This window comes from Vandammella animalimorsus, from assembly GCF_002285285.1.
In the GTDB taxonomy this organism is placed as follows: domain Bacteria; phylum Pseudomonadota; class Gammaproteobacteria; order Burkholderiales; family Burkholderiaceae_C; genus Lampropedia; species Lampropedia animalimorsus.
The window spans coordinates 1-56,952 of record NZ_NSJF01000006.1; the positions used below are offsets into that span (position 1 = coordinate 1).

49 protein-coding genes, 1 tRNA gene and 1 pseudogene (1 of these 51 only partly in view) are annotated in these 56,952 nt (G+C 64.7%); 24 read left to right on the plus strand and 27 right to left on the minus strand.

The window, feature by feature from the left end:
- Nucleotides 1–522 precede the first annotated feature (522 nt).
- Nucleotides 523–1,731: a succinyldiaminopimelate transaminase gene (gene dapC / locus CK620_RS11065; RefSeq protein ID WP_095550355.1), complete on the plus strand. Its 1,209-nt coding sequence runs from the start codon at nt 523–525 to the stop codon at nt 1,729–1,731.
- Between the two features lie 166 nt (nt 1,732–1,897).
- A complete protein-coding gene (gene smc, locus CK620_RS11070; RefSeq protein WP_095550356.1) occupies nt 1,898–5,449 on the plus strand; it encodes a chromosome segregation protein SMC in 3,552 nt (1,183 codons plus the stop codon).
- A 303-nt stretch (nt 5,450–5,752) separates the two neighbouring features.
- Here the strand turns inward: smc and CK620_RS11075 are convergent, their stop codons facing one another.
- Nucleotides 5,753–6,775 (minus strand): sn-glycerol-3-phosphate import ATP-binding protein UgpC, encoded by a 1,023-nt coding sequence (locus CK620_RS11075; protein ID WP_095541950.1) that lies wholly within the window; start codon nt 6,773–6,775, stop codon nt 5,753–5,755.
- Nucleotides 6,776–6,932: 157 nt separating this feature from the next.
- On the opposite strand from CK620_RS11075, the gene CK620_RS11080 reads away from it, so the two are divergent.
- The 7 genes from CK620_RS11080 to CK620_RS11110 all read left to right on the plus strand — a co-directional run bounded on the left by CK620_RS11080 (nt 6,933) and on the right by CK620_RS11110 (nt 13,425).
- Nucleotides 6,933–7,910, plus strand: a complete 978-nt coding sequence (locus tag CK620_RS11080) for an NAD(P)-dependent oxidoreductase (protein WP_095550357.1) — start codon at nt 6,933–6,935, stop codon at nt 7,908–7,910.
- A complete protein-coding gene (locus tag CK620_RS11085) occupies nt 7,907–8,518 on the plus strand; it encodes a thermonuclease family protein (RefSeq protein ID WP_143326075.1) in 612 nt (203 codons plus the stop codon). The genes CK620_RS11080 and CK620_RS11085 overlap by 4 nt, the downstream gene beginning before the upstream one ends.
- A gap of 23 nt (nt 8,519–8,541) precedes the next feature.
- Nucleotides 8,542–9,249 (plus strand): SDR family oxidoreductase, encoded by a 708-nt coding sequence (locus CK620_RS11090; protein WP_095550359.1) that lies wholly within the window; start codon nt 8,542–8,544, stop codon nt 9,247–9,249.
- Nucleotides 9,250–9,285: 36 nt separating this feature from the next.
- A complete protein-coding gene (gene gspF, locus CK620_RS11095; protein ID WP_095550360.1) occupies nt 9,286–10,509 on the plus strand; it encodes a type II secretion system inner membrane protein GspF in 1,224 nt (407 codons plus the stop codon).
- 9 nt (nt 10,510–10,518) lie between these two features.
- On the plus strand, nt 10,519–11,577 hold the full coding sequence (locus tag CK620_RS11100) for a purine nucleoside phosphorylase YfiH/LACC1 family protein (RefSeq protein WP_095550361.1): 1,059 nt from the start codon (nt 10,519–10,521) through the stop codon (nt 11,575–11,577).
- Between the two features lie 70 nt (nt 11,578–11,647).
- Nucleotides 11,648–12,820: a tRNA guanosine(34) transglycosylase Tgt gene (gene tgt / locus CK620_RS11105; protein ID WP_095541944.1), complete on the plus strand. Its 1,173-nt coding sequence runs from the start codon at nt 11,648–11,650 to the stop codon at nt 12,818–12,820.
- Between the two features lie 8 nt (nt 12,821–12,828).
- The gene (locus tag CK620_RS11110) at nt 12,829–13,425 is read left to right on the plus strand and encodes a DUF998 domain-containing protein (RefSeq protein WP_095550362.1); all 597 of its coding nucleotides are present in this window, start codon (nt 12,829–12,831) and stop codon (nt 13,423–13,425) included.
- 115 nt (nt 13,426–13,540) lie between these two features.
- Here CK620_RS11110 and CK620_RS11115 read toward each other — a convergent pair whose 3' ends face one another.
- Nucleotides 13,541–14,641: an AOC03_06830 family ribosome hibernation factor gene (locus CK620_RS11115; RefSeq protein ID WP_095550363.1), complete on the minus strand. Its 1,101-nt coding sequence runs from the start codon at nt 14,639–14,641 to the stop codon at nt 13,541–13,543.
- A 590-nt stretch (nt 14,642–15,231) separates the two neighbouring features.
- Here CK620_RS11115 and CK620_RS11120 point away from each other — a divergent pair.
- Nucleotides 15,232–16,989 (plus strand): vWA domain-containing protein, encoded by a 1,758-nt coding sequence (locus CK620_RS11120; protein WP_095550364.1) that lies wholly within the window; start codon nt 15,232–15,234, stop codon nt 16,987–16,989.
- 61 nt (nt 16,990–17,050) lie between these two features.
- Here CK620_RS11120 and CK620_RS11125 read toward each other — a convergent pair whose 3' ends face one another.
- Nucleotides 17,051–17,389: a cupin domain-containing protein gene (locus tag CK620_RS11125; protein ID WP_179290641.1), complete on the minus strand. Its 339-nt coding sequence runs from the start codon at nt 17,387–17,389 to the stop codon at nt 17,051–17,053.
- A 29-nt stretch (nt 17,390–17,418) separates the two neighbouring features.
- Nucleotides 17,419–19,551: a TonB-dependent receptor gene (locus tag CK620_RS11130; RefSeq protein WP_095550366.1), complete on the minus strand. Its 2,133-nt coding sequence runs from the start codon at nt 19,549–19,551 to the stop codon at nt 17,419–17,421.
- Nucleotides 19,552–19,954: 403 nt separating this feature from the next.
- Here CK620_RS11130 and CK620_RS11135 point away from each other — a divergent pair, with 403 nt between their 5' ends.
- Nucleotides 19,955–20,626, plus strand: coding sequence for a TetR/AcrR family transcriptional regulator (locus CK620_RS11135; RefSeq protein ID WP_238946106.1), 672 nt, complete (start codon nt 19,955–19,957; stop codon nt 20,624–20,626).
- A gap of 63 nt (nt 20,627–20,689) precedes the next feature.
- Here CK620_RS11135 and clpA read toward each other — a convergent pair whose 3' ends face one another.
- Nucleotides 20,690–23,035: an ATP-dependent Clp protease ATP-binding subunit ClpA gene (gene clpA / locus CK620_RS11140; protein ID WP_095541938.1), complete on the minus strand. Its 2,346-nt coding sequence runs from the start codon at nt 23,033–23,035 to the stop codon at nt 20,690–20,692.
- Nucleotides 23,036–23,284: 249 nt separating this feature from the next.
- Nucleotides 23,285–23,656, minus strand: coding sequence for an ATP-dependent Clp protease adapter ClpS (clpS, locus tag CK620_RS11145; protein WP_095538601.1), 372 nt, complete (start codon nt 23,654–23,656; stop codon nt 23,285–23,287).
- 210 nt (nt 23,657–23,866) lie between these two features.
- Here clpS and CK620_RS11150 point away from each other — a divergent pair, with 210 nt between their 5' ends.
- The 5 genes and pseudogenes from CK620_RS11150 (at nt 23,867) to CK620_RS13905 (ending at nt 27,768) form a co-directional block, all read left to right on the plus strand.
- On the plus strand, nt 23,867–24,385 hold the full coding sequence (locus CK620_RS11150) for a DUF192 domain-containing protein (RefSeq protein ID WP_095541937.1): 519 nt from the start codon (nt 23,867–23,869) through the stop codon (nt 24,383–24,385).
- 162 nt (nt 24,386–24,547) lie between these two features.
- On the plus strand, nt 24,548–25,306 hold the full coding sequence (gene zapD, locus CK620_RS11155; RefSeq protein WP_095541936.1) for a cell division protein ZapD: 759 nt from the start codon (nt 24,548–24,550) through the stop codon (nt 25,304–25,306).
- Between the two features lie 37 nt (nt 25,307–25,343).
- On the plus strand, nt 25,344–25,577 hold the full coding sequence (locus tag CK620_RS11160) for a DNA gyrase inhibitor YacG (protein ID WP_095550367.1): 234 nt from the start codon (nt 25,344–25,346) through the stop codon (nt 25,575–25,577).
- Nucleotides 25,578–25,889: 312 nt separating this feature from the next.
- Nucleotides 25,890–26,756: pseudogene (accD, locus tag CK620_RS11165) on the plus strand (acetyl-CoA carboxylase, carboxyltransferase subunit beta); the annotation flags it as partial.
- Between the two features lie 376 nt (nt 26,757–27,132).
- On the plus strand, nt 27,133–27,768 hold the full coding sequence (locus tag CK620_RS13905; protein ID WP_143326077.1) for a hypothetical protein: 636 nt from the start codon (nt 27,133–27,135) through the stop codon (nt 27,766–27,768).
- 69 nt (nt 27,769–27,837) lie between these two features.
- Here the strand turns inward: CK620_RS13905 and CK620_RS11170 are convergent, their stop codons facing one another.
- The 21 genes from CK620_RS11170 to rpsO all read right to left on the minus strand — a co-directional run bounded on the left by CK620_RS11170 (nt 27,838) and on the right by rpsO (nt 49,177).
- Nucleotides 27,838–28,344, minus strand: a complete 507-nt coding sequence (locus tag CK620_RS11170) for a DUF1178 family protein (RefSeq protein ID WP_095550369.1) — start codon at nt 28,342–28,344, stop codon at nt 27,838–27,840.
- Nucleotides 28,345–28,525: 181 nt separating this feature from the next.
- Entirely contained in the window at nt 28,526–30,025 is a 1,500-nt protein-coding gene (gene nuoN / locus CK620_RS11175; protein ID WP_095550370.1) for an NADH-quinone oxidoreductase subunit NuoN, read from the minus strand.
- Between the two features lie 22 nt (nt 30,026–30,047).
- Nucleotides 30,048–31,523 (minus strand): NADH-quinone oxidoreductase subunit M, encoded by a 1,476-nt coding sequence (locus CK620_RS11180; protein ID WP_095550371.1) that lies wholly within the window; start codon nt 31,521–31,523, stop codon nt 30,048–30,050.
- A gap of 13 nt (nt 31,524–31,536) precedes the next feature.
- Nucleotides 31,537–33,558: an NADH-quinone oxidoreductase subunit L gene (gene nuoL / locus CK620_RS11185; RefSeq protein WP_095550372.1), complete on the minus strand. Its 2,022-nt coding sequence runs from the start codon at nt 33,556–33,558 to the stop codon at nt 31,537–31,539.
- A 19-nt stretch (nt 33,559–33,577) separates the two neighbouring features.
- Entirely contained in the window at nt 33,578–33,886 is a 309-nt protein-coding gene (nuoK, locus tag CK620_RS11190) for an NADH-quinone oxidoreductase subunit NuoK (RefSeq protein ID WP_095538593.1), read from the minus strand.
- Nucleotides 33,883–34,533 carry an NADH-quinone oxidoreductase subunit J gene (locus CK620_RS11195; RefSeq protein ID WP_095550373.1) on the minus strand — a complete coding sequence of 217 codons (651 nt, stop codon included), beginning with the start codon at nt 34,531–34,533 and terminating at the stop codon, nt 33,883–33,885. Before CK620_RS11195 ends, nuoK begins: the two co-directional genes overlap by 4 nt.
- Nucleotides 34,534–34,632: 99 nt before the next feature.
- Complete coding sequence (gene nuoI, locus CK620_RS11200) at nt 34,633–35,163, minus strand: NADH-quinone oxidoreductase subunit NuoI (RefSeq protein WP_095541928.1); 531 nt, start codon at nt 35,161–35,163, stop codon at nt 34,633–34,635.
- A 16-nt stretch (nt 35,164–35,179) separates the two neighbouring features.
- Nucleotides 35,180–36,256 carry an NADH-quinone oxidoreductase subunit NuoH gene (nuoH, locus tag CK620_RS11205; protein WP_095541927.1) on the minus strand — a complete coding sequence of 359 codons (1,077 nt, stop codon included), beginning with the start codon at nt 36,254–36,256 and terminating at the stop codon, nt 35,180–35,182.
- Nucleotides 36,253–38,466, minus strand: coding sequence for an NADH-quinone oxidoreductase subunit NuoG (gene nuoG, locus CK620_RS11210; protein WP_095550374.1), 2,214 nt, complete (start codon nt 38,464–38,466; stop codon nt 36,253–36,255). Before nuoG ends, nuoH begins: the two co-directional genes overlap by 4 nt.
- A gap of 22 nt (nt 38,467–38,488) precedes the next feature.
- The gene (gene nuoF / locus CK620_RS11215) at nt 38,489–39,913 is read right to left on the minus strand and encodes an NADH-quinone oxidoreductase subunit NuoF (RefSeq protein WP_095550375.1); all 1,425 of its coding nucleotides are present in this window, start codon (nt 39,911–39,913) and stop codon (nt 38,489–38,491) included.
- The gene (locus CK620_RS11220; RefSeq protein ID WP_095541924.1) at nt 39,910–40,398 is read right to left on the minus strand and encodes an NADH-quinone oxidoreductase subunit NuoE family protein; all 489 of its coding nucleotides are present in this window, start codon (nt 40,396–40,398) and stop codon (nt 39,910–39,912) included. The genes nuoF and CK620_RS11220 overlap by 4 nt, the downstream gene beginning before the upstream one ends.
- Entirely contained in the window at nt 40,395–41,648 is a 1,254-nt protein-coding gene (locus CK620_RS11225) for an NADH-quinone oxidoreductase subunit D (protein WP_095550376.1), read from the minus strand. The genes CK620_RS11220 and CK620_RS11225 overlap by 4 nt, the downstream gene beginning before the upstream one ends.
- 38 nt (nt 41,649–41,686) lie before the next feature.
- Nucleotides 41,687–42,289, minus strand: coding sequence for an NADH-quinone oxidoreductase subunit C (locus tag CK620_RS11230; protein WP_095550479.1), 603 nt, complete (start codon nt 42,287–42,289; stop codon nt 41,687–41,689).
- Nucleotides 42,290–42,336: 47 nt separating this feature from the next.
- A complete protein-coding gene (locus CK620_RS11235) occupies nt 42,337–42,816 on the minus strand; it encodes a NuoB/complex I 20 kDa subunit family protein (protein WP_095538587.1) in 480 nt (159 codons plus the stop codon).
- A gap of 45 nt (nt 42,817–42,861) precedes the next feature.
- Entirely contained in the window at nt 42,862–43,221 is a 360-nt protein-coding gene (locus CK620_RS11240) for an NADH-quinone oxidoreductase subunit A (protein ID WP_095550377.1), read from the minus strand.
- A gap of 77 nt (nt 43,222–43,298) precedes the next feature.
- Nucleotides 43,299–43,384: transfer RNA gene (locus CK620_RS11245), tRNA-Leu, on the minus strand.
- 268 nt (nt 43,385–43,652) lie between these two features.
- The gene (secG, locus tag CK620_RS11250; RefSeq protein ID WP_238946107.1) at nt 43,653–44,261 is read right to left on the minus strand and encodes a preprotein translocase subunit SecG; all 609 of its coding nucleotides are present in this window, start codon (nt 44,259–44,261) and stop codon (nt 43,653–43,655) included.
- 61 nt (nt 44,262–44,322) lie between these two features.
- The gene (tpiA, locus tag CK620_RS11255) at nt 44,323–45,087 is read right to left on the minus strand and encodes a triose-phosphate isomerase (RefSeq protein WP_095550379.1); all 765 of its coding nucleotides are present in this window, start codon (nt 45,085–45,087) and stop codon (nt 44,323–44,325) included.
- 1 nt (nt 45,088) lies between these two features.
- Nucleotides 45,089–46,105 carry an NAD(P)H-quinone oxidoreductase gene (locus CK620_RS11260; protein WP_095550480.1) on the minus strand — a complete coding sequence of 339 codons (1,017 nt, stop codon included), beginning with the start codon at nt 46,103–46,105 and terminating at the stop codon, nt 45,089–45,091.
- Between the two features lie 108 nt (nt 46,106–46,213).
- Nucleotides 46,214–48,538: a polyribonucleotide nucleotidyltransferase gene (gene pnp, locus CK620_RS11265; protein WP_095550380.1), complete on the minus strand. Its 2,325-nt coding sequence runs from the start codon at nt 48,536–48,538 to the stop codon at nt 46,214–46,216.
- A 372-nt stretch (nt 48,539–48,910) separates the two neighbouring features.
- On the minus strand, nt 48,911–49,177 hold the full coding sequence (gene rpsO, locus CK620_RS11270) for a 30S ribosomal protein S15 (RefSeq protein WP_095541919.1): 267 nt from the start codon (nt 49,175–49,177) through the stop codon (nt 48,911–48,913).
- 254 nt (nt 49,178–49,431) lie between these two features.
- Here rpsO and CK620_RS11275 point away from each other — a divergent pair, with 254 nt between their 5' ends.
- The 8 genes from CK620_RS11275 to CK620_RS11310 form a co-directional block, all read left to right on the plus strand.
- Complete coding sequence (locus tag CK620_RS11275) at nt 49,432–50,163, plus strand: YggS family pyridoxal phosphate-dependent enzyme (RefSeq protein WP_095550381.1); 732 nt, start codon at nt 49,432–49,434, stop codon at nt 50,161–50,163.
- A gap of 35 nt (nt 50,164–50,198) precedes the next feature.
- Nucleotides 50,199–51,485: an MFS transporter gene (locus CK620_RS11280; RefSeq protein ID WP_095550382.1), complete on the plus strand. Its 1,287-nt coding sequence runs from the start codon at nt 50,199–50,201 to the stop codon at nt 51,483–51,485.
- Between the two features lie 63 nt (nt 51,486–51,548).
- Nucleotides 51,549–51,980: a PTS sugar transporter subunit IIA gene (locus tag CK620_RS11285; protein WP_095550481.1), complete on the plus strand. Its 432-nt coding sequence runs from the start codon at nt 51,549–51,551 to the stop codon at nt 51,978–51,980.
- Nucleotides 51,977–52,246, plus strand: a complete 270-nt coding sequence (locus CK620_RS11290) for an HPr family phosphocarrier protein (protein WP_095550383.1) — start codon at nt 51,977–51,979, stop codon at nt 52,244–52,246. The genes CK620_RS11285 and CK620_RS11290 overlap by 4 nt, the downstream gene beginning before the upstream one ends.
- Before the next feature lie 77 nt (nt 52,247–52,323).
- The gene (ptsP, locus tag CK620_RS11295) at nt 52,324–54,252 is read left to right on the plus strand and encodes a phosphoenolpyruvate--protein phosphotransferase (RefSeq protein ID WP_095550384.1); all 1,929 of its coding nucleotides are present in this window, start codon (nt 52,324–52,326) and stop codon (nt 54,250–54,252) included.
- 178 nt (nt 54,253–54,430) lie between these two features.
- Nucleotides 54,431–55,417 (plus strand): NADPH:quinone oxidoreductase family protein, encoded by a 987-nt coding sequence (locus CK620_RS11300; protein WP_095550385.1) that lies wholly within the window; start codon nt 54,431–54,433, stop codon nt 55,415–55,417.
- Between the two features lie 394 nt (nt 55,418–55,811).
- Nucleotides 55,812–56,411, plus strand: a complete 600-nt coding sequence (locus CK620_RS11305) for a LemA family protein (RefSeq protein WP_095550386.1) — start codon at nt 55,812–55,814, stop codon at nt 56,409–56,411.
- Between the two features lie 8 nt (nt 56,412–56,419).
- Nucleotides 56,420–56,952: the 5' portion of a TPM domain-containing protein gene (locus tag CK620_RS11310; protein ID WP_275250714.1), read on the plus strand. 418 nt of this gene lie beyond the right edge of the window; the window shows 533 of its 951 coding nt (coding positions 1–533); the start codon lies at nt 56,420–56,422; its stop codon lies off the right edge, out of view.

Consider the following 56,952-nt stretch of genomic DNA (forward strand, 5'->3'; position numbering starts at 1 on the left):
GCGTGCTGCGTGCTGCGTGCTGCGTGCTGCGTGCTGCGTGCTGCGTGCTGCGTGCTGCGTGCTGCGTGCTGCGTGCTGCGTGCTGCGTGCTGCGTGCTGCGTGCTGCGTGCTGCGTGCTGCGTGCTGACCCCCTGCCCAAAGCGCACGGCTCTGGGCGGATGGACATTGCTTGGTGTGGCGCAGCTCACTTGCATAGCCGGCGGATTATATAGAGATGTAAGCACCTGTTAGGCAAGCTCGGCGCGAGCGAGCAAAAAGTGCTTTGGGATGGGCTGCAAGGCGCAAACACCAGCCGGCGCAATCAGGACCGGTGGCCCAGAGAGGCTTTGCAGGGCAGCACAGACAGCCCCGATCCGCTGGCTTGCCATTTTGAGCAGGTTCTTAGCTCCCTGGCACCTGGCCGCGCTCTTGCCTGGCCACCCTCTCTTGCCTCAGCCCTGCCGTTGACAAGAGCGCCCGATGTCAAGCGCCCGGCCCACGCAGCCGCTGGCCCACCCGCGACGAGCCGATAATCGCGCCCCATGAATCCGCGCCTTCAATCCCTGCACCCTTATCCGTTCGAGCGCCTGCGCCAGTTGTTTGCCAGCGTTGCGCCCAATGCGGCGCTGGCGCCCATCAGCCTGGGCATTGGCGAGCCGCGCCATGCCACGCCGCAGCTGGTGCTCGATGCCTATGCCCAGGCCCTGCACGCCCCGGGCCTGGCCAGCTACCCGGCCACGGCGGGCACGCCGGCGCTGCGCCAGGCCTGCGCGCAATGGCTGCAGCGCCGCTATGGCGTGAAGGCCGATGCCGAGCGAGAAATCCTGCCTGTCAACGGCTCGCGCGAGGCGCTGTTTGCGCTCACCCAGGCCGTCGTCGATCCGGGCGATGCGCAGGCCATCGTCGTCTGCCCCAACCCCTTCTACCAAATCTACGAGGGCGCGGCGCTGCTCGCTGGCGCGCAGCCGTATTACGCCAACAGCGATCCGGCGCGCAATTTCGCCGTGGATTGGGATGCCGTGCCCGAGGCCGTCTGGCAACGCACGCAGCTGGTGTTCACCTGCTCGCCGGGCAACCCCACCGGCGCGGTGATGCCGCTGGCCGAGTGGGACAAGCTCTTTGCGCTGAGCGAGCGGCACGGTTTCGTCATCGCCAGCGATGAGTGCTACAGCGAAATCTATTTTCAGGATGAAGCGCCGCTGGGCGCGCTGCAGGCGGCGCGCCAGCTCGGGCGCGACTGGCAGCGCCTGGTCATGCTCACCAGCCTGTCCAAGCGCAGCAATGTGCCGGGCATGCGCAGCGGTTTCGTGGCCGGCGATGCGGGCATCCTGCAGCAGTTCTTGCTCTACCGCACCTACCACGGCTGCGCCATGGCCCCGCCGGTGCAGGCCGCCAGCATCGCCGCCTGGGGCGATGAGGCGCACGTGGCGCACAACCGCCAGCTCTACCGCGAGAAGTTCGCCCAGGTCACGCCCGTGCTGCAGGCCGTGCTGGACGTGCGCCTGCCCGATGCGGGCTTTTACCTGTGGGCCGGCATCCCGCCTCAGCTGGGCCTGAGCGATACGCAGTTTGCCCGTGCGCTGTATGAACAGCAGGCCGTCACCGTGCTGCCCGGCAGCTATCTGGCGCGCGAGGCCGCGGGCATCAACCCCGGCGCAGGCCGCGTGCGCATGGCGCTGGTGGCCGAGACCGCCGAGTGCCTGGAGGCCGCCGGGCGCATCGCCGCCTTTGTGCGCAGCCTGCAGAACTGATCTGATGCCCTGCCTGATGCCCCTGTGTTGAACGGGCCCTGAAACCGCCCGTTGCCTTTACTGCCTTTACCATTGGCGGCTTTTGCTTTTGTTTTGTAGTGGCAGCGCCCGGCGGCATCCAGGTCGCCACGCGCGCCGCCGCAACAGTCCAGCCCGTTTTCCCTCCGTGCGCCTCAATTCCATCAAGCTCGCCGGCTTCAAGTCCTTTGCCGAGCCGACCAACTTCCTGCTGCCAGGCCAGATGGTGGGCGTGGTCGGCCCCAATGGCTGCGGCAAGTCCAACATCATGGATGCGGTGCGCTGGGTGCTGGGCGAATCCAAGGCCAGCGAGCTGCGCGGCGAGTCCATGCAGGACGTGATCTTCAGCGGCACGCACACACGCAAGCCTGCCAGCCGCTCCAGCGTGGAGCTGGTGTTCGACAACGCCGACCACCGCGCCGGCGGGCAGTGGAACCAGTTTGGCGAGATCGCCGTCAAGCGCGTGCTCACGCGCGAGGGCGCCAGCAGCTACTACATCAACAACCAGCAGGTGCGCCGCAAGGACGTGCAGGACGTGTTCCTGGGCACCGGCCTGGGCCCGCGCGCCTACGCCATCATCGGCCAGGGCACGATCAGCCGCATCATCGAATCCAAGCCCGAGGAGCTGCGTCTGTTCCTGGAGGAAGCGGCCGGAGTCTCCAAATACAAAGAGCGCCGCAAGGAGACCGAGGCGCGCCTGAAGGACACGCGCGAAAACCTCACCCGCATTGAAGACATCCTGCGCGAGCTGGGCAGCCAGCTGGGCAAGCTGCAGGCCCAGGCCGAGGTCGCCGCGCAGTACACCCAGCTGCAAGAGCGCGTCACCCAGGCGCAGCAGCAACTGTGGCTGCTGCGCCAGCAAAAGGCCCAGCAGGAACTGGCCCAGGCCCAGGCCGCCGGCCAGCAGGCCATGGATGAGCTGCAGCAGCACACCGGCGAGATCGAAGTCGCCGCCGCGCAACTGGAGCAGGCGCGCGAGCAGCACTACGCCGCTGGAGAGCAGGTCAACAGCGCCCAGGGCGCGCTCTACGAAGCCTCGGCCGAGGTCGGCAAGCTCGAAGCCGAAATCCGCTTTGTGCTCGAAGGCAAGCAGCGCGCCGAGCAGCGCATCGAGGCGCTGCAGCAGCAGATGGCGCAATGGCAGCACAGCTCCAGCCAATCCAGCGAGCACTTGAGCGCGCTCGAAGGCGACGACGCCAGCGCGCTGGAACGCAGCGAAATCCTTGCCGCCCAGCTCGACGAGCACAGCGCCCAGCTGCCCGAGCTGGAGCAGGCCTGGCGCCAGGCGCGCGAGCAGGCCGAGCAGGCCCGCCAGCAGGCCCAGCACGTGCAGCAGCAACTGCAAGTGCTGGCCGCCGAGCAGCGCGGCCTGGCCGAGCGCCAGCAGCAGCAGCAGGCCCGCATGGAGCGCATCGAGCAGGAGCGCCGTGGCCTGCAGCCCATCGACGAGCAGCAGCTGGCCCAGCAACAGCAGACGCTGGAGCTGGCGCGCGAGGAGGCCGAACTCGCCCAGGCCGCCTGGGCCGAGTTAGAGGCCAGCCTGCCCGAGCTGGACAACCAGCGCCGCCAGGCGCAAAACGCGCTGCAGGCCAGCGCCGGCAAGCTCGCCAGCCTGGAGGCGCGGCTGCAGGCGCTGCGCGCCCTGCAAGACAAGGTGCAGGCCGAAGGCAAGCTCGCCCCCTGGCTGGCCGAGCACGGCCTGGACCAGTTCGAGCCGCTGTGGCGCCAGCTGCACGTGGACAGCGGCTGGGAGCAGGCCGTCGAAGCCGCGCTGCGCGAGCGCATGGCCGCCCTGCCCGTCTCCGACCTGGAGCGCATCCGCGGCTTTGCCAGCGCCGAGCGCCGCCCGCCCGTCAAGCTGGTGTTCTACGCCAGCGGCCCTGACCACACACCCGCCGCGCCCGCCGCCACACCGGCCGCCGCCCCCAACCCGGCCATGACCCTGCCGCCGCTGAGCGAGAAAATCCGCTGCGACAACCCGCAGCTGCAGGCCGTGCTGGCCGACTGGCTACAGGGCTGCTACAGCGCCGCCCACCTGGACGACGCGCTGGCCGCTCGCAGCCTGCTGCGCCCGGGCGAGCAAATCCTGCTGGCCCAGGGCCACAGCATCACCGGCCACAGCCTGGGCTTTTACGCCGAAGACAGCGAGCAGGCCGGCCTGCTGGCGCGCGCCCAGGAGATCGAGGCCCTGCAGGCCGACTGCCAGGCGCAAGAGACCACCGTACAAGCGCAGCGCAGCGTCCAGGCCCAGGCCGAGAGCGCCTATCAACAGGCTGCCGCAGCGCTGCAGCAGCGCCGCAGCGCCGCCGACCAGGCGCAAAAACAGGCCCACCAGCTGCAAGTCGAAGTCATGCGGCTGAGCCAGCAGGCCGAGCAGCTGCGCGCCGCGCACGCCCGGCTGGAGGACGATTGGCAGGAGCTGCAGCAAGGCCAGGAGGAATTGCAGGCGCGCAGCATCGAGACCGAAGCGCGCTTTGAGGAACTCGACGCCCAACTGGCCGAGGCCCAGGCCCTGCAATTCACGCAGGATGAGGCCGTGGACGCGGCCGAACGCCAACTGGGCCAGGCGCGCGAGCAGCTGCGTCAACTCGAGCGCCAGCTGCAAGAGTCGCAGTTCGGCCAGCAAAGCATCCAGCACCGCCGCCAAGAACTGCAGCGCAGCCTGGCCACCGCCGATCAGCAGCTGCAGGCCCTGCAGCAGGAGCTCGAACAGGCGCAGATCGAACAGGCGCGCTTTGCCGAGACTGGCGCACTCGACGGCCTGGAGCAGGCCCAGGCCGTCAAGCTCGACTGCGAGCAGCGCCTGCAGCAAGCGCGCCAGCACTACGACGAAATGGGCCGCCAGCTGCGCGCCGCCGACGAGGCCCGCATGCACAAAGAGCGCGCGCTGGAGCCGCTGCGCCAACGCATCACCGAGCTGCGCCTGAAAGAACAGGCCGCACAACTGGCCTGGCAGCAATTCGAAGAGCTGCTGACCGAGGCCGAGAGCGACAAACAGGCCGTGGCCCACAGCATCGCCCAGGGCAAGGTGCGTCTGGAAGGTCTGCAGGGCGAGATCGAGCGCATGCAGCGCCAAATGGAGGCCTTGGGCCCCGTCAACCTGGCCGCCCTGCAGGAGCTGGGCCAGGCCAATGAGCGCAAAACCTACCTGGATGCGCAAGCCAGCGACTTGCAAGAGGCCATGGCCACGCTGGAAGAAGCGATTCGCACCATCGACGCCGAAACCCGCGAGCTGCTGCAAAGCACCTTCGACACCGTCAACCAACACTTTGGCGCCATGTTCCCCGAGCTGTTCGGCGGCGGCCAGGCCAAACTCATCATGACGGGCGAGGAAATCCTCGACTCAGGCGTGCAGGTCATGGCCCAGCCGCCGGGCAAGCGCAACCAGACCATCCACCTGCTCTCGGGCGGCGAAAAGGCCTTGACGGCCATTGCCCTGGTGTTTGCCATCTTCCAGCTCAACCCCGCGCCCTTCTGCCTGCTCGACGAGGTGGACGCGCCGCTGGACGACGCCAACACCGAGCGCTATGCGCGCCTGGTCAAGCGCATGAGCGCGCACACCCAGTTCCTCTACATCAGCCACAACAAGATCGCCATGGAAATGGCCGAGCAGCTCATCGGCGTGACCATGCAAGAGCGCGGCGTCTCGCGCATCGTGGCCGTGGACATGCAAGAGGCGCTGAGCATGGCCGATGCCTGAGAGCCTGTTCAAAATCTCGGCGCGAGTGGGCAAGAAGCGGTTTGGGGTGGGCTGCAAGGCGCAAAACGCAGCCATAGCTGGGGCTATGGCGAGGCTTTGCGGGCGCAGCAGAGCGCCAAAATCCGCTCTCTTGACCGCCGTGCAAAGATTTTGAACAGGCTCTGAGGGCCTTGCCTGAGAGATGGCCGGTTCACGCTCTGCGCAAGACGGGAAAGATGGCCGAGCGCCTGCACACGGACAGGCGCTGATCGAGGGATCAGAAGGCGCAGGCCACCGCCCCGAGCAGGGCTTGGCGCAGCAGACTCAGGCCGCGCGCTCGACGCGCAGACCGCTTTCGGCGTCGAAGAAATGCAGGCGCCCGGCGCGGGGCTGCACGTACAACGTCTGGCCCGGCTCGGGCACGAAATGGCCTTCCTCGATGCGCACGATCAGGCTTTCGTCCTGCAAGCGGGCGTAAATCAGGCGCTCGGCGCCCAGCAACTCCACCGATTCGACCACCACGGGCCAGCCCTGGCCAGGCTCGACCAGATCCAGATGTTCGGGGCGGATGCCGGTCATCAAGCCATCCGGGCTGCCGGGGGCGTGCTTGAGCAGGTTCATCGGCGGCGAGCCGATGAAGCTGGCCACGAAGGTCGTCGCTGGCGTGTGGTAGACCTCCTCAGGCGTGCCAAATTGCTCCATGTGCCCGCCGCTGAGCACGATCATGCGCTGCGCCAGCGTCATGGCCTCGACCTGATCGTGCGTGACGAACAGCGAGGTGATGCCCAGCTCGCGGTGCAGCTTCTGAATTTCCAGCCGGGTCTGCGCGCGCAGCTTGGCGTCCAGGTTGGACAGCGGCTCATCGAAGAGGAATACCTGCGGCTGGCGCACGATGGCGCGGCCCATGGCCACGCGCTGGCGCTGCCCGCCCGAGAGCTCGCGCGGCTTGCGTTCGAGCAAATGCCCCAGCTCCAGGATTTGCGCGGCCTTGTCCACGCGGCGCTTGATTTCATCGGCCGGGGTCTTGGCGATTTTCAGGCCGTAGGCCATGTTCTCGAACACGCTCATGTGCGGGTAGAGCGCGTAGTTCTGGAACACCATGGCAATGTCGCGCCGCGCCGGCTCCAGGTCATTGACGACCTGCCCGCCAATGAGGATCTCGCCGCCGGAGATTTCCTCCAGCCCGGCCACCATGCGCAGCAACGTGGATTTGCCGCAGCCAGAGGGGCCAACGATCACGATGAACTCGCCATCGGCAATCTCTGCGTTGATGCCATGGATGACCTGATTGACCTTGGCACCACGGCCGTAGCGTTTGATGACGTTGCGCAGGGAAATGGATGCCATGGGAGAAGGGGCAAAAAAGAGAAAAAACGGAACACGAGCGGGCGCAGCGCAAAAAAATACCCGCACAAGGGCTTGTGCGGGCTCTCTGGCCCGGGCGGGGCCGTACTATACCCAAACTCACCCCCTGCTTTGCCCTGCCCGCCCCACAGAACATCACATGCACACCGACAGCACCCCTCCGACTATTGCCTTTCTGGGTACCGGCCTGATGGGCCAGCCCATGGCGCAGCGCCTGCTGGATGCGGGTTATGCGCTGCACGTCTGGAACCGCACCGCCAGCAAGACCGAGGCCCTGTGCCAGGCTGGCGCACACGGCCACGCCAGCGCCGCGCAGGCCGTGGCGGCGGCCGACATCACCATCGCCATGCTCGAGAGCGGCGCCATCAGCCGCGAGGTGCTGCAGGCGCACGGCGTGGCGCAGGCGCTGCGACCTGGCAGCCTGTTCATCGACATGGGCTCGATGCAACCGCGCGAGGCGCGCGAGCACGCCGCGCTGCTGCAGGCGCGTGGCGTGCTCGCGCTGGATGCGCCTGTCTCGGGCGGCACCGTGGGCGCCCAGGCCGGCACGCTGGCCATCATGGTCGGCGGGCCGGCCGAGGTCTTCGAGCGCGCCCAGGTGCAGGCCCTGCTGGCCGTGCTGGGCCGCGCCACCCGCGTGGGCGAGGCTGGCAGCGGCCAGCTGGCCAAGCTGGTCAACCAGATGATCGTGGGCATCACCATCGGCGCCGTGGCCGAGGGCCTGCTGCTGGCCGAAAAAGGCGGCGCCGACCCGGCCAAAGTGCGCGAGGCCATGGCTGGCGGCTTTGCGCAAAGCCGCATCCTGGAGCTGCACGGCCAGCGCATGGTGGCGCACGATTTTGCGCCGCGCGGGCGCATGAGCGTGCAACTCAAAGACTTGCGCAATGTGCTGGCCAGCAGCGCCGAGCTGGGCTTTGAAGCTCCCATCACCGCGCTGCTGGCGCAGCTCTACCAACAGGCGCTCGATGGCGGGCTGGGCCCGCTGGACCACAGCGCGCTGTTTTTGCAGTTGGCGCAATGCAACCACATGCACACCGGCCTGGCCCAGGCCCAGCTGGCCTCGGCGCAGGCCCAGTCGGACGATGGCCTGGCACCGGCCGCAGCGCCTGCGCCATGACGCCCCCTGCCCGCCTGCCAGCCCCCCGCCACGCCTGGGGCAACGCCCTGCGCCATTGGCCTGCGCGGCTGCTCGCCCTTCCTCTGCGGCTGCGGTGCCTGCTTTGCCTGGCCTGGCTGCTGCTGCCCATCGGCCCGGCCCAGGCTGCCGGCGCACTGGCCACGCCGGCGCAGTGCATCGTCACCCGCGTCTCCGATGGTGATTCGCTGCAGGCGCGCTGCCAGCACGGCGCGCGCGTGCAGCGGCTCAAGCTGCGCCTGCGCGCCATCGACGCGCCCGAGCTGCGCCAGCCCTACGGCCAAGCCGCCAGGCAGGCGCTGCTGGGGCTTTGCCTGCACCAGCGCGTGCAACTGCCCGCGCGCGCGCAACGCGACCGCTATGGCCGCACCCTGGTCGATCTACACTGCGGCGGCGTGCCCGTGGCCGAGCGCCTGGTCGCGCAAGGCCTGGCCTGGGTGCACCGTGCCACGGCGCGCGACTACCCGCGCCTGCTGCGCCTGCAGCAACAGGCGCAGCGCAGCGGCAAGGGCCTGTGGACGCAGCGCGAGCCCACGCCCCCCTGGGCCTGGCGGCACGCGCACCCTCAACCGCCACGGCGGTCGCAATGATTTTTCTAAAAGGAGAGCTTGCAATGACAACGACACAAAAAGTGGCCCTGATCACCGCCGGCGGCAGCGGTATGGGCGCGGCCGCCGCGCGGCGTCTGGCCGCCGATGGCTTTGCCGTGGGCATCCTCTCCTCCTCCGGCAAGGGCGAGGCGCTGGCGCGCGAACTCAGCGGCGTGGGCGTGACCGGCTCCAACCAATCGCTAGAAGATCTGCAGCGCCTGGTGACCCTGGCCGAGCAGCGCTGGGGTCGCGTGGACGTGCTGGTCAACAGCGCTGGCCACGGCCCGCGCGCGCCGGTGCTCGAGCTCAGCGACGAGGACTGGCACCGTGGCATGGACACCTATTTGCTCAACGTCGTGCGCCCGACGCGCCTGGTCGTGCCGCTGATGCAGCGCCAGGGTGGCGGCGCCATCATCAACATCTCCACCGCCTGGGTCTTCGAGCCCAGCGCGCTGTTCCCCACCTCAGCCGTGTTCCGCGCCGGGCTGGCCAGCTTCACCAAGCTGTTTGCAGACCAGTTCGCCGCCGACAACATCCGCATGAACAACATCCTGCCCGGCTGGATCGACAGCCTGCCAGCCACCGAGGAGCGCCGCCAGAGCGTGCCGCTGCAGCGCTACGGCAAGAGCGAGGAAATCGCTGCCACGGTGGCCTTTCTCGCCTCGGATGGCGCGGCCTACATCACCGGCCAGAACCTGCGCGTGGACGGCGGCCTGAGCCGCTCCGTCTAAAAAAACCGTTCCAAGTCTTCGCACCCCCTCCCCTTCATGCCCGCCTACTCCTTCGAAGCCATCGACGAACTGGGCCAGCCGCGCAAAGGCACGCTGGAGGCCGACTCCGCGCGCAGCGCGCGCTCGCAACTGCGCACGCAGGGCCTGGTGCCGCTGCGCGTCGATGCCGTGGCTGCCAGCGCCCCGGCGCAGGCCGCCGCAGGCGGCGGCTGGCTGCGGCGGCGCGTCTTCAACGCCACGGCGCTGGCCATCTGGACGCGCCAGCTCGCCGGCCTGGTCTCCTCCGGTCTGACGCTGGAGCGCGCCCTGGCCATGCTGGCCGAGGAAGCCGAAGACCTGCGCCAGCAGCACCTGGTGGCTAGCCTGCGCGCCGAGGTCAATGCCGGCAGCAGCTTCGCCCGCGCCCTGGCCGCCTGGCCGCAGGAATTCTCCGAGGTCTATGTGGCCGTGGTCGGCGCCGGCGAGCAAAGCGGCGAGCTGGCGCTGGTGCTCGAGCGCCTGGCCGACGAGCTGGAAAACCGCCAGGCCCTGCAAGCCCAGATCACCGGCGCGGCGCTGTATCCGGCCATCGTCACCGTGGTGGGCATCGTCATAGTCATCTTCCTGCTCAGCTACGTCGTGCCACAAGTTGCCAGCGTCTTTGCCGGCGGCCGGCGCAGCCTGCCGCTGCTGACGGAAATCCTCATGGGCATCAGCGCCTTCTTGCGCGCCTACGGCCTGTGGCTGCTGGCTGCGCTGGCGCTGGCGACCTGGCTGTTCGGACGTTGGCTGCGCATCCCCTCACAGCGCGAGAAATTCGACGCCGCCTGGCTGAAGCTGCCCATACTGGGCCTACTGGCCGCGCAATTCAATGCAGCGCGCTTTGCCTCCACACTGGCCATGCTCAGCGGCGCCGGCGTGCCCATCCTCAAGGCCCTGCAAGCGGCCGCGCAAACCGTGGGCAACCGCAGCATGCGCCGCGACGCGCTGGAGGCCCTGGCCCTGGTGCGCGAAGGCGCGCCGCTGGCGGCCGCGCTGGCACAGAAAAAACGCTACCCGGCGCTGCTGTCCATGTTCGCGCGCCTGGGCGAGCAAACCGGCCAGCTGCCGCTGATGCTCGAACGCGCCGCCCGCCAGCTACAAAGCCAAGTGCAGCGCCGCGCCGTGCGCCTGGCCACCATGCTCGAGCCGCTGCTCATCGTGGCCATGGGCCTGGCCGTGATGGTCATCGTGCTGGCCGTTTTGTTGCCCATCATCCAGATGAACACCTGGGTGCGCTAAAGCGCCGCCATGCCCTGTCCCCCCCCATTCATCCCTATCGCGCCGCCCGGCCTGCACACGCTGCAGCTGGACGATGGGCGCACGCTGGCGCTGCTGCGCCCCGATTGGCCGGCCCCGCCCTGGGTTCGGGCACTGTTCACCACCCGCCAGGGCGGTTGCAGCCCCGCGCCCTGGGATGGCTGGAACCTGGGCGACCACGTGGGCGATGCGCCTGCGCGGGTGGCCGCCAACCGCGCGCTGCTGCAGCGCGCCATGACGGCGCTGGACGCGCGCGCGCCGCAGCCGGTGTTCGTACAACAGGTGCATGGCTGCGATGTCTTGCCGCTCGATGCCCTGTTGCGCGATGGCCTGCCGCCTGCCGGGGCTGGCTGCAACGGGCCGGACTGTGATGCGGCAGTTGGCCAGCGGCCCGCGCCGTTGGTGGCCGATGCCGCGCTGACCAGCCAACCTGGCCTGGCCTGCACCATGTTGGTGGCCGATTGCCTGCCTGTACTGCTGGCCCATCGGCAAGCCCGCGTCGTGGCGGCCATCCACGCCGGCTGGCGTGGCCTGGCTGGCCAGAATGGCCAGGGCGTGCTGGAGCACAGCCTGGCGCGGTTTGTCCAGGCTGTGCAGCGGCGCTGCGGCCTGCCAGCGGCGCAGGCCGCGCGCGACACGCTGGCCTGGCTGGGGCCATGCATAGGCCCTGCAGCCTTTGAGGTCGGCGCCGAGGTGCGCCAGGCCTTTTTGGCCGGCCTGCCCACCAGCGCCCAGGCCGCTGTGGTCCGCTGTTTTGCGGCCCCCTCGCCCGCCCTGCCGCCCGCCCCTTCTGCGGTGCAGGCCAGCCCCGCCCCCGGCACTGCCGATCAGATGCGCTGGCACGCCAACCTGCCGGCGCTGGCGCGGCTGCGCCTGCAGGCGCTGGGCGTGGAGGCGATTTACGGCAACGATGGCAGCGCGCCCTGGTGCACGCTGGGCAATGCGCAGTGGTTCTTCTCCCATCGACGAGATGCGCGCCGCCTGGGCAGCAGCGGCCGCATGGCCGCCTGCATCTGGATCGACGAGGCCCAGGCCCCCCTGCCGCAGTGATCTGTGGGGCGGCACATGGGGCGCTTGGCCGATAATCGCCCTCTTTTTTCCGTCGCCCCCCTGCCCTGCCATGCTGCAATTTCAGCTTCTCGCCACCGATGCCTCCAGCCACGCCCGCCGTGGCGCGCTCACGCTCAACCACGGCGTGGTGCAAACGCCCATCTTCATGCCCGTGGGCACTTACGGCACCGTCAAGGGCGTGATGCCGCGCAGCCTGCATGAAATGGGCGCGCAAATCATCCTGGGCAACACCTTTCACCTGTGGATGCGCCCCGGGCTGGATGTGATGCGCTCCTTTGGCGGGTTGCACGCTTTTGAGCAGTGGCACAAGCCCATCCTGACCGACAGCGGCGGCTTTCAGGTCTGGAGCCTGGGCGAGATGCGCAAGATCACCGAGGAAGGCGTGCACTTTGCCAGCCCCGTCAATGGCGACAAGCTGTTCATGTCGCCCGAGATCAGCATGCAAATCCAGACGGCGCTGAACTCGGACATCGTCATGCAGCTCGACGAATGCACGCCCTACGAAACCAAGGGCCACATTACCACCGAGGCCGAGGCGCGCAAATCCATGGAGATGAGCCTGCGCTGGGCGCGCCGCAGCCAGGAAGAATTCGCCCGCCTGAACAACCCCAATGCGCTGTTTGGCATCGTGCAAGGCGGCATGTTCGAGCACCTGCGCCAGGAATCGCTGGAGCAACTGGTGGCGATGGACTTTCCCGGCTACGCCGTGGGCGGCGTCAGCGTGGGCGAGCCCAAGGAGGAGATGCGCCGCATCATGGCCCATACGCCGCACCGCCTGCCCGCACACAAGCCGCGCTATCTGATGGGCGTGGGCACGCCCGAGGATTTGGTCGAGGGCGTGGCCTGCGGCGTGGACATGTTCGACTGCGTCATGCCCACGCGCAACGCGCGCAACGGCACCATCTTCACCCGCTATGGCGATTTGAAGATCCGCAACGCGCGCCACAAGGCCGACCACCAACCGCTGGACCCTTCCTGCACCTGCCACGCCTGCGCAGGCAGCAGCGGCGTGAGCTGGGAAAACGGCGGGCGCGAAGGCTTCTCGCGCGCCTACCTGCACCACCTGGACCGCTGCGGCGAAATGCTCGGCCCCATGCTCACCACCATCCACAACCTGCACTACTACTTGAACCTGATGCGCGAAGTGCGCGAGGCGCTGGAGCAGGGCCGCTTTGCCGCCTTCCGCCAGCAATTTGCTGCCGATCGCGCGCGGGGGGTGTAAGCATCGCCATGCTGCTCTCGGGTCTGTGCTGCGCGCTTTACCTCACGGCGCTGCTGCTGTTTGCCGCCCTGCACCGACTGGATCGGTCTGTGCATTGGCTGCATGACCCGGTCAGCCAGTACATCAGAGGCCCATACGCCACGCTGTTTCGCTGGTACGGCCACATTGGCACGGCCGCGGCGCTGCTGCTGACCATCGAGCTGTTTCACGCCAGCGCGCCCATTTTTGCGCCCAAGGTTGTGATCAGCATGGCTTTGCTGGTCGTGCTGCGCGTCGGCGTGGTGCTGATTCCCACCGATCCCAAACACGCGCCTGCCACGGCCAAGGGGCGATTGCATCTGGCCCTGGCCATCGCCACATTCGCGGCGACCTACACGGCCATTGCCAGCGCCACGCCAGCGTTTGCGCTGGATGCTGCAACGCCTCTCGTCCTGAGCCTGATTGCCATGCGCTACCTGGCGCTGGCCTCGCTCAGCGCCGTGGTTCTCACTATGCTGCCCGGCCTGAAAGCGTTTTTCGGCCTGGCCGAGCGGGCCTTTCTTGCCAGCACACAGCTCTGGTTTCTTGGGTGCAGCCTGTGGTTTACCGTAACACGCATGGGCTGAGTGGCACAGCACGCAAAAAAACTGGCTGGCAATCAAAATGCCGTCTGAATGAAAAACCCCGCAACAAGCTGCGGGGTTTTTCATTCAGACGGCTTCAAATCAGAAATCAGCCCAATCAGTACCGAGTGATCACGGCCATGCCGAAATCCGGGTTGACGCTGGCCATGCTCTCGTTATTCACGAAGCGGACACGGCCGTTATTGGCAAGCACTTTCTCGATGATTTCATCGACGATGTCCTCATAGGCGTTGTTGTCCTTGGAGGGGGCAGCCAATTGCGCCGACTCCAACAGCTTGAGCTGGCGGCCATCCTCGCTGACTTCTGCGGGGATGCTCAAATCTTCCTCCACGACCAACACCTCAACACGGCCATCGATCGCTGCCTGCCAGACTTCATTCAGGCCGCCGACGAACAGATGGTTGCTCTTGGCGCTTTCCAGCTCGGTGAAGATTTTCTGGCGCTCTTCATCCAGGGCTTCCTTGATTTGCGGCCAGATTTTCTTGGCCAGCTGATGCGCATCCTCATCGTGGTGGCCGCTGTGGATGTAGAGCATGACGTCATCGCTGTTGCGCGCGCCGTCACGGAAATGGCCGATATTGCGATCCACACCCACGACCACAACCGGAGCAGGCGTGTCTTTCTGGGCTGCTGCAATGGCTTCCCCGACCTCGCGCATGCTGTCGGTCACGATTTGATCGCGCACATGGCTGATGTCCTGGCTGGGGTTGGCGTTTGCCACGCTGCCCTTCAAGCTGAACGGGAAGCCATAATCATTGATCTCGTTGAGATAATCCTTGCGGCCAATAAAAAGGCGTGTGCCGTTCTCGCTCAAAACCACCAGCAGATAAAGCGGGCTGCGATTCATGGCATACACCAGATCGCGGGTCAGGAAGTTATCCTCAATGCTCACCCGCTCAGGCAGACGGAAAGGCAGCTTGAATGACTGACTGTATTCAGCACTAGCAAAAATCACCAGTCCATCCAGATTGTGCTCATGATCGACCTCGTCTGCCATGCGCCGAATAGCGTCTGCAATGTCCATGGTTTCGCGCTTGCCAAATTGAGACTCCAATTGTTCGATGGCTTCGCTCACCAAGTTTTTCAAACGAATGGGATCCTTGTCGTTATCGGGCGAGGTGCGATAAGTAGGCAGCGTGATAGTCACGCTGGGGTCGGATCTCTTGGACTGGATCTCTTTGATAGTATTCAGGTTCACAAAATTCCTTTCGGGATCAATAATGAAAGCAAATGCTCAAATGGATTACAAAGGACATCCACCTAAAAAAATGGTGAGAAATAAAAAATGAAATCCACTTATGCTTTGCAGCATAGCAGAAAAAATAAAATTCGTCAAGAAAGCCCTTTAAAGGCTAACCAATGCATTCATTGGTATATGAGAAATCAATGCCCCATACCCCAATATCTGCAAATCAAATTTTCGGCAGGGAGAGGGGGATTTCCTCAAAATCCTTTTTCGACCCACACGAATCGCAGCCCATTGAGTTTTTGCTTATTTTTTACACAGCCTTTGTAGAACCCGCCATGCCACGCCATTGCTTCCTCACACGCTCCCCTCTGCGTGGCCTTGCGGCAAAAGCCTCTGGCTTTGGCATCCCAGGCATGTGGCCGAGACGGCGTGCGGTGAGGCTTTGCAGCGCCGCAACACACAATCGCAACACGCTCTAACCCTTTTGGGTTCCGCCCAACGTATAAAGGGATGTAGCCTGACTGCGTGCGCCACTCTTGTGCAGCCCTGTTTGGCTGCAGGATTTGTTATCCCCCCTTCTTGATGGAAAGGAGCCTCCCATGTCCCGTTTTCGCACCCATGCCCATTGCCACGCAAAGCCACGGCCCCAAGCCCGTGGTGGTTTGCAGCTCTTGCGCCCGCGCCATGGGCTGCCAGGGCTGGGGCTGTTAGCGCTGGCCAGCCTGCTGGCGGCCTGTTCCGGCAGCCCCGGTGGACATTCGGCATCCAGCCCGCAGCGCGAGTCGGCGCCGCAGTCGCCCGCCCCATTGGCCGCCCCGGCCCCTGAGTACGCATCGGCCATGGATGCCGCCACGACCACCAGGTCCATGGCCCAGCAATCGGTCACGCTCTACGCCACTGGCATGCAGCCCATGCCCGATGTCGTGCGGCCCAGGCAGGATCGAGAGCGCTATGACGAGGTCAAGGACAATCCGGTCAAGCGGACGGCGCAGGAAAGCGTCTCCACCCTCAGCCTGGATGTGGACACCGGCGCTTACGCCAACATGCGCCGCTTCATCCAAGCTGGCCGCCTGCCGCCCAAGGACGCCGTGCGCGTGGAGGAGCTGATCAATTACTTCCCCTTCGATTACCCACCGGCCAGCGGCGCGCACCCGTTTTCCGTCACCACCGAGCTGGCGGCCGCGCCCTGGAACCCTCAGCACCAATTGCTCAAGATCGGCGTGAAGGCTGTGGAGGCACAGGCCAGCGCCATGCCGCCGGCCAATCTGGTGTTTCTGGTCGATGTCTCGGGCTCGATGAACTCTGCCGACAAGCTGCCGCTGGTGCAGGCCAGCCTGCGCCTGCTGGTCGAGCGGCTGCGCCCGCAAGACAAGGTCTCGCTGGTGGTCTATGCCGGGCGCACGGCGGTGGAGCTCGAGCCCACCAGCGGCAAAGACAAGCAAAAGATTCTTGCCGCCATCGAGCGGCTGCAGGCCGGCGGCTCCACCGCGGGCGAGGCCGCGCTGCGCCTGGCCTACCAGCAGGCGCGCGCCGGCTTCATCCAGGGCGGCATCAACCGCATCCTGCTGGCCACCGATGGCGACTTCAACGTCGGCATCAGCGACGTGCGCCAGATCCGCGACATGGTCGAGCGCGAGCGCAAATCCGGCGTCTCGCTGACCACGCTGGGCTTTGGCACGGGCAACTACAACGAGGCCCTGATGCAGCAAATCGCCCAGGTGGGCAATGGCAATTACAGCTACATCGACAGCCTGCAGGAGGCGCGCAAGGTGCTCGATGAGGAGCTCTCGGCCACCTTCAACACCGTGGCCGCCGACGTCAAGCTGCAGTTGGAGTTCAACCCCGCCACCGTGGCCGAATGGCGCCTGATCGGCTATGAAAACCGCGTGCTGGCAGAAGCAGACTTCCGCAACGACGCGGTCGATGCGGTCGAGATCGGCGCGGGCAAGAGCGTCACCGCGCTCTACGAGATCACGCCCGTGGGCCTGCCCACGCTGCACGTGCCGCGCCGCTACGGCCAGCAAAATGCAGCCCAGCCGCCAGCAGGCGATGCGGCCAAGCGCAACGAGCTGGGCGAGCTGCGCATCCGCTACAAGAAGCCGGGCCAGGCCAGCGCCACTGAGCTGAGCCAGCCCATTGCTGCGGCTGCCAGCGGCCAGCCCAGCGCCGAATGGCAGTTTGCCGCCGCCGTGGCCGGCTATGGCCAGCTGCTGCGCGGCAGCCCCTTCCTGGGCCAGTGGGGCTATGGCGACGCCAAGCGCCTGGCCCAGCAAGGCCTGGGCAGGGATCCGCAAGGCTACCGCCGCAGCTTCATCGAGCTGATCGACCTGGCCGCCAGCCTCTCGCCCAAGCCTTGAGGCTGTACTCGCAGCGGCCTCAGGCCGGCGCATACGCGAGCCTTGGCAAGACAGGGCTCGCTCAATCGCCCTGGCCGGCCCGCTCGATCAGCACGATGGCGCACTCCTGCTCAGCGTGGGGTTGATGCTCCACGCCCTTGGGCATCACAAAGAGCTCGCCGGCACGGATGCGCACTGGCGCTGCATCCTTGAAGCGAATGCCCATTTCGCCGCTGAGCACCAGCACGGCCTTGTCGCTGTGCGCATGGCTGTGCCATTCAAAGTCGCCCACAAAACGCACGAAGCGCAGGCCGAAATCGCCACGGTTCAGGATGAGCGGCTTCCAGTGCTCGCGCAGCTGCGCCAAGGTTTCTTGCAAAGAAATGGGGGCGTCAAAGGGTGCGTCAATGGGGGCGTGCATGGCTGCCATTCCTTGGGATGTCTTGCCGCTCAAAAATCCACTGTGGCCGAGAGCTGGAAGCTGCGCGGCGCGCCCAGGGCCAGGCTGGTGTAGTGGGGCTTGGCCCAGTAGGTCTTGTTGGCGGCGTTGGCCACGCTGGCGCGCAGCGTCAGCGGGTAGCTGGCCAGGTGCGTGGCGTAGCGCGCGCCCAGATCGAAAACGGTGCGGCCGGGGATGGACAGTGCATTGTCGGCGCTGAGGTATTGGCGCGATGCGTAGTTGGCGTGGGCGCTGAGCGTCAGCCCCGGCAGCGCCGGCACATCCCACTCCGCGCCCAGCTTGGCCTGCCATTTGGAGAGGCCCGTGGCCTGCCTGCCCTGGTGCGCGGCTGCGGCGGCCTTGAGCACCTCCGCCTGTGCGTGGGCAATGCCACCCATCAGGCGCCAGCCCTGGGCCGGCGCGCCGAAAAAGCCCCATTCCACGCCGCGGTTGCGCTGCAGCCCCCCGAACGAGAAAACATTGCTGACGGGATCGACGTAGCCGCTGGGGCGCTCGATCTGGTAAAGGCTCAGCGTGTGGGCCCATTCGCCCTGGTCGAACTTGAAGCCCAGCTCTTTTTGCGTGCTCTTGTAAGGCGCAAAGACCTCACCGGCGTTGGCGGCCGTGGCCGGCGCGGTGGCGCCCTGGCTCAGCCCCTGCGCGTAGTTGGCGTACAAGGACAGGCGCTGCGTGGCTTTGAGCAGCACGGCCGCCACGGGCGTGGTCGCGGCCTGGTCGTAGCGCAGGCCCATGGCCGCGCCCGTGGCGGCGTTGAAGCGCTCTGCGACGACTTGTTGACGGCGCAGCCCCAGGGTCAGCTGCACCCGATCGCCCATGAAGGACAGGGTATCGGCCAGGCCCAGGCTGCGCAGCTGCGTTTGCGTGCGGCTCAAGGCCTGCAGTGGGCGCGGCAGGTCCGGGCCCCAGGCGGGGTGATGGATGTTGCTCGTCCAGCTCTCGCGCAAGCGAAAGCCATCGAGCTCGATGCGCTCGTCAAAATGGTTGAGGTGCAGCGCGAACTGGTGCCCCACGCTGCCAGTGCGCAGCTGGCCCTTCAGGCCCGCCTCAGCCGTCTTGCGGGTGATGGTTTCGTCCACGCCGCCAAAAGTCAGGCGCATGCTGCCTGCCGCATCGAGCACCGTGGGCAGGCCCATCATCGTCTCCAGCCCGCTGGTGCTGCGCCCGGCTGCGGCCCAGGCGGTCAGTCGCCCGCTCACATCGAATTCACCGCGCAGCGTGGCGCCGCGCGCGGTGGCCTCGTAAAAGGCCCAGGGCGGGTTCCACGATACCGTGGCACGCGGCGGCTGGGGCACGGCCAGGCCCGGCGCCAGCGTCAGGCCGCGCGTCATGCCGTTGAGGCGGTCGCTCGTGCGGTAGAAATCGGCAAACACGCGCGCACGCGGGCCGCGCCAGTCCAGCGCCAGCGCGCCCAGGTGGGCTTGCTTCTTTTGCGTATCGACGGCGGTCTCGCCGCTGCGGGCCATGGCGTTGAGGCGCACGCCCCACTGCTGACTGGCGCCAAAGCGCCGCCCCAGATCCAGGTGGGCGCGTCCATGCGCATCCGACTCCAGGCCGGCCGTCAGCCGCGTCAGCGGCGCGCTGCCCGCGCGCTTGGGCACCAGGTTGACGGCGCCGCCCACCGAACCTTTGGGCGGCATGCCGCCCAGCATGGCCGCAGGCCCCTTGAGCACCTCGATGCGCTCGAAGCGCTCGGCCAGATTGCGGTAGCTCGAGCCCATGCCAGCGAGGCCATCGACACTGACATCGCCCGCATCCATGGCAAAACCCCGGATGAAGTAGCTCTCCAGATGCTCACCGGCAATGCCGCTGAGGGAAACGGCCGGGTCATTCCTGGCAATCACGCCCTGCACGTCGGCAAGGGCTTGCTCGGCAATGAACTGCTCGGTGTAGCCGATGGTGGCAAACGGCGTTTCCATGAAATCCCTCTCGCCCAGCAAGCCCATGCGGCCGCCGCTGCTCACCTGGCCGCCGGCGTAGGGCGCGCTGGCCAGCCCGGCCTGACCAGTCACCGTCACGGCAGGCAGCGTCTTGTCCTGTGGCTGTGACGCTGCTGCAGCCTCAGCCTGTGGGACCTGGGGCAGCGCCTGGGCCGCCTGGGCAATAGCCGGCGCCCAGACTCCCATACCGCTGCAAACGCCCAACCCAAAAGCCAGCCATTGGCGCACAGCCGCCGCGCGGCCGCCGCAAGGCGGGCTTGCATGGCCACAAGGCGGCCTGGCCTGGGTTGCGCGCACGGCTGCTGGAGTGGTGGATGGGGGCTGGCCTCGGGTCATGCCGGATTCCTTTCAATTGGTACTTGGGGGGAGAAAACGCAGGCGTGGGGCAACCTTGGGCGGCTTTGCCATCAGCGCAGCCAAGTGGTAGCGGGCGGTGTCGGGTCGTGTCGGGTGGTTCGCCCATACACTCTTTTGATCTATGACACGAATTAGTTTCATAACTATAAACTAATTCGGCGCGCACACCGCCCAGATGACAGGCCAAATACCGGCCAAGAGCGCCGCGCGCCCGACCGAGAGAGGATTTGCCATGAAAAAAATGCCGCCGCCAGCCCCCTGCTCTGCGCCAGCGCCCGCTGCCGCGCCGCGCGGCCGCCCGCCCAGCATCACGCGCGCGCGCATTGCCGAGGCCGGCGTGGCCATCGGCCTGCCGCACATTACCTTCACGGGGGTGGCCGCTGCGCTGGGGGTCAGCCACATGGCGCTGTACAAGCACGTGCCCAGCCTGGCAGCGCTCAAACAATTGGTGGCTGAGGAAATCTTTACCCGCTGGCAGTTGCCCGAAGTCGATGAGCAACGGCGACAAGGGCTGCGCGACTACCTGCTGGCCTTCAGCAGCGCCGCGCGTGCGTTCGTCCGTGCGCATCCTGGGCTGACGCCCTATGTGCTGCGCCGCGAGGCCGCCACCCCGGCCATGCTGGACAAGATCGAGGCCCACCACCGGCACATCGCACGCATCTACGATCTACGCCCGGCGCAGGCGCGCTGGCTGCTGAGCACCGTGGCCTTTCATTGCATCGCCGTCTCCGACACGGTCTACAGCCTGGCCTGCCCCTCGGCTCAGCCCGACGAAGAGCCGGAGGATCTGGCCAGCGCCGCCGCGTGCGCCGCCCAGCAGTCCGAGATGGAGGCCGAGCTCGAACAAGGCATGCAGGCGCTGATCGTTGGCGCGCTGGCGCTGTTGGAGGAGAAAAGGGATTAGGACCTGGTCAGGTCACCTGCCAGCGGCACGCAGCCGCTGGCACGCAGCCTATGGCCCCACCGCTCATTCTGCGGCGGTTTCCTCTTCCTCCGGCTTGGGCTTGGCCTCTTTCTTGAGCGGCGTGATGTCCAGCTGCACTTCGTCCTTGACGCCGCCCTGGCCATCGTCCACCTGCTTGAGGCCGATGACCACGCGCCCGCCATCGGCCAGGCCGCCGAACAACAGCTCGTCGGCCAGCGATTTGCGGATCGTGTCCTGGATCAGGCGCTGCATGGGGCGCGCGCCCATCAGCGGATCGAAGCCTTTCTTGGCCAGGTACTTGCGCAGCTCGTCGGTGAAGCTGGCCTCGACCTTCTTTTCAGCCAGCTGGCTTTCCAGTTGCAGCAGGAACTTATCGACCACACGCAGGATGATCTGCTCATCGAGCGGCTTGAAGCTGACGATGGCGTCGAGCCGGTTGCGGAACTCGGGCGTGAACATGCGCTTGATGTCGCCCATTTCGTCGCCGGCCTGGCGCGGGTTGGTGAAGCCGATGCTGGCCTTGTTCATGGTCTCGGCGCCGGCGTTGGTCGTCATGATGATGATGACGTTGCGGAAATCGGCCTTGCGGCCGTTGTTGTCCGTCAGCGTGCCGTGGTCCATCACCTGCAGCAGGATGTTGTAGATGCTGGGGTGGGCCTTCTCGATCTCGTCGAGCAGCAGCACGGCGTGCGGCTTCTTGGTCACGGCCTCGGTGAGCAGACCGCCCTGATCGAAGCCCACGTAGCCCGGCGGCGCGCCGATGAGGCGGCTGACGGCGTGCGGCTCCATGTATTCGGACATGTCAAAGCGGATCAGCTCGATGCCCATGATGTAGGCCAGCTGGCGCGCAGCCTCGGTCTTGCCCACGCCAGTGGGGCCGGAGAACAGGAAAGCGCCAATGGGCTTGTCGGGCTTGCCCAGGCCCGAGCGCGCCATCTTGATGGCGCTGGCCAGGGCCTCCAGCGCGCCGTCCTGGCCGAACACCACGCTCTTGAGGTCGCGCTCCAGGGTCTTGAGCTTGCTGCGGTCGTCCTGCGAGACGGCCGCCGGCGGGATGCGCGCGATCTTGGCGACGATGTCCTCGATCTCGGCCTTGCCGATGGTCTTGCGGCGCTTAGAGGGCGCGAGGATGCGCTGCGCCGCGCCGGCCTCGTCGATCACGTCGATGGCCTTGTCGGGCAGCTGGCGGTCGTTGATGTAGCGCGCCGAGAGCTCGGCCGCGGCCTGCAGGGCGGCATTGGCGTACTTGACGCTGTGGTGCTCCTCGAAGCGGCTCTTGAGGCCCTTGAGGATGTCCACTGTCTCGGCCACGCTGGGCTCGACCACGTCGATCTTCTGAAAGCGCCGCGACAGCGCCGCGTCCTTCTCGAAGATGCCACGGTACTCGGTGAAAGTGGTTGCGCCGATGCACTTGAGCTGGCCGCTGGAGAGCGCCGGCTTGAGCAGGTTGGAGGCATCCAGCGTACCGCCCGAGGCCGCGCCCGCGCCGATCAGCGTGTGGATTTCGTCGATGAACAGCACCGCATCGGGCTTTTCGCGCAGGCTTTTGAGCACGCCTTTGAGGCGCTGCTCGAAGTCGCCACGGTACTTGGTGCCCGCCAGCAGCGCGCCCATATCCAACGCGTACACCGTGGCGTTTTCCAGCACCTCGGGCACATCCTTTTGCGTGATGCGCCAGGCCAGGCCCTCGGCAATGGCGGTCTTGCCCACGCCGGCCTCTCCGACCAACAGCGGGTTGTTCTTGCGGCGACGGCACAGCACCTGGATGGTGCGCTCGACCTCCTGTTGACGCCCGATCAGCGGATCGATGCGGCCTTGGGCTGCGGCCTGGTTCAGATTGACGGTGTACTGCTCCAGCGGGCTGAGTTTCTCACCGCGCTCGCCGCCAGGCTGCTGGCCTTCTTCCTGCCCGCCCATGGCGTCGGCGCTGCCGGCCTTGTCGCCGGCCTCGTCCTTGCGGATGCCATGCGCAATGAAATTCACCACGTCCAGCCGAGTGATGTTCTGCAGCTGCAGGAAATAGGCCGCATGAGAATCCTTCTCGCCAAAGATGGCCACCAGCACATTGGCGCCCACGACCTCTTTCTTGCCGTTGCCGGTGGACTGCACGTGCATGATGGCGCGCTGCACGACGCGTTGAAAACCCAGCGTGGGCTGGGTATCGACCTCATCGCTGCCACCCACTTGAGGCATGTTGTCGTCGATGAAACCCGTCAGCGCACTGCGCAACTCCTCGATATTGGCCTTGCAGGCGCGCAGCACCTCGGCGGCGCTGGGGTTGTCCAGCAGGGCCAGCAGCAAATGCTCAACGGTGACGAATTCATGGCGCTTTTCCCGCGCCTCGACAAAAGCCTTTTGCAAGCTGACTTCCAGTTCCTGGGCAATCATTGATACGAACTCCTTGTGCTTGCGAAAAATAAGATACCGGGCAGGTGCGGCCGCCCTGAAAAAAATCAATAGGTCATTGATCGACCATTGACACAACCAATCGAGTCAAGCACCGCCGGCCACTCACCGCTTTGAGCCCAGCGGGCGCGCCGCATGGTGAAGCATTTGCTGCATGGCGTCAACGGCGCGTTTTCCATTGGCCGACGCACTCCCTGGCCCTTCGGTGCCGATCGGCCTTTGCTGTTGAGCTTATGAGGCCAGCGGCTCACTCAAGCATTGCAGCGGGTGACCCGCGCTGGCAGCGGCACCCATGACCTGATCGACCTTGGTCTCGGCGATCTCATGGGGATACACCCCGCAGACGCCACGACCTTCGAGGTGGATCTTGAGCATGATCTGCGTGGCCATATCCCGGTTCTTGCCAAAAAACTCCTGCAGCACGGCAATGACAAACTCCATCGGCGTGAAATCGTCATTGATCATCACTACCTGGTAGAGCGGCGGTTGCTTGGGCCGGTGCAGTTGGCGCTCCACCACCGCAGTTTCTTCTTCCTGCAACGGCAATACCGTGGGCGGCGCCGGGGGCTTGATGGGCTGGTTGGAGGCTTCTGGAACATTCATGGCGCTGGATTCTAGAGCGTGTTCATGACTTCGGCGCGAGTGGGCCAAAGCGGTTGGAGCTGGTTGCAAGGAGCCAAAGCACAATCGAAACAGGCATGCCCCGCCACGCTTGCCATGTACAAGTTTTTACGCCCGCAGTGCAGTGCATGCCGCGCAACTGCCGCTACGATGCCGGCCCAGCAAGATCACACCCACTGCACGTTTTCTGCCATGCATCTGAAACACACGCTCACTCTGTTGCGCCGTGCCAATGCTGCGGCGCTGGCCTTGGCACTGGCGCTGCCCACCGCGCTGCAAGCCCAGGCGCCACAGGCTTCGGGCCAGCCGCAGCTGGACCTGCCGCGGCTGACGCTGTCGATCAACATGTTTCGCATCGATGCCCAGCTGGCCAGCACCCCTGCGCAACGGCAGATTGGTTTGATGTTCCGCCCGAGCATGCCGCAGCACGAAGGCATGCTGTTCGTCTTCGAGCAAGCTGGCGTGCAGTGCTTCTGGATGAAAAACACACTGCTTCCGTTAACAGCGGCTTTCCTGGCCGACGACGGTACGGTGGTCAACTTGGCTGACATGCAACCCTTGAGCACCGAGCAGCACTGCTCGGCACAGCCGGTCCGCTATGTTCTTGAGATGAACCAGGGTTGGTTTGCCCAGCGCGGCATTGCAGCGGGCATGCGCCTGCGTGGCCAGCCTTTCGAGACAGCCAGCACGCGCAAAGCCCAGCAGCCCTGATGCTCTGCGCACCCCAAGCCCTCTGTTGAAAATGCACCGCCGCATCTAGAATCAACGGCTTGCAAAGAGCGCATCAAGAATCCGCCGGGGCGCGCCCGATGGGCTCGCCCTTGGCACCATCCAGCGCCAGCACCCATATCGCCAGCCTTCACCGCCACCGTCGTGATCCTGTACGAATACCCTTTCAACGAGCGCATCCGGACTTACCTGCGTCTGGAATACCTTTTGCTGCGCCTGCAGGAGCTGCTCAACCGCTCCGACGTCACCGACCACCAGTACGCCCTGCAAACCATTTTCGAGGCCATCGAGGTCGCCTCGCGCACGGATCTGAAAACCGACATGCTCAAGGATCTGGAGCGCCAGCGCGCCGCGCTGCAGATCTATAAGGACTACCCCGACATCGACCACGGCGTGCTCGACCGCATCTTCACCCGCATCGATTACTGCGCCAAGAACCTCACCACCATGCCTGGCAAACCCGGCCAAATCATTGCCGACAACGAGTGGCTCAACACCGTGCGCAGCCGCATGGGCATCCCGGGTGGCACCTGCAATTTCGATCTGCCATTGCTCCACCATTGGAAACACCGCCCATCGGCCACCCGCCTGCGCGATCTGGAAACCTGGGCCAACAGCCTCACGCCCGTGGCCGACACCGTATTCCTGCTGCTCAAGCTGGTGCGCGACACCGGCACGGCGCACCGCGTGGCCGTCACCAGGGGGCAATTCCAGCAGAACCTGCCGCCCACGCGGGGCTTTCAGTTGCTGCGCCTGTGGGTCGATCCGCGCGACGACGTCACGCCCGAAATCAGCGCCAACCGTCTGCTGGTCTCCGTGCGCTTCATGGAGCCCAATCTGGAAGGCAAGCCCACGCCCGCACACAAGGATTTGTCGCTGGAAGTGGCCATTTGCGGTCTGTAACCGCCCCCAGGCCGTCCGCCCCCACATTCGCCTTGCCATGAGCCACTCATCCCCACCAGCAGATCAGCCCAAAGCCAACGATCAGCCTGCCAACGCTGGCCCCATCGTGGCCTGCCCCCAATGCCAGCAACCCACGCACTTTGCGCCCAGCAACCCTTGGCGGCCTTTTTGCAGTGAGCGCTGCCAGCGCATCGACATGGGGGCCTGGGCCAGCGAGCAGTTTCGCATTGCCGGCAAGCCCGGCGATCCCCAAGGAAGCGAGCAGGACTGAAGCGCCCTACCCTGCAGCCGCCACCCCAGAGACCGGTGGCGGCCAGCGCAAGCCATAGTTTCACTACAATCGGACGCCCGCACGCCCTCTTTACCGAGGTTTGCCCAGGGTGATCTTCCAGGCTCAGGGTGAGCCCAAAACCGTTAAGGGCCTGTTCAAAATCTCTACTGCCCTGCAGCCCACTCACACCGCCTCTTGTCCAATCGCACCGAGACTTTGAGCCGGCTCTGAGCAAGGTCTGGCATCAGCCAGTCACACAATGCAAGGGCTGCAGTGCAGCCGCGCTGTTTTCTCGACGACCATTTTTTCCGCATGTCCTGGCTTGACAAAATCATTCCCTCCCGGCTGATTCGCAGTACGGAAACCAGCTCGCGCCACCAAATCCCCGAAGGCCTTTGGTCCAAGTGCCCGGAATGTGAAACCGTGCTCTACCGCGCCGACCTGGAGAAAAACCTCAATGTCTGCCCGCACTGCGGCGCCCACCAGCGCATCGGCGCGCGCCAGCGCCTGGCAGCCTTTTTGGATGAACAAGGCCGCTACGAAATCGGCCAGGAAGTCACGCCGCTGGATGCGCTCAAGTTCAAGGACAGCCGCAAATACCCCGAGCGCCTGAAAGAAGCCCACAAGGCCACCAACGAAAGCGATGCGCTGATTGCCATGGGCGGTACCCTGCATGGACTGCCCGTCGTGGCGGCCTGCTTCGAGTTCGACTTCATGGGCGGCAGCATGGGCAGCGTGGTCGGCGAGCGCTTCGTGCGCGCCGTGCAGGCCGCGCTGCACAAAAAAGTGCCTTTCATCTGCTTTACCGCCACGGGCGGCGCGCGCATGCAGGAAGGGCTGCTGTCGCTGATGCAAATGGCCAAGACCAACGCCGCGCTGACGCACTTTGCCCAGCAGCGCCTGCCCTTCGTCAGCGTGCTGACCGACCCCACCATGGGCGGTGTCAGCGCCAGCTTTGCCTTCATGGGCGATCTGGTCATTGCCGAGCCCAAGGCCCTGATTGGCTTTGCCGGGCCGCGCGTGATCGAATCCACCGTGCGCGTCAAACTGCCCGAAGGCTTTCAGCGCGCCGAATTCCTGCTTGAAAAAGGCGCCATCGACATGATCGTCGATCGCCGCCAACTGCGTGACGTGATCGCGCAAAACCTGGCCATTCTGCTGGGCCGGCCCAGCATTGCCGCTCCCAGCGCGCCACTGTCCCCGGGCAGCACCGCCGCAGAGGCGGCCGGCCAGCCGGCCCCAGGGGGCGAGGCTGCTCTGCCCCACCCCGAGGCTGGCAGCGAGACGCCAAACAATGACGCTACAGGTGCTGGTAAAGGCTGAAGCATCTCGTGCCACATTCGCTAAGCAGCTGCCAGATTTACTTCCGTCCAAAATTCGTTTGTAGCAACATCATGCAGCGCTTATTCCCACACTAAGTCACCAGCCACCATGCAAGGCATGAAGCCATAGCTTCAGTATCATCTTGAAGCTGCACAATAAGCATTTATAGAATTTTGCACATGATTTTTGCTATAATTTAAGCCATTAAGCCCATAAAATAGAAAGTATATCAATGCTTAGCTATCTAATTGAAAATTTAGCATCCATTTTGACAGCAGTCTTCACTTTACTCACTGCCGCAGTCGCATACATCGCAATTTACCAAAACTCTCGCCCAAGCATTATTGCCTATTACCAACCCAGCACACGCACACAATCAATTATTGATTTAGTTATTGAAAATTCAGGCCATAGCAATGCCTACGACATAAAATTCTCCCAACCGGTACCAATATGCCAGTTTGGAATTGGCGCTTCATTGGCAGGAGTTGACCACATTCCTACTTCATCAAGTATTCCATCGCTTGCGCCTGCTCAAAGGCTGATTTTTCAGGGCGGGAAGTACAATGAACTTTTAAATGCCTTGGGGCGTGATGGCATATCATTGAAAATCAAATACAAGTTTCGACCTCCTCTTTGGTTTCAAGTCAAAAAAACTGAAAATTGCACAATCTCAATCAACCACCTAGCAGGAATAATGACCTTTAAAAGTATTGAGCAAGCAGTGATTGATGCCATAGAGGGACACAATCAGACCACAATCAAGGATATTTGCAACTCTCTTCAAGAAATCGAAAAGCACCTAGCAGCAATCAGTAGCAGCAATAGTTCTTTAGGCCGTAAAGGAGGGAGATTTGCACATCTTTAAATGTCCCATCATACAAAAATAAATAAACTTTATTAATTTACAAAGAGCTCGGAATTAAATCAAAACACCTTATTGCAATGGCTCATCCGCCCCTTCGGGCAGGGGCAGCACGGGGATTCCCTCGTCCAGCAACTCCAACATTTGCTGCACGCTGGCTTGGCCGTGGATGGGCCGCTCTGGCGCCTGGCCTTCGTGGATGCGGCGGGCCTCGGCGGTAAAGCGCTCACCAACGTTTTCGGCATTTTTCAGCAAGGCGCGCGCCTGGCTCAGCCACTGGGCCTGGCGTCTGCGCTGCTCGGCCATGGCCTGCTGCGCGCCAGGGCTGGGTGTATGCATTTCTGCCTGACTGGACGCCTTGTCTGCCCTAGCTGGCGGCGGCGGCTGGGCGGCAGCGCTGGGCTGGCGGTTGCTCTTGGCCTTCAAGTGCGGCGCGCTGAGCAGCTTGTCGATTTGCGCGCTCCCACATACCGGGCATTGCAGCAGGCCACGTTGGCACTGCGACTGGTAATCCTCAGCCGAGGCGAACCAGCCTTCAAACACATGCCCGTGCGCGCAGCGCAGATCGAAAACTTTCATGGGTGCCAACTCCTGGCGTAGACACTGGCCTTGCCTGCGAGAGAACGCTTGGGGACGTCGTGCCAGCCGAGCCAGATTGTGAAGCAAAAACCCCTGCCAGACACCGCAAGGTGCTGCAGGGGTTGTGCGAAGGGATGCAGTCTTTGACTGGTCAGGCCAATCCCGTGCCGTCCCCCTCAAGTCAAGTGCGCAAGGCGTTGAGCACGGCCTGCGCGCAAATGGCCATCAGCCCGCCCGGGAACAGGCCCAGCACCAGCATCAGCGCGCCATTGACGGTCAGCACCAGCTTCACGTCCCAGCCGGCCTCAAGCGGGCGTGCCTGGATGTCGGGGGCGTCAAAGTACATCACCTTGACCACGCGCAGGTAGTAGAAGGCGCCGATCAACGACATGATGACGGCGAACACCGCCAGCGCAATGTGCAGGCTGGAGCCCGTGGCCAGCAGGGCCTGGAGCACGGCGAACTTGGCATAAAAGCCCACCAGCGGCGGGATGCCGGCCATGGAGAACATGCACAAGGCCATGATGCCTGCGTACAGCGGGCTGCGCTGGTTCAGGCCGGCCAGGTCGGTGATCTGGTCGGCCTCGAAGCCTTCACGGGCCAGTAGCATGATGATGCCGAAGGTGGCCAGCGTGGTCAGCACGTAGGTCACCACGTAGAACATGGCCGAGCCGTAGGCGGCCTGGGCGCTGTCGGCATTGAACTCGCCGCCCTGCACACCGGACATCAGACCCAGCAGGATGAAGCCCACATGCGAAATGGTCGAGTAGGCCAGCATGCGCTTGAGGTTTTTCTGTGCAATGGCCACCAGGTTGCCGATGAACAGCGAGGCCATGGCCAGAATGCCCAGCATTTGCTGCCAGTCGGTGGCCAGGGGCAGCAGGCCATCGACCAGCATGCGCATCACGATGCCGAAGGCGGCCAGCTTGGGCGCCGAGGCAATCAACAGCGTCACGGCCGTGGGCGCGCCCTGGTAGACGTCGGGGATCCACATGTGGAAGGGCACGGCCCCCAGCTTGAAGGCCAGGCCGGCGACGATGAACACCAGGCCGAAGACCAGCACCTGCTTGTGCTCGAACAGGCCCTGGTTGATGACGCGGAAAATCTCCCCAATATCCAGCGAGCCCGTGGCGCCGTAAAGCATGGACATGCCATAGAGCAGGAAGCCGCTGGCCATGGCGCCGAGCACGAAGTACTTCATTGCCGCCTCGGTGGCCTGGCTGTCGTCACGGCGCAGGGCCACCAGCGCATAGCTCGACAGCGTCAGCAGCTCCAGGCCGAGGTACAGCAGCAGCAGGTTGTTGCCCGAGATCATGAAGTCGATGCCCAGCAGCGCCAGCAGGGACAGCGAGAACAGCTCACCGCCGCGCAGCATGTCGCGCGAGGCCGAATAGGGGCGCGCATAGACCAGCGCCACCAGCACGCTGACGGCGGCAAAGCCCTTGAGCCAGCTGGCCATGGAATCGACCACCATCATGTTGCCAAAGCCGTACAAGGTATTGCCGTGGCTGGCGTAGATGAAGTTCATGCCGGCCACCACGGCCAGCGTGGCCAGCGTCAGCCAGTGCGTGGTCGGGCGCAGGCGCTGTTTTTCCTTCAGGTCCACCAGCGTGATGGCACAGGCCATGACCATCAGCACCAGCTCCGGATACACGGCCACCCAGCTATATCTGTCAATCATCGTAAAACTCTCTTCTGGGCAATTACTGCAGCTTGGCCTGCGCGATGTGGGCCAGCAGTTGGGCGACGGAGGCGTCCATCACGTCGGTGAAGGGCTTGGGGTGAATGCCCATGTAGAGCACGCACACGGCCAGCACGACCATGACCAGCATTTCACGCGCATTGATGTCCTGCAGCGCGCGCACCTCATCGTTGCGCACATCGCCCAGGTAGACCTTTTTGTACATCAGCAGCGAATAGGACGCGCCCAGGATCAGCGCCGTGGCCGCCAGGATGCCCACGGTGAAGCTGTGCTGCACCGAGCCCAGGATGACCATCCACTCACCGATGAAGCCGGCCGTGGCCGGCAAACCGGCATTGGCCATGGCAAACAGCAGCGCGAAGGCGGCAAACTTGGGCATGGTGTTGACCACCCCGCCGTAGGCGGCGATCTCACGGGTGTGCATGCGGTCGTAGAGCACGCCGATGGCCAGGAACATCGCGGCCGAGACGAAGCCGTGCGCGATCATCTGCACCAACGCGCCGGTCATGCCCAGCTGGTTGAAGAGGAAAAAGCCCAGGCTGACGAAGCCCATGTGCGCCACCGAGGAATAGGCCACGAGCTTTTTCATGTCCTCCTGCACGATGGCCACCAGGCCCACGTAGATCACAGCGATCAGCGACAGCGCGATCATCAGCCAGGCATATTCCTGCGCGGCATCGGGCGCGATCGGCAGCGAAAAACGCAGAAAGCCGTAGGCCCCCAGCTTGAGCATGATGGCCGCCAGCACGGCCGAGCCGCCGGTGGGCGCTTCCACGTGCACGTCAGGCAGCCAGGTGTGCACCGGCCACATCGGGATCTTCACGGCGAAGGCGGCGAAGAAGGCAAAGAAGATCCAGGTCTGCTCCAACAGCGACAGCGGCTGGGCATGCCAGGTCAGGATGTCGAAGCTGCCGCCCGAGACGTTGTAGAGGTAGATCACCGCCACCAGCGTCAGCAGCGAACCCAGCAGGGTGTAGAGGAAAAACTTGAACGCGGCGTAGATCTTGCGCGGCCCGCCCCAGACGCCAATGATCAGGTACATCGGGATCAGCGTGGCCTCGAAGAACACGTAGAACAGCATGCCATCCAGCGCGGTGAACACGCCCACCATCAGGCCCGAGAGGATCAGGAACGCGCCCATGTACTGGTTGACGCGCTCAGTGATGCTCTCCCACGAGGCAATCACGACGATGACGGTGATGAAGGCTGTCAGCGGCACGAACCAGAACGACAGGCCATCGACGCCCAGGTGGTAATGCACGTTGAACGCGGCAATCCAGGGTGTTTTTTCGACGAACTGCATCTGAGCCGTGCCAGTGTCGAAGCCGGTATAGAGCGGCAGCGTCACCAGCAGGCCCAGCACGGCGCCGGCCAACGCCAGCCAACGCACCAGGTTGGCCTGCCCAGGCTTGCCCAGGGGCAGCAGCAGGATGCCCGCCACGATGGGCACCCAGATCGCGAGACTTAACCAAGCCATTTTTCTTGTTCTCCTAGTGGCTCCGCCACACGAAATACGCCATGAGCGCGAACACACCCAGAATCATGACCAGCGCGTAGTAGTAAATGAAACCCGATTGGAACCAGCGCACCACGCCGGCCAGCCAGCCCACCAGTCGCCAGGATCCGTTGACCACGGCGCCATCGATCAGCGCCTGGTCGCCCGCCTTCCAGAACACCCGCCCCAGCTTCATGAAGCTGCCTGCGATGCCATCGATCCAGAGCTTGTCCATGAAGTACTTTTCCTCGAACAGGCGGTAGATGGGGTGGAAGGCGCGTTGGAAGAATGCCGGCACGGCGGGATTGACCATGTAGCAATACCAGGCGGCCGCCACACCGGCCAGCGCCAGCCAGAACGGCGCCGTGACGAAGGCGTGCAGACCCAGCTCCAGCCAGCCGTGGATGTGCTCGGCCAGGTAGGCCATGGCCGGGTGCTTGGCCGCATCGACGAAGATCACGCCCTTGAAGAAATCACCGAACAGGAAGCCCATCAGCACGCAGGCGCCAATGGCCACCGAAGGAATGGTCAGCAGCAGCAGCGGCACCGTCACCACCCAGGGCGATTCGTGCGGCTTGGCGCCATGACCATGGCCATGGTCGTCGTGGTGGTGCTCATGCACATGCGGATCCTCGTCGTAGCGCTCGCGGCCATGGAAGACCAGGAAGTACATGCGGAACGAATAGAACGCCGTGATGAATACGCCCGAGAGCACGGCCCAGTAGGCCAGGCCCGAGGCCGGCAGGTTGCTGGCGCCCACGGCCATGATGATGGCGTCCTTGGAGTAGAAGCCGGAGAAGAACGGCGTGCCGATCAGCGCCAGCGAACCCAGCAGCGAGGTGATCCAGGTAATCGGCATGTACTTCCACAGCCCGCCCATATAACGCATGTCTTGGTTGTGGTGGCAACCCATGATGACCGAACCCGCGCCGAGGAACAGCAGCGCCTTGAAGAAGGCGTGCGTCATCAGGTGGAACACCGCCACGTGGTAGGCCGAGGCACCCAGGGCCACGGTCATGTAGCCCAGCTGCGACAGCGTGGAATAGGCCACGACGCGCTTGATATCGTTCTGGATCAGGCCCAGCAGTCCCATGAAAAAGGCCGTGATGGAGCCGATGATGAGGATGAAGTTCAGCGCGGTGTCCGACAGCTCATACAGCGGCGAGAAGCGCGCCACCATGAAGATGCCGGCCGTCACCATGGTGGCGGCGTGGATCAGCGCCGAGATCGGCGTCGGGCCTTCCATCGAATCGGGCAGCCAGACGTGCAAGGGGAACTGCGCGCTCTTGCCCATGGCGCCGATGAACAGGCAGATCAGCGCCGCCGTCAGCAGGCTGCGGTCGGTGCCTGGCAGGTTCAGTGTTGCCAGATGGTCGGCGCGGGCAAAGACCTCGCTGTAGTTGAAGGTGCCCACGCTGGCCACCAGCAAGCCGATGCCCAGAATGAAGCCGAAATCGCCCACGCGGTTGATCAAAAAGGCCTTGAGGTTGGCGAATACGGCAGTGGGCTTGGTGTACCAGAAGCCGATCAGCAGGTAGGACACCAGGCCCACGGCCTCCCAACCGAAGAACAGCTGCAGCATGTTGTTGCTCATCACGAGCATCAGCATGGAGAAGGTGAACAGCGAGATGTAGGAGAAGAAGCGGTTGTAGCCCGGGTCGCCCTCCATGTAGCCGATGGTGTAGAGGTGCACCATCAGCGAGACGAAGGTCACCACCACCATCATCATGGCCGAGAGGCTGTCGATCTGGAAGCCGACCTCCATCGCGGTATTGCCCAGCACAGCCCATTGGTAGAGCGTCTGGTTGAGCACCGGCGCGCCGTTCATGACCTTCCACAGGGTCATGGCCGAGAGCACGAAGGCGATGAACACGCCGGCGATGGTGATGCTGTGCCCTGCCCTGCGGCCCAGCAGATTGCCGCCCATGGCGGTGCCGAAGATGCCGACGATGAAGGCGCCGATCAATGGGGCCAACGGCACCCAGAGCAAGGTCGATGCGGAAAGTGTTGGAGTCATGGTCTGCCTTGCCTCGTGATCAGCCTTTGAGGGTCGTCAAGTCGTCGGCGCTGATGCTGGTGCGGGCGCGGAATAGCTGCACCAGAATGGCCAGACCAATGGCCGCCTCGGCCGCCGCCACGGTCATGATGAAGAACACGAACACCTGCCCGTGCAAGTCGCCCAGGAAGTAAGAAAACGCCACGAAGTTCATGTTCACGGCCAGCAGCATCAGCTCAATGGCCATCAGCAGCACGATCAGGTTCTTGCGGTTGAGGAAGATCCCCACCACGGCCAGGGCGAACAGGATCGCCCCCAGCGACAGAAAATGCCCCAATGTCAGACTCATGGCTTGATCTCCTCTTGCGCGGCCTGTGCCGGCTCAGCCGCAGGCGCGCGGCGCACCGCAGGCATTTGCACGACGCGCATGCGATCCTCGGCCTTGACGTGCACCTGCAGCGATGCGTCGATGGCCTTGGTGTCACGGCGCGTGCGCAGCGTCAGTGCGATCGCAGCAATCATGCCCACCAGCAGGATCACGCCGGCGACCTGCACTGGCAGCACGTATTCGGTGTACATCAGCTTGCCCAGCTCACGCGTGTTGTTGTAGCCAGGCTGGGCGGCGATGAGTTCGCCAGCGGCATCGGTATCGGGAAAGCCCAGCCAGAGCACGGCCACCATCTGGCCCACGACCACGGCCAGAATCACCAACGCCGCCGGCAGGTTCTTCTTCAGTGCGCCCTGCATGCGCTCGATGCGGATGTCCAGCATCATCACGACGAACAGGAACAGCACCATCACCGCCCCCAGGTACACCATCACCAGCAGGATGGCCAGGAACTCGGCACGCATCAGCAGCCAGACCCCTGCGGCCTGCGAGAAGGCAAAGATCAGGTAGAGCACCGCATGCACCGGGTTGCGCGCCGTGATGACGCGCAAGGCTGCAAACAGCAGCGCTGCGGCAAAAAGGTAAAAGAATGCGTTTCTGACGTCCATGACGGTCTTCTTCTCAGCCTGCGCCTGCGGCGCTGCAAAGGTCTTCGTAAGGAATGGGATGTACGCCCCTGGAATCCAGCCCGCTGCTGGCGCAGGGCTTCAGCGGTACGGGGCATCGGCCGCCTTGGCCGCGGCAATCTCTTTCTCGTAGCGGTCGCCCACGGCCAGCAGCATTTCCTTGGTGAAGTACAAATCGCCGCGCTTTTCGCCGTGGTATTCGAAAATCTGCGTCTCGACGATCGAATCCACCGGGCAGCTTTCTTCGCAAAAGCCGCAGAAGATGCACTTGGTCAGGTCGATGTCGTAGCGTGTGGTGCGGCGTGTGCCGTCATCGCGAACGTCCGACTCGATGGTGATGGCCATGGCCGGGCAGACCGCCTCGCACAGCTTGCAGGCGATGCAACGCTCCTCGCCGTTTTCATAACGGCGCAGCGCATGCAGGCCGCGAAAGCGCGGTGACAGCGGAGTTTTCTCCTCAGGGAACTGCACCGTGATGCGACGGCTCATGGCGTAGCGGCCGGTCAGCATCATGCCCTTGAGCAACTCCCAGAGCATGAAGCTCTTGAAGAAGTCCTTCAGGGAAAAGGCGTTGCCGGAGATCGTGGGTTTGGCTTGCGTGGTGTGTGCCATCTGCTTGTTCGCTCCATCAATGCCAGATGTTCAGCGGCGAGAACAGCCAAATGCCGACCACGACCACCCACACCAGTGTCAATGGGATAAAAATCTTCCAGCCCAGGCGCATGACCTGGTCATAGCGGAAACGCGGGAAAGTGGCGCGGATCCAGATGAACCAGCTGACGACCAACGAGGCCTTGATTCCCAGCCAGATCCAGCCAGGGATGAAATCCAGGAAGGCCAAAGGCGCATCCCAGCCGCCCAGGAACAAGATCGCCGCCAGGAACGACACCAGCCACATGCTGGCGTATTCGGCCAGGAAGAAGATCGCAAAACCCATGCCAGAGTACTCGACCATGTGGCCGGCGACGATCTCAGCCTCGCTCTCGACCATGTCGAACGGGTGACGGTTGGTTTCGGCCACGACCGAGATCATGTAGACCACGAACAGCGGCAGCAGCGGCAGCCAGTTCCAAGAGAGGAAATTCAGGCCCATGTCGGCAAAACGGCCCACCTCTTGCACGCGCACGATGTCGCTGAGGTTCATGCTGCCCGTGACCATGACGACCGCGAGAAAACAAAAGCCCAGCGCGATCTCGTAACTGATCATCTGCGCCGAGGCGCGGATTGCACCCAGGAACGGGTATTTAGAGTTCGAGGCCCAACCGGCAATGATGACACCGTACACCTCGATGGAGGTGATGGCCATGATCAGCAGCACGCCGGCATGCACGTTGGACAGCGCCATGTCGGGGCCGAAGGGAATCGCCACCCAGGCCGCCAGCGCCGGCATGATGGCCATCACCGGGCCGAGCAAATACAGTTTGAAGCTGGCCGCCGAGGGACGAATGATTTCCTTGGTCAGCAGCTTCAGGCCATCGGCCATGGGCTGCAGCAGGCCCCAAGGGCCAACGCGGTTGGGGCCATAGCGCACTTGCATCCAGCCCAGCAGCTTGCGCTCCCACAGCGTCAGGTAGGCCACGGCAATCATCAGCGGGGCCACGATGGCCACGATCTTCAGCAGGTTCCACAGCACTGGCCAAGCCAGGCCGTTCCACCATGCAGCGTCGATCGCATTGAAGCCCAGGTTGTAGAAGGATTCGATCATGCGCTCACCTCATCGACAGCGCGGGCAATTGGGGAGTTGGGCTGCGCTGCATCGCGTTGCACCTCGGCCCAGCCAGCGCGCTCGCCCAGGCGGGCATCGGCCGTGGCCTGCAGGGCCGGGGCACGGCGCACCAAGCCGTCGAGCTGGTAGATGCTGGCCACGACCGGGCGCACGCCAGCGACGCGCACATCGACCTGGGCGATGTCGGCACGATTGCTCAATGTCGCAGCCGGCACGAATGCAGGCTTGCTCTCGCCGGTGCGTTCGCGCGCAAAGCGCGCCAGCACTTCGGGCGATTCTTCGTAGTCGAAGCCGGGCAAGCCCAGCAGATTGCCCAGCACGCGCAGCACTTTCCAAGCCGGGCGGGTTTCGCCCAGTGGCTTGACCACAGCATGGAAGCTCTGCAGCCGGCCTTCGGCATTGACAAAACTGCCGGAGGTTTCCGTGAACGGCGAGATCGGCAGCAGCACGTCGGAAAACTCCAAGTTGGTTTTGAACGGGCTGAGCGTGACCACCATCTCGGCCTGCTGCAAGGCGGCCACAGCATTCTGACCGGCGGCACTGTCCCACTGCGGTTCGGTGTTGAGCAACAGCAAGGCTTTGGCCCCACCGGCCAGCATCTGCCCGGCATTCAGGCCATGCGCGCCCGGCAAGGCTGCGGCCCATTGAGCGCCCACGGTATTGGCCGCCTCGGTCAAGAAACCGACGCTGGCGCCGATGTGCTCGGCCAGCCAGTTGGCCAGGGCCAGCAAGGCCGTGGCCTGCGGATGGTGGGCCACGGCATTGCCCAACAGCACGGCCTTGGGCATACCCCCAGCGCCAGCCAGCAATTGCTTGGCCACAGCTTGATCCTGCGCATGCACGGGGGCCTCGAGCGGCGCTGGCAGGCCTTTCTCGGCAGCTACGGCCGCTGCCAGGCTGGCCAGCTCGGGCAGCCAATTCGTGCTGGGCACGATCCAGTTGTGCGCCACGGGCATGGCCCAGTCGTAGGCGTGCTCGGTAAAGGCATAGACCTGCGCGCCATGGCGCGCGGCCTGGCGGATGCGCGCGGCAAACAGCGGATGTTCCTTGCGCAGGTTGGAGCCGATGACCAGCGCCTGGCCCAGCGTGGAGAGCGCCGCGATCGAGGTGCCCAGCCAGCGCACGCCGGCCTGCTGCGCAAACTCGGCATGGCGCAGGCGGTGGTCGATGCTGTCGCTGCCCAGGCCCTGCATCAGCTGCTTGGCCAGGATCAGTTCTTCAAGGGTGCTGTGCGGGCTGACCAACGCGCCAATGCGGTGCGCGCCGTGCTCGGCCTTGATCTGGCCCAGGCCCTGCGCCACGTATTCCAACGCTTGTTGCCAGCTCACTTCCTGCCATTGGCCGCCCTGCTTGATCATGGGCGCGCGCAGGCGATCCGGACCGTTGAGGGCTTCGTAGGAGAAGCGGTCGCGGTCGGCGATCCAGCATTCGTTGACAGCTTCGTTCTCGAACGGCAGCACGCGCATGACGCGATGGTTCTTGATCTGCACGATCAGGTTCGCGCCCGAGGAATCGTGCGGCGCGATCGACTTGCGGCGCGACAACTCCCAGGTGCGGGCGCTGTAGCGGAAGGGCTTGCTGGTGAGCGCGCCCACGGGGCAAATGTCGATCATGTTGCCGGAGATTTCAGAATCGACTGTATCGCCTTTGACCGTGGTGATCTCGGAGTGCTCGCCACGATTGATCATGCCCAGCTCCATCACGCCGGCCACTTCCTGGCCGAAGCGCACGCAGCGTGTGCACTGGATGCAGCGGCTCATCTCCTCCATGGAGATCAGCGGGCCGACGTTCTTGTGCAGCACGACGCGCTTTTCCTCCTGGTAGCGCGAGCGGCCCTGACCATAGCCCACAGCCAAATCCTGCAATTGGCATTCACCGCCTTGATCGCAGATCGGGCAGTCCAGCGGATGGTTGATGAGCAGGAACTCCATCACCGATTGCTGGGCCTGCACGGCCTTGGCGCTGTGCGTATGCACCACCATGCCTTGCGTCACCGGCGTGGCACAGGCCGGCAGGGCCTTGGGGGCTTTTTCCACGTCCACCAGGCACATGCGGCAGTTGGCGGCGATGGAGAGTTTCTTGTGGTAGCAAAAGTGCGGGATGTAGGTGCCTGCCTTCTCGGCCGCATGCATGATCATGCTGCCTTCCTGCACCTGGACTTTTTTGCCGTCGAGTTCGATTTCAACCATATCGCGGGTTCTCCATCATCGATCAGGCGGCCGCGCGCTGCGCCGCGTGCGCGGCCACAACGGCCTCCAGCGCCCCGGCCATGCCTGGAAGGACTGGCTCTGGCGGCTGCACCTGCGGCTGGGCCGCAGCGATCTTGGCCTCAAACTCATGGCGGAAGTGCTTGAGCATGGCACGTACCGGCATTGCAGCGGCATCGCCCAGCGCACAGATTGTGCGGCCCTGGATGTTGCCAGCCACAGAGTCCAGCAGCTCCAGATCACCGGGACGGCCGTGGCCGTGCAAAATGCGGTGCACTACGCGCGAAAGCCAGCCCGTGCCTTCGCGGCAGGGCGTGCACTGACCGCAGGACTCATGGGCGTAAAAGTAGGACAGGCGCGCCAGCGACTCGACCATGCAGCGCGTGTCGTCCATGACAATCACCGCGCCCGAGCCCAGCATGGAGCCGGCCTTGGCGATGGAGTCGTAGTCCATCGTGCATTCCATCATCATCGCCGCCGGAATCACGGGCGCGGACGAGCCGCCGGGGATCACAGCCTTGAGGGTGCGCCCTGGGCGCACACCGCCAGCGAGCTCCAACAGCTTGGCAAAGGGCGTTCCCATGGGAATTTCATAATTGCCCGGCAGCTGCACGTCGCCGCTGACCGAGAAAATCTTGGTACCGCCGTTGTTGGGCTTGCCGCACTCCAGGTAGGCCTGACCGCCATTGCGCACAATCCAGGGCACGGCGGCAAAGGTCTCGGTATTGTTGATGGTGGTGGGCTTGCCAAACAGGCCAAAGCTGGCTGGGAACGGCGGCTTGAAACGTGGCTGGCCTTTCTTGCCTTCCAGCGATTCCAGCAGGGCTGTTTCCTCGCCGCAGATGTAGGCGCCAAAGCCGTGGTGGGCATGCAGCTCGAAACTGAAGCCCGTGCCCAGGATGTTCTGGCCCAGGAAGCCCGCCGCGCGCGCTTCCTCCAGGGCGGCCTCGAAGCGCTCATAGACCTCGAAGATTTCGCCGTGGATGTAGTTGTAGCCCACGCTGGCGCCCATGGTGTAGCCCGCCAGGATCATGCCTTCGATGACGATGTGCGGGTTGTACATCAGGATGTCGCGGTCCTTGCAGGTGCCCGGCTCGCCCTCGTCCGAGTTGCAGACCACGTATTTCTGCCCCGGGAAGTTGCGCGGCATGAAGCTCCACTTCAGGCCGGTGGGAAAGCCCGCGCCGCCACGGCCGCGCAGGCTCGATTCCTTGAGCAAGGCCACCATGTCATCCTGGCTCAGACCCTGGCCGCCGTCCTTGCCCAACACCTTTTTCAGCGCGCGGTAGCCGCCGCGGTTTTGGTAATCGCGCAGCGACCAATTGCTGCCGTCGAGGTGCGCGTAGATCTGAGGCTCAATGTGGCGACCGTGAAAGCAGGTCTCGCGGCCGGTGGACTTGAACGGCTGAAGAATGTCTCGCAGGCTCATTGGCTGCCCTCCGCACGCAAGGCGTCGACGAGTTGGTCGAGGCGCTCGTTGCTCATGAAACTGCACATGTCGCGGTCATTGACCAGCATCACCGGCGCATCCGCGCAAGCACCCAGACACTCACACTGCTGTAGCGTGAACATGCCGTCGACCGTGGTCTCGCCCATGTGCACTTTCAGACGCTGCTCCAGGTGCTGCAGCGCCTCTTTGCCGCCGCGCAGCTGGCATGGCAAGTTGGTGCAGACAGCCAGCTTGAACTTGCCTACTGGCTGCTGGTTGTACATGTTGTAGAAGGTCGTGACCTCATGCACGGCAATCTCGGGCATGTCCAGATAAGCGGCGATTTCGGCCTCGCTTTGCTGGCTGATGTAGCCTTGCTCCTGCTGCACGATGGACAGGCAGGCCATCACGGCCGATTGCTTGCGCTCGGGCGGGTATTTGGCGACCTCGCGCGCAAAGCGCGCCTTGGTGGCTTCGGTAATCATCGGTCAACCTCCCCAAACACGATATCCAGCGTCCCCAGAATCATCACTGCATCCGAGAGCATGTAGCCGCGCGTGACGGCATCCATGGCCGACAGGTGCGCAAAGCCGGGCGCGCGAATCTTCATGCGATAGGGCTTGTTGGCGCCATCGCTGATCATGTAGATGCCGAACTCGCCCTTGGGGTGCTCGACTGCGGCATAGGTCTCGCTCTCGGGCACCTTGAAGCCTTCGGTGAACAGCTTGAAGTGGTGGATCAGCTCCTCCATGCCCGACTTCATGTTGGCGCGCGGCGGCGGCGCCACTTTGCGGTCGGCGGTGATGACGGGGCCGGGGTTGGCGCGCAGCCAGTCCACGCACTGCTTGATGATGCGGTTGGCCTCGCGCATTTCGCGCATGCGCACCAGATAGCGGTCGTAGCAATCGCCGGTCACGCCCACGGGCACATCGAACTCAACGCGGTCGTACACGTCGTAGGGCTGCATCTTGCGCAGATCCCAGGCCACGCCCGAGCCGCGCAGCATCGGGCCAGTCATACCCAAGTTCAATGCATCCTCGGCGCTGACCACGCCAATGCCCACGGTACGCTGCTTCCAGATGCGGTTGTCGGTCAGCAGCGTCTCATATTCATCCACGCACTTGGGAAAGCGCTGCGTGAAGTCGTCGATGAAATCCAGCAGGCTTCCCTGACGCGCTTCGTTGAGGCGGTCCAGGCTGCGCTGATTGCGCACCTTGGAGGCCTGGTACTGAGGCATGGTGTCAGGCAGGTCGCGGTACACGCCCCCCGGACGGAAATAGGCCGCGTGCATGCGCGCGCCGGACACCGCCTCGTAGATGTCGAACAAATCCTCACGCTCGCGAAAGGCGTAGATCAGAATGGTCGAGCTGCCAGCATCATTGCCATTGCCGCCCAGCCACATCAAGTGGTTGAGGATGCGGGTAATCTCGCTGAACATCACGCGGATGTACTGCGCTCGCAGCGGCACCTCAATGCCCAGCATCTTTTCGATGGCCAGGCAGTACGCATGCTCGTTGCACATCATGGAGACGTAGTCGAGACGGTCCATGTAAGGCAACGACTGGATGTAGGTCTTGTGCTCGGCCAGCTTCTCGGTGGCGCGATGCAGCAGGCCAATGTGCGGGTCGGCGCGCTGCACCACCTCGCCATCGAGCTCCAGCACCAGACGCAGCACACCGTGCGCAGCCGGGTGCTGCGGGCCAAAGTTGAGCGAATAGTTCTTGATTTCAGCCATCGTGTCGTTCCCAACCTTCGGGCGCGCTCAGCGCCAATTCAGTGCGGGCCTCCATAGGTGTCCTCACGGATCACGCGCGGCGTAATCTCGCGCGGCTCGATGGTCACAGGCTGGTACACCACGCGCCCCTGCGCCTCGTCATAGCGCATCTCCACATGTCCGGAGAGGGGAAAGTCTTTGCGGAACGGGTGACCGATGAAACCGTAGTCAGTCAGAATGCGGCGCAGGTCATCGTGTCCATCGAAGACGATGCCATACAGGTCAAACGCCTCTCGCTCATACCAGTTGGCCGAGCGCCAGATGCCAATCAGCGAAGGCAACACAGGGAAGTCATCGTCCTCGGCCAAGCAGCGCACGCGCACGCGCTGATTGAGCTGGACCGACAGCAGCTGCACCACAACGCCAAAGCGCGGCCCTTCCCACACGCCATTGCCATAGTCGGAATAGTCCACGCCGCACAGGTCGATCAAGGTGTCGAACCGGCAACCCTGGGCCTGCTGCAGCTGCTGCATCACCGGCAGGTAATTGGCAGCCGGCACGTCAATCACAACTTGATCGAGCGACAGCGACACGCGACGCACACGCTCCCCCAACAGAGCTTGCAATTGGGCGCAAAGAATTTCGGGATTGACTGCCTGCATGGCTGACTGCAGGGACTCTTGCTTGTTCATCGTGGTGCTCATGAGGCTTAGACCCTGGCGATGGTGTTCGTGCGACGCACCTTTTGCTGCAGCTGGATGATGCCGTACATCAAGGCCTCGGCCGTGGGCGGGCAGCCTGGCACGTACACATCCACGGGCACCACACGATCACAGCCGCGCACCACCGAATAGCTGTAGTGGTAGTAACCACCGCCATTCGCGCAAGAGCCCATGGAAATCACCCAACGCGGCTCGGCCATCTGGTCGTAAACCTTGCGCAAGGCAGGCGCCATCTTGTTGCACAGCGTACCGGCCACGATCATCAGATCGGCTTGCCGGGGGCTGGCGCGAAACACTTCCGCACCAAAGCGAGAAAGGTCATAACGGGCCGCCGCAGTGTGCATCATCTCCACGGCACAGCACGCCAAGCCAAAAGTAACGGGCCACAAAGAGCCCGATTTCGCCCAGTTCGCCACCGCATCGTAGGTCGTGGTGACAAAGCCCTGCTTGAGGACGCCTTCAATCATTTTTATTCTCCTCGGCGGAGTGCATCCGCCAACCGGGAAACCCGATCACTCCCAGGTCAGAGCGCCTTTTGCCCACTCATAGGCAAAACCCACCACCAGAATGGTCAGGAATATCAACACCGCAACGAAGCCAACCAAGCCAACATCGCGCAATGCCACTGCCCAAGGAAAAAGGAAGGCAATCTCCAGATCGAACAAGATGAACAGGATTGCCACCAGGTAGTAGCGCACATCGAACTTCATGCGCGCATCATCAAAAGCCTCGAAGCCACACTCGTAGGCCGAATTCTTGGCTGCATAAGGCCTCGTTGGCCCCAAGATCCACCCCAGCACCAGGGGAACCACCCCGACCAGGCCACCAACCAGAATGAACAACAGGACGGGCAGATACTGATCAAGAGTCATGGATAAGGGCCATCGTGCGGAGCCTGACATTGCACTGCGAAGCCATGCGTGCAATGAAGACTTTTGTAATCTGGTTATGGTGCCGTCGGCGAGACTCGAACTCGCACAGCCATGGGCCACTACCCCCTCAAGATAGCGTGTCTACCAATTCCACCACGACGGCGCAATGTACTTGCTTTTGATGTGCTTGCCGCGCTGAACATCAGGCTTGCAAGCACCTGTCCCATTTGCAGGACAGCAAGTATTCTAACCACGTTTTCACGTGTCTCCGGGCTTCTAACAACCCCGGAGGTCGTTATTTTTTCTTTTTCATGACAATCTGCCTCAGCGCCTGTTCAAAGCCTTGGCAGAAGAGCGGAGCCCCCTGTTGCGCAACTGCAGGCATGCCACCGCAGCACACAGACCTGTACCGGACCTTTAGCCAACAACCATTACTGGTTGCTGCCATCCGTCGCAGCCGTGGAGGGCGCAGCCCCTTGGTTGGCCTCTGCTGCATTGCTGGCGGCCGCCTCGCCCGCAGCGGGCTGCACTGCCGCAGGCGCCTCGGCGGATGCTGGAGCAACGGCAGACGCTGGGGCAGCTTCAGACGCAGTCGGCGTCGGCGCAGGCGTAGCCGGCGTGGCATCCGGGATGGCATTTGCGCCAGTGGCACCTGCGGCTGCAGCATTGCTGGCAGCAGCCGGGGCTGGGGCCGAAGCGCCAGGAATGGCCGCTGCTGGGCCGCTCTCGGACAGCGGCGCAGGCGCGCTGCTGGCAGGCAGGCTGTCCAGCACACTGCTGCCGCTTTCATCAGCGGGACGCTGCATGCCCTGACTACCGAGGTAAGCCAGCACCAGCGTGGCGGCAAAGAACACCGTAGCGCACAGCGCCGTCATGCGCGAGAGGAAGTTGGCCCCACCCGTGGCACCAAACAGACTGCCAGAGCTGCCACTGCCAAACGCAGCCCCCATGTCGGCGCCCTTGCCGTGCTGAAGCAGGATCAGGCCCGCCATGACCAAAGCGGCCAGGATCTGGACCATCAGTACCAGTGTCATCGTCATGCTCATGTCGTATCCCTTTTTCGTTCAATCAAAATTCTTCGTGCTTGGCCCGAGAGTGACTTCAGCCCCGTGCAGCGGCAATGATGTTGAGAAAGTCCGGCGCCTTGAGCGCCGCCCCGCCGATCAGGCCGCCGTCGATGTCGGGCTGGGCCAGCAGCGCGGCGGCGTTGGCCGCGTTCATGCTGCCGCCGTAGAGGATGCGCACGCGCTCGGCGTGGGCTGTGGCCGCCTTGAGCTGTGTGCGCAGCACGGCGTGCACAGCCTGGGCCTGCTCGGGCGTGGCGGTCTGGCCGGTGCCGATGGCCCAGACGGGCTCGTAGGCCACGACGATTTCGCTGATGCAGTGGCCGTTGAGGTGGATCACCGCCGAGAGCTGGCGCTTGACGATGAACTCGGTCATGCCCTGCTCGCGCTCTTGCAGCGTCTCGCCCACGCAAACGATGGGCGTGATGCCGGCGGCCAGCGCGCACTGGGTCTTGACGGCCACTTGCTCGTCGCTCTCGCCCTGGTACTGGCGGCGCTCGCTGTGGCCGACGATGGCGTAGCGCACGCCGAACTCGCGCAGCATGGCGGCCGAGACATCGCCGGTGAAGGCGCCGCCTTCGTGCTGCGAGAGGTCCTGCGCGCCCAGCGCAATGGCCTGCTGGCCTGCCAGCAGCGCCTGCACTTGGGCCAGGTAGGCGGCGGGCGGGCATACGGCCACGTCCACCGCGGCATCGCCTGCCGCCTGGCCGATGCCTTCGCGCAGCGCCTGCACCAGCGCCTCGTTGGCGGCCAGGCTGCCGTTCATCTTCCAGTTGCCGGCGATCAGTTTGTTCTTGCTCATGTCAATGCTCCCAGGTCAGCACGATCTTGCCAATGTGCTGGTTGGACTCCATCAGCGCATGGGCGCGCGCGGCGCCGCTGGGCAGGTCATCGGCCGCTTGCAGTGCATCAAAACTGGCATGCAGCACGGGCTTGACGGCGCCGCTTTCCAGCCAGGGCCAGACCTTGGCGCGCAACGCCTGGGCGATAGCGCCCTTGAAGGCCACCGGGCGCGGGCGCAGCGTGCTGCCGGTGATGGTCAGGCGCCTGCGCAGCACCAGCGCGGCGTTGAAGCCACTGTCCACGCCGCCTTGCACGGCGATGATGAGCAGCCGGCCATCCTCGGCCAGGCATTCGACTTCGCGCTGCACGTAGCTGCCCGCCACCATGTCGAGGATGAGGTCCACGCCCCGGCCATCCGTCAGGCGGCGGGCTTCTTCGGCGAAGTCGGCCGTCTTGTAATTGATGGCGTGGTCGGCGCCCAGTTCGCACGCGGCGGCGCATTTGGCATCGGAGCCGGCGGTGACGATGACCGTGGCCCCAGCCACCTTGGCCAGCTGGATGGCCGTTACGCCAATGCCGCTGGTGCCGCCTTGCACCAGCAGGGTTTCACCCGGCTGCAAGCGGCCCCGCTCGAACACATTGCTCCAGACGGTGAAAAAGGTCTCGGGCAGCGCAGCGGCCTGCTCGTCGCTCAAGCCGCGCGGCACGGGCAGACATTGCGCCACGGGGGCGGTGCAGTACTGCGCATAGCCGCCACCGGCCAGCAGCGCACAGACGCGATCGCCCACGGCCAAGCCAGCCTGGGCCAGCGCGGCGGCATCACCGGCTTCGATGACGCCGGCCACTTCCAGCCCGGGCAGGTCGGAAGCCCCAGGCGGCGGCGGGTACAGGCCGCGGCGCTGCACCACGTCGGGCCGGTTCACGCCGGAGGCGCTCACGCGGATCAGCGCCTCGCCGGGGCCGGGCTGCGGCTGCGGGCGCTCGGCCGGGCGCAGCGCTTCAGGGCCGCCGGGGGCGCTTATTTCGATGCACTTCATGGTTTTGCGCAAATGGGTTGGCATGCAGAGGATGCAGGCAAACGGGGCAGCTGCGCCGCGTCAGCACGCAGGCAGCTCACCCCTTGATCGTTCCCAAGCGGGAGCCGCTCAGGCCTGCGGCTCCATGCCGCCGTGGCTGTCTTCGGCGGCGGGGCGGTCTTCACGCTCGGCGCGCTCGGCACGTTCAGTAGCGCGTTCGCCGCCGCGCTCAGCGCGTTCGCCGCGCGGGCGGCGCTCGCCACGGGGCTCGCGCGGTTCACGGGGTTCGCGCGCCGGGCGCTCGTCGCCGTTGCCGCCAAAGCCATTGCCCTCGCCGCCTTCGCGCGCGGGGCGCTCCAGCAGCGCCTTCATGGACAGCTTGATGCGACCCTTTTCGTCGGTCTCCAGCACCTTGACCTTGACCACCTGGCCTTCCTGCAGGTAGTCGCTCACTTTTTCCACGCGCTCGTGCGCGATCTGGCTGATGTGCAGCAGGCCGTCCTTGCCGGGCAGGATGTTGACCAGCGCGCCAAAGTCCAGCAGCTTGGTCACCGGGCCTTCGTAGACCTGGCCGACCTCGGCCTCGGCGGTGATTTCCTCGATGCGGCGGCGGGCCTCGTCGGCGCGCGCGCTGTCGGTGCTGGCGATGGTGATGGTACCGTCCTCGGCGATGTCGATGGTGCAGCCCGTTTCCTCGGTCAGCTGGCGGATGGTGGCGCCGCCCTTGCCGATCACGTCGCGGATCTTCTCCGGGTTGATCTTCATGGTGTAGAGCTTGGGCGCGTAGCTGCTGATCTCGGCCTTGGCCTCGCCCATGGCCTCCTGCATCTTGCCCAGGATGTGCATGCGCGCTTCCTTGGCCTGGGCCAGCGCGACCTGCATGATTTCCTTGGTGATGCCCTGGATCTTGATGTCCATTTGCAGTGCGGTGATGCCGCTGGTGGTGCCGGCCACCTTGAAGTCCATGTCGCCCAGGTGGTCCTCGTCGCCCAGGATGTCGGTCAGCACGGCGAAGCGGTTGCCCTCTTTGATGAGACCCATGGCGATGCCGGCCACGTGCGCCTTCATGGGCACGCCCGCGTCCATCAGGCTCAGGCAGCCGCCGCAGACCGAGGCCATGGACGAGGAACCGTTGGATTCGGTGATCTCGCTGACCACGCGGATGGTGTAGGGAAACTCGTCCTTGGCCGGCAGCAGCGGCACCAGGGCGCGCTTGGCCAGGCGGCCGTGGCCGATCTCGCGGCGCTTGGTGCTGCCCATGCGGCCGGCCTCGCCGGTGGCAAAGGGCGGCATGTTGTAGTGGAACAGGAAGCGGTCCTCGAACTCGCCGGCCAGCGCGTCGATGCGCTGCGCGTCGCGCTCGGTGCCCAGCGTGGTCACCACCAGCGCCTGCGTCTCGCCGCGCGTGAACAGGGCCGAGCCGTGGGTGCGCGGCAGCACGCTGCTGCGGATTTCGATGGGGCGCACGGTGCGCGTGTCGCGCCCGTCGATGCGCGGCTCGCCCGCCAGGATCTGGCCGCGCACGATGCTTGCCTCCAGCTCAAAGAGCTGGTTGTCCAGCTTCACCTCGTCATACGTCGCTTCTTCGGCGGTCAGCGCGGCCTTGATGGCGGCGTAGGCCTCGCGCACAGCCTGGGTGCGGGCCTGCTTGCTGCGGATCTGGTAGGCGGCGCGCAGCTTGTCCTCGGCCAGTTGGTTGACTTTGGCGATGAAGGCCTCGTCCTTGGCCTCGGGCGTCCAGGTGCCGTCCTCGGCCCACAGGGGCTTGCCAGCTTCGCGCACCAGCTCGTGGATGGCCTCGATGGCGATCTTGCCCTGCTCGTGGCCGAACACCACAGCGCCCAGCATCACGTCTTCACTGAGCTGGTCGGCCTCGGACTCGACCATCAGCACGGCAGCTTCGGTGCCGGCCACCACCAGATCGAGCTGGCTGTTCTTGCGCGCCGTGGGGCCGGGGTTGAGCACGTACTCGCCATTGATGTAGCCCACGCGCGCCGCGCCAATGGGGCCGTTGAACGGAATGCCGCTGATGGACAGCGCCGCGCTCACGCCAATCATGGCGGCGATGTCGGCGTCCACCTCGGGGTTGAGCGACAGCGTGTGGATGACCACGTGCACTTCATTGAAGAACCCTTCCGGAAACAGCGGGCGGATGGGGCGGTCGATCAGGCGGGAAGTCAACGTTTCCAGCTCGCTGGGCTTGGCCTCGCGCTTGAAAAAGCTGCCGGGGATCTTGCCGGCGGCATACGTCTTCTCGATGTAGTCCACCGTCAGCGGGAAGAAGTCCTGCCCCGGCTTGGCCTGCTTGCTGGCAGCCACCGTGGCCAGCACCACCGTGCCGTCGATGCTCACCAGCACGGCGCCGGTGGCCTGGCGGGCGATCTCGCCCGTTTCCATGACGACGGTCTTGTCGCCCCACTGAAAGGACTTGGTGACTTTGTTGAAGAGACTCATGGTTTGCTCCTGGTTGTATGGTGTGACATGGGCTCTGCAGCCTTCTGGGGCCCGCCCTTAGAGCAGAACACGATGCCATTCCATGGAGGCTGGCGCCGCCGGTTGTCGGCGTGGGGGCATCAGCCCCCATGGAATGACACAGCTTCGATCTGCCCTGCCCGCCGCCACGAATGGCGATCAAGCCATCGCCTGCGGCAAGGAAAAAGAAAATGCAGGAACGCCTGAGTGCTTCAGAGCAAACCCAGGCGTTCCTGCATTCGAGATCCGATTAGCTCAATTCCCAGTGACAGCATGGCTCAATTGCGTTCGCCGGCCTTGCTCTGACAATGCCTGCGCTCACACTTGCCGCCCTGTTGCCACCGGCAAATGGCATTACTTGCGCAGACCCAGTTTGGCGATCAGCGCGGTATAACGATCCGCATCCTTGCGCTTGAGGTAGTCCAGCAGCTTGCGACGGCGGCTGACCATGCGCAGCAAGCCGCGACGACCGTGGTGGTCTTTGGCGTGCTGTTTGAAGTGCGGCGTCAGCTCGTTGATGCGTGCTGTCAGCAAGGCCACCTGCACTTCGGGGCTGCCAGTGTCATTGGCGCTGCGCGCGTTGTCCTTGATGAGTTCGGCCTTGGTCGATGCTTCGATCATGATGTCAATTTCCTTCTTTGAGGGCCGCTGCCCCCGTTACCACAGGCGCCGCAACAGGAAATGCGTCACGGCGTGAAAAACGCGCAATTATAGCCAGACTCTGCGCCCTTTCGCCCTTTGGATGCCAGATACAGCCAGACGCCCCTGCCCACAGCGGATGACTCAGCCCCGACGCCATGCGCATGCCGAGACCGCCCTGCCCCACCTACAATCGGCGGCGTTTCTGCTCCCACGCCTTGACCGGCCTCTCTGCCATGCCTTCTTCCGATGCCCTGCCGCCTGCCCAGCTGCAGATGCAGCGCAATCTTGCCAACATGCGGCAGCGCATTGCCGCTGCCTGCGCCCGCGCCGGACGTGATCCATCGCAAGTGCGCCTGCTGCCAGTGAGCAAAACGGTGCCCGCCGAGCAGTTGCGCCTGGCCTATGCCGCTGGCTTGCGCACATTAGGCGAGAACAAGGTGCAGGAGGCCTACGGCAAATGGCAGGCACTGGACGACCTGCCCGGGCTGCGCTGGAGCATCATCGGCCACTTGCAAAGCAACAAGGCGCGCCAGGTGGCCCAGTTTGCCGATGAGTTCCAGGCCCTGGACAGCCTGCCGCTGGCGCAGGAGCTCGATCGCCGCCTGCAGCAGCACGGCCGCAGCCTGGACGTGCTGGTGCAGGTCAACACTTCGGGAGAGGCCAGCAAGTTCGGCCTGCCCGCCAGTGAAGTGCCGCGCTTTGTGCAGCAGCTGGCGCCGTTTTCCGCGCTGCGCGTGCGCGGTCTGATGACGCTGGCCATGCCCAGCAGCGACGCTACGCTGGTGCGCGGCTGCTTCGTGCAGTTGCGCCAGTTGTTGGAGCGTTTGCAGCAGGAGACGGCCCTGGGCGCGCAGCTCAGCGAGCTATCCATGGGCATGTCGGGCGATTTTGAGTGGGCCATCGAGGAAGGCGCCACCATCGTGCGCATTGGCCAGGCCATCTTCGGCGCCCGCCCCAGCGCCTGACTAGGGTCTAGGGTCGCGCCCCTGCGCATCACGCCATGAACCAGCTTCTGCCTCGCGCTGCCGCCATCCGCGTATTCCTACTGTTTGCGCTGGTGTATCTGCTCTCGATGCTGGTGCGGGCCGTCACCGCCACGCTGGCGCCAGAGCTCAGCGCCAGCTTCGCGCTGGACTCTGGCGCCCTGGGGCTGCTGGCCGGCAGTTATTTCATCGGCTTTTGCCTGATGCAAATCCCGCTGGGCATTTGCCTGGACCGCTTCGGCCCGCCGCGCACTGCCGTGGCTTTCCTCTGCGTGGCATTGCTGGGCGGCGCCATGACGGCGGCGGCCCAGACTTTCCCTCAGATGCTGTTGGGCCGAACGCTGCTGGGCCTGGGGCTGGCCGCCGGCCTGATGGCGCCGCTGACGGCCTACCGCCGCTGGTACAGCCCGGCGGCTCAGGTGCGCGCCAACGCCTGGATGCAAATGGTCGGCGCGCTGGGCATGTTGCTCTCCACCTTGCCCGTGCAATGGCTGCTGCCGCAGCTGGGCTGGCGCGGCGTGTTCTGGGCCTGGTGCGGCGTGGGCGCGCTGGCGTTGTTGGGCCTGCTGTTGGGCCTGCCGCGCTGGTCGGCATCGGGCAGCGTGCTGGCCCCGCCCGGCGTGGGCGCGCCGGCCTCGGTGCTGGACATTCTCAAAGGCTACGGCGTGGTGCTGCGCAATCGCCGCTTCATCAACGTCGCCCCGCTGGCCTTTTTCGGCTATGGCGGGCTGTTTGCCATCCTGACACTCTGGGCCGGCCCCTGGCTGCGCGATGTTTCCGGGCAAACGGCCGAGCAGGCTGCCGCCGGCCTGCTGGGCATCAACACCGCCATGATGTTGGCCTTTTTTGCCTGGGGCCTGGTGGCCGCGCCGCTGGAGCGACGCGGCCTGCAACTGGAGTCGTTGACGCTGGGCACCATGCTGCTGGGCCTGCTGGTGCTGCCTTGGGTCGTCTGGCAGGGCGCGGACAGCCGCTGGCCGCACTGGGCGGCTTACTGCCTGAGCCTGACCGGTTTTTCTCTGGTGCAGCCCAAGCTGGCCCAGCAATTCCCCAGCCAGTTGGCCGGGCGAGCGCTGACGGCCTTCAATCTGGTGATCTTCACAGGCACCTTCTTCGTGCAATGGGGCCTGGGCCTGGCCATTGACCTGCTGCAAACGCTGGGCTGGTCGCAGCCGGCGGCCTACCAGGGCGCGATGCTGCTGCTGTGGCTGTGCAAGCTGTTGGCGCTGGGCTGGTTCCTGCGGCGGCACCTGCCACCCGCACGGCCCAACGCCGGGCCGGACGAGCACGCACAGCGCGTATGATCGGCGCAACGCTTGCGCTTTGCACAGCCCTTGCACGCCCGCGATTTCCCCCAGCCATTCCCCATGCCCGCCTGCCGCATCCTGATCGTCGCCCACACCCCCCTGGCCAATGCCCTGAAGGCCTGCGCCGCCCATGTGCTGGCCGAGCTGGCACAGGACGTGCTGACGCTGGACGTACAGCCCACGCACGACACCGCCTGGGGCCTGGCACAGGCGCCTGCCCTGCTGGGCGCATCGCAAACGCCCGTGCTGCTGCTCACCGACGTGGTGGGCGCAACCCCTTACCACGTGGCCTGCGCGCTGCAGCAATGGTGTGCCGCGCATGGCATTAGCGCCCAGGTGCTGACCGGCGCCAACCTGCCCATGCTGCTGCGCAGCCTGACCTACCGCCACGAGCCGCTGCCCGTGCTGCTCGAGCGCGCCCAAAGCGGCGGCGTGCAAGGCATTGCCGCCGTGCCCAGCGCGGCCCCATCACCCAGCCCAGCCTCCGCATGATTCAAACCACCGCCACCATCGTCAACAAATTGGGCCTGCACGCACGGGCCTCCGCCAAGCTGACCAAGCTGGCCAGCAGCTTTCCGTGCCAGGTGTGGATGGCGCGCAACGGGCGCCGCATCAACGCCAAAAGCATCATGGGCGTGATGATGCTGGCTGCCGGCCAAGGGGCACAGGTGCAGCTCGAAACCGAAGGCGAACAAGAAGAACAGGCCATGCAAGCTCTGCTGGAGCTGATTGCCGACCGCTTTGGCGAAGGCGAATGAGCGGCGCCTCACAGCCGCCGCCAGCGGGCACGGTCGGCAAGGCCGACGCGGCACATTTTGAGGAGAGGAGAACACGCATGAAACCACCCATCCAAGGCATCGCCGTCTCAAGCGGCATCGCCATTGGCCGGGCCTTGCTGCTGGGCAAGGAGCCACTGCCCGTGCAGCACTACCTGGTCGGCAAGGCCCAGGTGGCGCGCGAGCTGCAGCGCCTGGAAAAAGGCTTTGCCCTGGCCATCGGCGAGCTGCGCCGCGTGCAGCACAGCATTGCCGAAGACCCGGCCTCCAGCGATCTGCACGCGCTGCTGGACGTGCACGCCATGCTGCTGGAGGACGAGGCGCTGCAGCAAGGCGCTGCCGCCTTTGTGCGCCAGCGCCGCTACAACGCCGAGTGGGCGCTGATGCAGCAACTGGCCCAGTACGCGCGCGAGTTCGACGCCATGGACGACGACTACCTGCGCGAGCGCAAAACCGATCTGGAGCAGCTCGTCGCCCGCGTCGTGCAATGCATTCAGGCGCAGGATCGGCAAGGTCGCGGCCAGGCCGCTGCACCGCCGCCGGGCGCCTTGGGCGCGGCCCTCAGCAGCATCCAACAAACTCAGGCCACTCTCAAGGCCCCAACGCCTCAGGCAACTCAACAAAATCCACAACAGGCCAGTCAGAGCCACCCAACAGCAGAAGACTTGCCGCTGATCGTCGTCGCCCACGAACTGGCTCCGGCGGACATGCTGCACTTTCGGCAAAACATCTTTGCCGGCTTCGTCGTCGACACCGGCGGCACCACTTCACACACCGCCATCGTTGCGCGCAGCCTGGACATCCCCGCCGTAGTCGGCGCCAAAGATGCCACCAGCCGCGTCACCCAGGACTGTCTGCTGATCGTCCATGCCGATGCTGGCCAGGTCATCGTCAACCCCGATGCCGCCACCCTGGCGTACTACCGCCAGCTGCAGCAGCAGCTGCAACAGGTGCGCCAGCGCCGCCAGCGCCTGCGCTACACCCCGGCCATCACCCACGATGGCCAGGGCATCGAGCTGCTGGCCAACATCGAGCTGCCCGGCGACTGCGCCGCCGCGCTGAACAACAGCGCTGTTGGGGTTGGACTGTTCCGCAGCGAGTTTCTCTTCATGGGGCGACAAGGCACATTGCCCGACGAGCAGGAGCAATACCGCGCCTACCGCGACGCCATGCTGGCCATGCAAGGCCTGCCCGTGACCATCCGCACCGTCGACATCGGCGCGGACAAGGCGCTGGACGGCCAGGCCGTCAGCCGCCAGACTCAAGAGCACTCCGCGCTGGGGCTGCGCGCCATCCGCTGGAGCCTGGCCAGCCCGGCCATGTTCCGCACCCAGCTGCGCGCGTTGCTGCGCGCCGCAGTGCACGGGCCGCTGCGCATCCTCTTCCCGATGCTGGGCCAGCGGCAGGAAATCCAGCAGGCGCTGAACCAGCTGGAGCTGGCCCGCGAGGAGTTGCGCGCCAGTCAGACGCCATTCGGCCCCGTGCTGGTGGGCGCGATGATCGAGGTGCCCGCCGCCGCGCTGACCATCGACCAGTTCCTGCAGCACTTCGACTTCGTCTCCCTGGGCACCAACGACCTGACGCAATACACCCTGGCCGTGGACCGCGCCGACGAATCCGTGGCCCATTTGTTCGACGCCACCCACCCGGCCGTGCTGCAACTGATTGCCCACGTCATCCAGCGCTGCCAGGCGCGCGGCAAGCCCGTCTGCGTCTGCGGCGAAATCGCCGGCGAGCCCGAGCTGACCGAGCTGCTGCTGGGCCTGGGGCTGCGCTCCTTCTCCATGCACCCGGCGCAAATCCTGGCCGTCAAAGAGCGCATCCTGCTGGCCAACACCCAGGCCCTGCAGCCCTGGGCCCGCAGCGTGCTGCAGGCCGAAGACCCCAAGGCCCTGCTGCAACAAAGCCCTTGCAACGGACCTGAGGCCGCGCCGCTGCAGCCCCGCAGCGCCCACCCCTGCCCAGAGCCCACGGCGCTCAACGCATAGCCGCGTCGCGCCCGAGCAGCCCTGCTGCGCTGCCAAGTGATGCCTTGGTTACTGCCGGCCAGCGCTTTTTGCGTTGCAATGGCGCGCTTTTTCTTTGAACAGCCTCTTGCAGCAGGCCACTTGCGCACCGCAAGCAACCTGCCTGTACCGCCATCCCCAACCCACAAGGAGCCCACCCATGCACGCATGGCTTTGCAGCGACCCATCCGGCCCAGAAAAACTGCAGTGGCAGCAGCAGCCCACGCCCAGCCCCGGCAAGGGCCAGGCGCTGGTGAGCATCCACGCCGCCAGCCTGAACTTCCCCGATCTGCTGATCGTGCAGAACAAATACCAGATCAAGCCGCCCCTGCCCTTCGTGCCTGGCTCGGAATACGCCGGCGTGGTCGAAGCCATCGGCGAAGGCGTGCAGCATCTGCGGCCCGGCCAGCGCGTGGCGGCTCTGAGCGGCACGGGCGGCTTTGCCACGCACACCCTGGTCGATGCCAAGCTGTGCATGCCGCTGCCCGATGCCTTCAGCTTCGAGGATGCGGCCGCCTTCATCATGACCTACGCCACCTCCCACCACGCGCTGATCGACCGCGGCGCACTGCAGCCCGGCGAGACCGTGCTGGTGCTGGGCGCAGCCGGCGGCGTGGGCACAGCGGCAATCCAGATCGCCAAGGCCCAGGGCGCCCGGGTCATCGCCGCAGCCTCCAGCGCCGAGAAATGCGCCCTGTGCGAGCAGATCGGTGCCGATGCCAGCATCAACTACCAGGAGCAGGACCTGCGCGAAGCGCTCAAGACGCTGACCGACGGCAAGGGCCCGGACGTGATCTACGACCCCGTAGGCGGCCCATGGGCCGAGCCGGCCTTTCGCTCCATCGCCTGGCGCGGGCGCTATCTGGTGATCGGCTTTGCCGCCGGCCCCATCCCCGCGCTGCCGCTGAACCTGCCGCTGCTCAAGGGCGCGTCCATCGTCGGCGTGTTCTGGGGCGCCTTCAGCCAGAAAGAGCCGGCCGCCAACGCCGCCATGCTGCAGCAGCTGGCCCAGTGGTATCAGCAGGGCAAGATCAAGCCCGTGATCGACGCCACCCTGCCCATGCGCGAGCTGCCCCAGGCTTACGCCCGCATGGGCCAGCGCAACGTGCGCGGCAAACTGGTGCTGGTCAACGACGCGCAGGAGTGACCCGCCACAGCGCACTGCCCCCCCCCGCCTGCGCGATGGCAGCGCAGGTGGAAATGGGTATCCAGGCCCAACAGCAGCCCAAGCAAAACAGGCGCAAAAGATGCCGAAACTTGACCGCACTGATTTCTGAATGGTGGCAGTACCTGTTTTTGCTTGGCACTTCAATCAGTTAGCATGTGATAAGCACATGTTTGCTTTCTAAGAGCCTGTTCAAAGTCTCGGCGCGAGCGGGCAAAAAGTGGTTTGGGATGGGCTGCAAGGCACAAAACGCAGCCATAGCTAGGGCTATTGGCGAGGCTTTGCAACGCAGCAGACCGCCCAAATCCACTTTCTTGCCAGCCCTGCAGAGACGGTGAACATGCTCTAAGCCCCAGTACCATTTTTGGAGAAAGACATGAAAGGTTTGAGCGGTATCGCGATTGTCATTGCCCTGATTGCCGCATTGGCGGCGCTTGCCATTCCTGGCTACAACCGCTTGCAGGGGCTGGACGAGGATGTCAATGCACGCTGGTCGGAGGTGGTGAGCCAGTACCAGCGCCGTGCCGATCTGGTGCCGAATCTGGTTGAGACCGTCAAGGGCTATGCGCGCCACGAGGAAGCGGTGTTCACGCAGGTGACCCAGGCGCGCGCCAAGGTCGGCAGCGTGACGCTCACTCCGGAGATGCTGGGCGACGAGGCGGCAATGCAGCGCTTCCAGCAGGCGCAGGGCGAGCTGACCTCCGCCCTGTCGCGTTTGCTGGTGGTGGCGGAGAATTACCCCGAGCTCAAGGCCAATACCAATTTCGAGAATCTGATGACCCAGCTTGAAGGCACGGAGAACCGCATCACCACGGCGCGCCGCAACTATATCGAGGGCGTGCAGGCCTTCAATACTGCAGTACGCACCTTCCCCACCAGCCTGATTGCGCGCCTGGCCGGCTTGTCGCGCCGCGCGCAGTTCACGGTCGAGAACGAGGCGGGGATTTCCACCGCGCCGCAAGTGCAGTTCAACTGATGCGACACATGTTGCGCGCCCTTTTCCTGGGGCTGGCCTTTTGCGCGGCAGCGGTATTTGCCGTGCCCGCCGATAGTCTCAAGCTCGACGCTCCAGTGGTGGATCAGGCGGGCGTGATCGCGCCACAGGCCGAGCGCGAACTCAATGCGCTTTTGCGCAGCTGGCATGCCCAGGGCTTGATGCAGGGCGCGGTGGTCCTGGTCGATTCCACTGACGGCATGGATGTGTTCGATTACGCCATGCAGCTTGGCAAACGCTGGCAGCTTGGCGACAAGGCGCGCGACAATGGCCTGCTGCTGCTCGTGGCCGTCAATGACCGCAATCTGCGCATCGTCACCGGCAGCGGCATCGAAGGCGTGCTGCCCGACATTTCTGCAAAGAAAATCATCCGCGAAGACATCACCCCCTATTTCCGCAACGGCAACTACGCAGGCGGCGTGCGCGCCGGGCTGGAAGCGGCGGCGCAACGTTTGCAAGCCGATCCGCAGGTGCAGGCGGAAATGGTGGCCGCCGATCGCCAAACGGCATCGTCCGGCCCCGC

Excerpts from the sequence above, each read along its gene's own strand:
- nuoI (WP_095541928.1), bottom strand. The coding sequence starts at position 35,163 with ATGGCACACACCACGCAAGCCAAACCCACGATCTCCGGCAACGCCTTT.
- CK620_RS11225 (WP_095550376.1), bottom strand. The coding sequence starts at position 41,648 with ATGGCTGAAATCAAGAACTATTCGCTCAACTTTGGCCCGCAGCACCCG.
- CK620_RS13905 (WP_143326077.1), top strand. The coding sequence starts at position 27,133 with ATGCTTAGCTATCTAATTGAAAATTTAGCATCCATTTTGACAGCAGTC.
- CK620_RS11300 (WP_095550385.1), top strand. The coding sequence starts at position 54,431 with ATGCACGCATGGCTTTGCAGCGACCCATCCGGCCCAGAAAAACTGCAG.
- CK620_RS11260 (WP_095550480.1), bottom strand. The coding sequence starts at position 46,105 with ATGAAGTGCATCGAAATAAGCGCCCCCGGCGGCCCTGAAGCGCTGCGC.
- rpsO (WP_095541919.1), bottom strand. The coding sequence starts at position 49,177 with ATGATCGAAGCATCGACCAAGGCCGAACTCATCAAGGACAACGCGCGC.
- CK620_RS11305 (WP_095550386.1), top strand. The coding sequence starts at position 55,812 with ATGAAAGGTTTGAGCGGTATCGCGATTGTCATTGCCCTGATTGCCGCA.
- CK620_RS11150 (WP_095541937.1), top strand. The coding sequence starts at position 23,867 with ATGCATCTGAAACACACGCTCACTCTGTTGCGCCGTGCCAATGCTGCG.
- tpiA (WP_095550379.1), bottom strand. The coding sequence starts at position 45,087 with ATGAGCAAGAACAAACTGATCGCCGGCAACTGGAAGATGAACGGCAGC.
- CK620_RS11135 (WP_238946106.1), top strand. The coding sequence starts at position 19,955 with ATGAAAAAAATGCCGCCGCCAGCCCCCTGCTCTGCGCCAGCGCCCGCT.
- nuoG (WP_095550374.1), bottom strand. The coding sequence starts at position 38,466 with ATGGTTGAAATCGAACTCGACGGCAAAAAAGTCCAGGTGCAGGAAGGC.
- nuoL (WP_095550372.1), bottom strand. The coding sequence starts at position 33,558 with ATGACTCCAACACTTTCCGCATCGACCTTGCTCTGGGTGCCGTTGGCC.
- secG (WP_238946107.1), bottom strand. The coding sequence starts at position 44,261 with ATGACGATGACACTGGTACTGATGGTCCAGATCCTGGCCGCTTTGGTC.
- CK620_RS11285 (WP_095550481.1), top strand. The coding sequence starts at position 51,549 with ATGCCCGCCTGCCGCATCCTGATCGTCGCCCACACCCCCCTGGCCAAT.
- CK620_RS11170 (WP_095550369.1), bottom strand. The coding sequence starts at position 28,344 with ATGAAAGTTTTCGATCTGCGCTGCGCGCACGGGCATGTGTTTGAAGGC.
- CK620_RS11160 (WP_095550367.1), top strand. The coding sequence starts at position 25,344 with ATGAGCCACTCATCCCCACCAGCAGATCAGCCCAAAGCCAACGATCAG.
- CK620_RS11120 (WP_095550364.1), top strand. The coding sequence starts at position 15,232 with ATGTCCCGTTTTCGCACCCATGCCCATTGCCACGCAAAGCCACGGCCC.
- CK620_RS11090 (WP_095550359.1), top strand. The coding sequence starts at position 8,542 with ATGACAACGACACAAAAAGTGGCCCTGATCACCGCCGGCGGCAGCGGT.
- CK620_RS11280 (WP_095550382.1), top strand. The coding sequence starts at position 50,199 with ATGAACCAGCTTCTGCCTCGCGCTGCCGCCATCCGCGTATTCCTACTG.
- nuoF (WP_095550375.1), bottom strand. The coding sequence starts at position 39,913 with ATGAGCCTGCGAGACATTCTTCAGCCGTTCAAGTCCACCGGCCGCGAG.
- CK620_RS11240 (WP_095550377.1), bottom strand. The coding sequence starts at position 43,221 with ATGACTCTTGATCAGTATCTGCCCGTCCTGTTGTTCATTCTGGTTGGT.
- nuoH (WP_095541927.1), bottom strand. The coding sequence starts at position 36,256 with ATGATCGAATCCTTCTACAACCTGGGCTTCAATGCGATCGACGCTGCA.
- CK620_RS11130 (WP_095550366.1), bottom strand. The coding sequence starts at position 19,551 with ATGGGAGTCTGGGCGCCGGCTATTGCCCAGGCGGCCCAGGCGCTGCCC.
- CK620_RS11075 (WP_095541950.1), bottom strand. The coding sequence starts at position 6,775 with ATGGCATCCATTTCCCTGCGCAACGTCATCAAACGCTACGGCCGTGGT.
- CK620_RS11100 (WP_095550361.1), top strand. The coding sequence starts at position 10,519 with ATGCCCTGTCCCCCCCCATTCATCCCTATCGCGCCGCCCGGCCTGCAC.
- CK620_RS11195 (WP_095550373.1), bottom strand. The coding sequence starts at position 34,533 with ATGGACGTCAGAAACGCATTCTTTTACCTTTTTGCCGCAGCGCTGCTG.
- nuoK (WP_095538593.1), bottom strand. The coding sequence starts at position 33,886 with ATGAGTCTGACATTGGGGCATTTTCTGTCGCTGGGGGCGATCCTGTTC.
- nuoN (WP_095550370.1), bottom strand. The coding sequence starts at position 30,025 with ATGATTGACAGATATAGCTGGGTGGCCGTGTATCCGGAGCTGGTGCTG.
- CK620_RS11230 (WP_095550479.1), bottom strand. The coding sequence starts at position 42,289 with ATGCAGGCAGTCAATCCCGAAATTCTTTGCGCCCAATTGCAAGCTCTG.
- CK620_RS11180 (WP_095550371.1), bottom strand. The coding sequence starts at position 31,523 with ATGGCTTGGTTAAGTCTCGCGATCTGGGTGCCCATCGTGGCGGGCATC.
- gspF (WP_095550360.1), top strand. The coding sequence starts at position 9,286 with ATGCCCGCCTACTCCTTCGAAGCCATCGACGAACTGGGCCAGCCGCGC.
- CK620_RS11080 (WP_095550357.1), top strand. The coding sequence starts at position 6,933 with ATGCACACCGACAGCACCCCTCCGACTATTGCCTTTCTGGGTACCGGC.
- CK620_RS11235 (WP_095538587.1), bottom strand. The coding sequence starts at position 42,816 with ATGATTGAAGGCGTCCTCAAGCAGGGCTTTGTCACCACGACCTACGAT.
- clpS (WP_095538601.1), bottom strand. The coding sequence starts at position 23,656 with ATGAATGTTCCAGAAGCCTCCAACCAGCCCATCAAGCCCCCGGCGCCG.
- pnp (WP_095550380.1), bottom strand. The coding sequence starts at position 48,538 with ATGAGTCTCTTCAACAAAGTCACCAAGTCCTTTCAGTGGGGCGACAAG.
- CK620_RS11110 (WP_095550362.1), top strand. The coding sequence starts at position 12,829 with ATGCTGCTCTCGGGTCTGTGCTGCGCGCTTTACCTCACGGCGCTGCTG.
- ptsP (WP_095550384.1), top strand. The coding sequence starts at position 52,324 with ATGAAACCACCCATCCAAGGCATCGCCGTCTCAAGCGGCATCGCCATT.
- CK620_RS11125 (WP_179290641.1), bottom strand. The coding sequence starts at position 17,389 with ATGCACGCCCCCATTGACGCACCCTTTGACGCCCCCATTTCTTTGCAA.
- dapC (WP_095550355.1), top strand. The coding sequence starts at position 523 with ATGAATCCGCGCCTTCAATCCCTGCACCCTTATCCGTTCGAGCGCCTG.
- CK620_RS11085 (WP_143326075.1), top strand. The coding sequence starts at position 7,907 with ATGACGCCCCCTGCCCGCCTGCCAGCCCCCCGCCACGCCTGGGGCAAC.
- CK620_RS11290 (WP_095550383.1), top strand. The coding sequence starts at position 51,977 with ATGATTCAAACCACCGCCACCATCGTCAACAAATTGGGCCTGCACGCA.
- CK620_RS11275 (WP_095550381.1), top strand. The coding sequence starts at position 49,432 with ATGCCTTCTTCCGATGCCCTGCCGCCTGCCCAGCTGCAGATGCAGCGC.
- tgt (WP_095541944.1), top strand. The coding sequence starts at position 11,648 with ATGCTGCAATTTCAGCTTCTCGCCACCGATGCCTCCAGCCACGCCCGC.
- clpA (WP_095541938.1), bottom strand. The coding sequence starts at position 23,035 with ATGATTGCCCAGGAACTGGAAGTCAGCTTGCAAAAGGCTTTTGTCGAG.
- CK620_RS11220 (WP_095541924.1), bottom strand. The coding sequence starts at position 40,398 with ATGATTACCGAAGCCACCAAGGCGCGCTTTGCGCGCGAGGTCGCCAAA.